Below are 56,870 nucleotides of genomic sequence, written 5' to 3' on the forward strand. Positions count from 1 at the left end.
GCGCCGGCAGGTCCTGGTACGCGGCCGCGGTGTTCGCCCACACCGTGCTGCCGCCCGCCGGCGGCAGCTCCAGCGCCCGCAGGATCGACGCCTTCGGGTACGAGGGCACGAAGGTCACGTCGGTGTGCCAGTTGTTCGCCCGCACGCCCTTGGTGGCGTCCAGCTCGAAGATGTACCGGCCGTCCGCGCTGGGCACCGTCGGGTGGAACACCGGCTGCCCCAACAGCCGTGCGAACGCCTCGTGTTCGGCATCGTCCAGGTGCTGCTGCCCACGGAAGAACAGCACCTTGTGCTCGTACAGCGCGGCCTCCAGCGCCGCCACCGTCGCGGCCGGCAGGTCGGCGCCCAGCTTGACGTCGTGGACCACCGCGCCGATCCGCCCCGCGGCCGGGGTCAGCCGCAGCTCGGTGGACGCGGGCGTGGACGTGGGAGCGGGGGCGGACGTGGAAACGGACATGGCGGAACTCCTTCGGTGGGACGGAGAGACGGAGAGACGGCGACGGTGACACGGCGACAGTGGCGGCGGCAGCGGATACGGCTGCCCGACGCATCAGCCGAACGCGGATGCGGACACGGCACGGCATCCGGGCAGCCCGAGGGCGCGCCGCCGTACCGGAGAGAAGGGGAGAACGGTGAGAGGGGCGTCGTGACTACGCGCGGCAGCGCGGACAACAGCCACCGCGGCACACGGACACCGGGACCGGGCACGACGCACGACAGACGACAACGGCGGTACGCATCGGCCCTCCTTCCGGCTCGCTGCGAGTGGGCTCGGCGCTCATCGTGCTGGGCCGCGACGCCCGCTGTCAATCGCCATCCGCCCAGTTGGGGGCGGGTGTTGCGGAGTATTTCGACATGTTGCGGCGTGGTGACGGCCCCGCGACGAACCCCCGTCCGCCCTTGTCGCCGCGCCCTCGCCCGAGCAAAACTTCCCGAGCGGAAACAACCCGGGGCCGCGCCCCGAACCCGCTCCTCAGGGCCACGACTCATCGGCCGACCCATGACGACGCACCACGAACAGACCGACGACCACACCACTGTGCGGACGAGTCCTAGGCGCGTCGGTGGTCGGCCATCACCTCGGCGAGGACCCGCAGACTCGTCTCCGCCCGGGCGGAGACGGCCGCCGTCGGACGGCCCGCCTTCCTGGCGCTCTCGACGCTTTCGGCGAGGACGAGCAGTGCCTTCCAGGTCAGCCAGCCGCGGGCCCGCGCCCAGGTGCCCTCGTCCTGCCCCACGGCGTGCCGGAACGCGGTCCGGCTCGGGCCGGTGAACAGCCCCCAGGCCATCACGAGGTCGCAGGCCGGGTCGCCGACGCCGCAGGTGCCGAAGTCGATGACGGCGCTCAACTCGCCGCCGGAGACCAGCAGGTTGCCCTCGGCGAGGTCGCCGTGGAACCACACCGGCGGGCCCGTCCACTCCGCTGCCAGGGCCTCGTCCCAGATCGCGGTGGCGTGCGCGGTGTCCACGTACCCGCCGAGCGCGGCGAGACAGCGCCGGGTCTCCTCGTCGTAGTGGGCCGGCGAGGCCCCCCGGTGGAAGCTGTGCGCACCCGCGAGCGGTCCGCCCGTGGTGTCGCACCGGTGCAGGGCGAGGATGAACTCGGCCACGGACTCGGCGAACCGGGGCAGGTCGGCGATGTGTCCCGCCGCCGCGGTCTCCCCGTCGATCCAGCCGCGCACCGACCAAGGATGCGGGTACCCCTCACCCGGCCCGCCCCTGCCCAGCACCTGCGGAACGGGCAGCGGCAGGGACGGCGCCAGGCGCGGCAGCCAGGTGTTCTCCTTCTCCACCGCCGGGACGTAGGCGGCGTGCGTGGGCAGACGCACCGTCATCCGATCGCCGAGCCGGTAGGTGCGGTTGTCCCACCCGTCCACCGCCACCGGCACGACCGGCAGTTCCGCCCACTGCGGGAACTGGGTGCGCAGGAGACGACGCACCAGCCCGGCGTCGATCCCGGCCCGGCCGTCCGGCGGAGGGTTCCTCGTCTCGCTCATCACCGAGGATCCTCCGCCGCGGCCGGGACGGCCGCAAGACGATTTCCCGGCGCGGATCCGCCCGGCCCGTCGGCGGCGGAACCCGGGAACCGGACCGCTCGGCGCCCGAGTCGTTCCCGTGGGCACGCGACGGGGCGGTCGAGCCACTGCGGCACCCGTCGCGAAGCTCGCGAGGCGGTTCCCGCTCGGAGCCGCGCACACCACTGTCCGGCGCCCGCCACCGAGCGGGAGGGAACGACGGGTCATCCGGCACGTGCTGCACCCCGGCTTCCGCGCAGCGCCTTTCGGGTCGGCCTCGACCGCCCGGACCACCCTGCCGGACAACCCGTGATCGACCACCGGGGAGGTGCCGACGGGTTCGGCGGCCGCGCTGGATCGGACCCCAGCCGCAGGCCCGCCGGGTGCGGACGTGGCCGTGTCGACTCCGGCCGCAGGGCCCGGGCGACAGCGGACATCCCGAGGCGGGCACGGCCCGGACGGTCGATTCCGAGGCCGGTGCCCGTACACGGAGAGTGGTCGCGGGGGCGGTCGGCCGCCCCCGCGCCGTCTGCGCGGCCGCTCCCGGGCCGGGAGCCGGTCCCCGTCATCCAGTGGCGGTCGCTCCTACTGGCCGAGCAGGTGGGCGAAGTCGTTGCCCAGGTTGCCCAGCATCGGCAGGGCGCCCAGGTCGGTGATCGCGCCGACCGGGATGCTGTAGCCCTGGTTCGGGACCGGCCCGGCGGCCTCCTCGGCGGCTGCGCCGGCGGGGGCGGCGGCCGAGAGGAGCGCGGCGGCGAGGGCGAGGGCGGGGAGTGCGGTGCGCATGCGGCGTTCCTCGGGCGTGCGGTGACGGGGCAAGGGCTGACGGCCCTTCAACGCGCGACCGGCCGGGACGGTGACGCGGAGCCGCCCGTTCGGAGCAGGGGGCGGAGCCGTGACGGGGGCGGTGCGCCGTCCCGCCCCCTCCTCCTCCCGTCCCGCCGTCAGGGGCGCCGGACCGCCAGGTCCGCGAGCGCCGAGAGAATCCGGGCGAAGGCGTCCTCGCTCTCCGTGGGCCGGAACGTCGCGGGGCGGTGGTCGCACAGGAAGCCGTGCGGGACGCCGGGGTAGCAGACCAGGTCGGTGCGGACGCCCGCGGCGGTCAGGCGGGCGGAGATCCGGGCCCACTGCTCGGGCGGGACGACGTGGTCCTCCGCGCCGACCAGGCCGAGTACCGCGGTGCCGTGGGCGGCGAGCGCGGCGGCGCCCTGCTCGGTGAGCGGGGGGTGGTCGTCGGCGAGCGGGGTGGGGCCCTCCAGGGTCCAGCCGGGGTAGCAGGCGGCGACCAGGTCCAGCGGCAGACGCGTCCCGGCCAGCAGGCCCAGGTGGCCGCCGACCGAGAAGCCGACGAACGCCCGCCCCGGGCCCCCGCCGAGGGACGCGCCGACGGCCAGCGCCGCCGCCGTGTCGGCGGTCACCTGCTCGGCCGTCAGCGTGCCCAGCAACTCGAAGCCGGTGACCCGCCCGGTGTCGTCGTACGGCAGCTCGGCCCGCTCCGCCGCCCGCCCGTAGAAGTCCGGCGCGACGGCGGCGTACCCGGCGGCGGCCAGCCGCCCGCACACCTCGCGCACCCACGCCGTGACCCCGAACAGCTCCTGCCCGACCACCACGGTGGCCACCGGCGGCACCCCCTCGGGCGCGGCCAGGAACACCTCCGGCCCACCCCGTCCGGCCGCACCCAACGCCCCGTCACATCTCCCGCGTCCATCCCGCGCCGCTCCCCGCCGCCCTCCGCTGACCCGACCGGGCCCCGCGGGCCCCACGCTACCCGCCACCGCCCGGCCGGAGACCACCCGTCCCGGCCCGCCGCGTCAACTCCCGGACCGAGTAGAGCGGCTGACGTTCCACCGGAAGGAACAGGGCTCAGGCCGCGACGGCCGCGACGGCCGTGACGGCCGTGACGGGCGCGGTGGGCAGGTGTTCGGCGAGCAGGGCGGCGAACTGTTCGGGGTCGAGGATGCGGATGCCGAGTCCTTCGGTCTTGGCGCGCTTGGAACCGGCCTTCTCGCCCGCGACCAGGAGGGTGGTGCGCTTGGAGACGGAGGAGGACGCCTTGCCGCCGGCGCGTTCGATCAGTTCGTTCATCTCGTTGCGGGAGAGCGCCGCCAGGGGGCCGGTCATGCTGCCCGTCACCACCACGGCCTCGCCGGTCAGTGGGCCGGTGGCCGGGGCAGCGGCGGTTTCGGCGGGGACGGGGGCGGCGGGCGCGGTCGGGGTGGTGACCTGGGTGCCCACGCCGAGGTCGGCCAGGCGGTCCAACAGGGCGGACAGTTCGGCGAATTCGGAGACCACCAGGCGGGCCTTCTCCGGGCCGATGCCGTCCACGGCGGCCAGGGCCTCGGCGTCCGCCGACCGGATGGCCGCCATCGAGCCGAAGTGCGCGGCGATCCGCCGCGACATGCTGCGCCCGGTGCCGCGCACGCCCAGCGCGCACAGGACGCGGTTCAGCGGGCGGGTGCGGGCGGTGGCGATCGCGGCGAGCAGGTTGTCGGTGCTCGTGGTGCCCATCCGCTCCAGGGAGAGGAGTTGCTCGCGGGTCAGGGTGAACAGGTCGGCGAGGTCGGTGACCAGCCCGGCCGCCACCAGCTGCACCGCCCGGGTCGAGCCCAGGCCCTCGATGTCCAGCTGGTCGCGGCCCGCCGCGTAGATGATCGACACCACCGCCTGGCAGTCGCGGCCCCGCACGCAGCGCCAGCGCTGCTCGCCGGTGTCGATCCCCTCCCCGCAGCGCGGGCAGGTGGCGGGGAAGACGATCGGCCGCTCCGTGCCGGTGCGCTCCTCCACCAGCGGGGCCTCCACCCGCGGGATCACGTCCCCCGCGCGGTAGACGAAGACCCGGTCGCCCAGCATCAGCCCGCGGCGGGTGATGTCGGCGGGGTTGTGGAGGGTTTTGTAGGGGCCACTGTTCTGTGGTGTGACGTGGCATGGGAGTCTCTACAGGGTTTGTATGCAACACCTTTGTGTAGGTGTGGCTCACGTTGCGAGACGTACACCATGCGAGGGAGAACACCAGGTGAGAGCTTTCGCGGTGACCCTGCCGTCAGGGCAGCGGTACTGGACGGTGCTGGACGAGTCGTTGGTCCCGGTGCCGGCTGCGGACAGGTTTCTGCGGCACGTGCGCTTCGGGAAGAACGGGGCCGAGTCGACGACGGAGACGTACGCGTACGCGCTTGCACTGTTCCTGCGCTGGTGCGCACGCACGGATCGGGACTGGCGGACTGCGGCGCCGGATCTGGGCCTGTTCATGACGTGGCTGCGGCACGCGCCAAAATCAGTCTCCGGTGTCGAGCCGTCGTTGGGGGCGGCGCTGATGCTCGGGCCTGGCGCGAAGCCGGCCCGGAGCGAGAAGCGCGTCAATGCTGTGTTGACCGCAGTGCGGGGGATGGTCGCGGAGGCTGTCACGCACAAGGACGCCCCGGGATGGGTGCTTCCCGTGCTGTTCGATCTGGCGTCGACGGCGGATCTGCCGGCCGTGGCTCGGGGAGAGAACGCCGGGACGGAACTGCGGCTCGGGGCCCGGCATCGCATGAAGGAACCGAAGCGGCCGGTGGACCGGGCGAGCGATGAGGAGATCGTGGCACTGCTTCGAGCCTGTCGGTCGGCCCGTGACCGGCTGATGATCCTGCTCATGGCCCGTTCCGGTCTGCGGCGGGGGGAGCTGGTGGGCTTGCGGCGGGAGGACATGCATTTTCTGCTCGACTCCTCCTCGCTGGGCTGCCCGGTCTCCCGAGCCCACCTGCACGTGGTGCGGCGCGAGTTGAACCCGAACGGAGCGTGGGCGAAGTCCCGACGCGAGCGTGTCGTGCCCGTCGACGGATTGCTGGTGCGGGCTCACGATCACTACGCCATGGAGCGGCTGGCCTGCCGGGCGGCTGCGGCATGCGACTTCGTGGTCGTGAACCTGTTCCGGGCTCCGCTGGGGGCGCCGATGCCACCGCGGGCCGTGAACGAACTGCTGACCGCACTCAGCGAACGGGCCGGCCTGGCGCGAAGGGTCCGACCGCACCAACTCCGCCACGCCTTCGCCAGCAACGCCCGAGACGCGGGCGCGGAGTGGGACGAGTTGTCGGAGCTGATGGGCCATGAGTCGCCCGAATCGCTTGCTCCCTATCTGCATCCGGATCCCCAACGGCTGCGTGCGGCCGTCGAGCGGGTCCCCTCTCCGCGCCTGCTGGACACAGACACGCAGGTGCAGCGATGAGGGCTGGCACTGTCCATGGCGTGGGAGCGTCGTATACCTCCTCGCCGGAGCTGGAACGCTTCAGAGCACGGTTGGACCCGCAGTTCTTGGCCGAGGCTGGCTGGGACGAGGACCGGCAGACGCTGGTCATCAAGCCGGGCCACACCCTTCTGGCGTGGGCTCCGTGCGTCAACTCTCAGTGCGAGGCGGGGGCGACCCTTTTGTCGGGGTTGTGCCACTCCTGCCAGAAGAGCTGGAACCGATCCAAGCTCTCGATGGAGGACTTCCTGGTCAGTCAGGCAGCCGAGAAGAAGCAGCCACGGCAGCGCTGTTCGGTTCCCGGCTGCGCGCGGATGTGGGCCAGTTCAGTTGCCAAACTGTGCGGGCCGCATCGCAGCCGATTCCGCAAACTCGGGTTGCCGCAGGAGGAGTTCTTCGCTCATCCGTCGGTCAAACCGATGCCTCCGCTGGGGAGTTGCGGGGTGGTCGCGTGCCTGCGGGAGCGGGAACTGACGACAAGTCCGTACTGCCAGGCACACATGACCAAGTGGAAGCGGCTCGTGCGGGACGGCGAGCCGGAGGCAGCCGACGAAGCACGGTGGGTGCGGACGGAGGCCCCGGCGCCATCGTATCCCGGGGAGGTGCCCCTGCTGGGGCTGGCTCCACTGGTGGTGGCCCAAGTGCTGTTCGCTCTGCAGGAACGCATCGGACACGAGATCAAGGTCCCGCCCCACATCCTGCGGTCGGCGGTCAACTGGATCCGCCGCCAGGAGTTGACGTCGCTGATGAGCCTCCCCGAGGACATCGGCCCGGACCGGAAGAACACCGCAGCGCTCAACACTCGGTTGCTGCGGGACCATGTGGTGCACGCACTACTGGACCCCGAGGTGGAGCGACGCAAACCCGACCGCTGGGACGCGCGGGCGTGGGGGCATCGAGGGGTGCTGGACTTCACCTGCATCAGCCAGGGGTGGCTGCGTGAGGCAGTAATGATGTGGACCGTCGACGAGCTGCCCCGCCACCACGGCAAGAGCGCCACCCGGTTCCTGCAGGCCCACATCAACTCGGCTGGGCGGCTGTCGACGAGCCTGCGTGCCCACCGTGAGGACCGCGGTGACGTGGTGACTGCCGTGGCCCGGGCAGACATCGAGAACTTCCTGGGCAGGCTGTCCTTCCAGGTGAGCCGCCAGGACGACGACATGACGGAGAACCTGCGCTGGAACACCTGCCGGATGCTGCGCAAGGTCCTGAACGGCACCCGGGCTCTGGGCGCGACCCGATCGGGCGGGCCAATGGCCGGCGTCTCAGAGGACTTCGCCCTGCGCGCGGTGGACATCCCCAAGGAGGACAAGCGCAAGAAGCCCCGGGACCTACCGCCGGGGGTGATGCGGCAAGTCTGCGGATACCTGGACGTCCTGGAGACGATGTCTTCGCGCGAAGTCAGGGTGGCCATCGACCTGATGATCGATACCGGGCGGCGGCCCGATGAGATCTGCACACTGGAGTGGGACTGCCTCGTCACGGACTCGACGGGGAAGTTCGAGCTGATCTGGACCAACATCAAGTGCAAACGGCTCGGTCTGCGACTGCCCATCGTGCAGGCGACCGCTGACCTGATCCGGGCCCAACAGCAGCGGGTACGTGAACGGTTCCCGGACACGCCGACAGCCAAGCTCGCACTGTTGCCGGCGCCGATCCGCAACCCGCGCGGCACCAAGTCCATCGCGATGGGCACGGTCGGCGACCGGCACGTCGACTGGGTGGCCGCTATGCCACCTCTGCTGCTGGAGGACGGCAAAACAGAGTTCGACCGGTCCAAGGTCGTGATGTACGCCTACCGGCACAGCTATGCCCAGCGGCACGCAGACGCGGGAGTGCCGATCGACCAACTCCGCAAGCTCATGGACCATGATCTTCTGGAGTCGACGCGCCGGTACTACCGGATCACCGAGGAGCGGACCCGCAAGGCCGTGGACGCGGTCGCCAGGTTCCACTTTGACCGCCACGGCAACCGTATCTGGCGGGAGGCGAAGCAGTTGTTGGACTCCGAGCACGTGCGGCAGAACCTGGAAGCGGTCGCGGTGCCGTTCGGTCGCTGCAGCGAGCCGTCCAACGTCCAGGCGGGCGGGGGCGACTGCCCGATCCGGTTCCGCTGCGCGGGCTGCGACCACTTCAGCACCGACGTGTCGTATTTGCCCGAGCTGGAGACGTATCTGTCGAGCTTGCTGCAGACCCGCGAGCGGATCGCCGCCATGACCACGGCTGACGAGTGGGCCAAGGCGGAGGCGATGCCCTCGCACGAGGAGATCCGGCGGGTTCGGCGGCTGGTCGCGAACGTAAAGGACACGCTGGCCGGGCTCGCGCCAGACGAACAGGACCAGGTGCACGAGGCGATGGTGACGATCCGCAAGAGTAGGGCTGTCATGCTCGGCATGCCCAGCGTCCGCCAGCCGTTGCCGGACGTTCGACCGGAGAGGCCCTGACCGATGAGCAAGCCCGGCTCCCCCCGCACGGACGCCATGGTCCGTGGTCGGCAGGCCGACACCGACCGCCGCCGCATGCGGGTCGAGCAGTCACTTCGCGACCTCCAGGCCGCGGGTGAGGAGGTATCAGTGACCGCAGTGGCCCGACGCGCGGGCGTTGACCGCACGTTCCTCTACCGCCACCGCGACCTGCTGACACAGATCCATACAGCTGAGCAGAGCCCTTCCGAAGGCGCTGTGAAGGGAGCCGGGGTCTCACGGGCCTCCTTGATGGCCGATCTGGCCGCCGCGAACGAGCGCAATGCCCGGTTGATGGGCCGAATCAGCGTGCTCGAGCAACGCCTATCGCAGGTGATGGGCGAGCTGACCTGGAGGGAGTCCGGACTCGGTGCCCCTGACAGCGTCGACAAGCTCCAGCAAAGAATTGTCCAACTCGAGCAGGAAAAGGGAGACCTCAAGCTCAAGCTCGATGAGGCCGTGGAAGATCTGGACGCCGCCCGGTCCACCAACCGCGAGCTGACCCGAGCCCTCAACCAGACTGGCTGACCAACGAAGTAGGCACCGGTACGGCACGATCCTGCTGGACGTCGTCATTCAGGCAGTGCCGTGCCTCACCTGCACATTTCTCATGGCCACCGTCAATAGCGGAGCCACTCGTTCGAGTGAACGACCTTGCCTGTTACCGTACCCAAGCTCGCTACCCACCCGTAATAGCTAGCGCACCGAACAGTTTCGGGGATAGGGTTTACCCAGCCAAGAGGAGGCGCCGTGGACCGTGTGACCAAGTCATACCTCGATGAGTTCAAGCAAGACCAGACCCTGAATGGACTTTCCGACTCGGACGCGTTTGAACATTTTGCGAACTACTGCGTCACATCTGACATCCACGATGACGAATTCTTGCTCGATGACGTTAATATGGGCGGAGGGAACGATCTCGGATTGGACGGAATCGCTATCCTGCTCAACGGAACGCTCGTCACTTCGGTCGATGAGGTCAAAGACCTTCTCGCAGTAAATGGGACCATGGATGTGACGTTCTCATTCATCCAGGCCAAGAGCGGCGGCAACTTCAGCACGGAGCAGATCGGCAGCTTCTTCGAGGGGGTCCAGGATTTCTTCTCCGAAGACCTTTCAACCCCCATCAACGATCGTATAGTCAATGCCCGTGACACCATGCAGGAGATTTACAGGAACAGTACAAAATTTCGCCGGAATAAGCCTACGTGCCTCCTCTACTTCGTCACCACGGGCGAATGGAAAAACGAAGCTCACGTGGCAAGCCGGGTCAAGAAATGGGAAGCGGGGCTGAGGTCGCTCAGCCTCTTCTCCTCTATTTCCTTTACTGCCATGGGCGCCGACGAGATCCAGAACTCTTACCAGCGCAGCAAGAATAGTGTCACCACCGAGTTCATCTTCGCCAACAAGGTGCTCCTCCCTGAGATCTCCGGAGTCAAGGCAGCTTATCTTGGCACCGTGCCGGCCACCGAGTTCCTTCGCCTCATTGTCGACCCGACCGATAACATCAGGAAGCCTCTCTTTACGGAGAATATCAGGGACTTCCTGGAGTATAACTCCGTAAATACTGAGATCCAGGAGACGCTTCGGGACTCGGCGACACATGACCGATTTGCTGTCCTCAACAATGGCATCACCGTGGTCACGCGCGATCTTCAGGTGACGGCCAACAAGTTCGAAATTTCGGACTATCAGATCGTTAATGGCTGTCAGACAAGCCACGTCCTTTTCGATGAGCGTGGAGTACTGTCCGACCGGATCCACGTGCCACTGAAGGTGATTTTCACTCAGGATGACGAAGTAATCAGCTCGGTTATCACGGCAACTAATAGGCAGACTGCCGTGACCAGCGAGGATCTTTATGCCCTGAGCAGTTTCCAGAAGAAACTTGAAGCCCTCATGGGCTCTTATCCCTCAAAGAAGAAGCTCTACTACGAGCGGCGATCGAGGCAGTACAGCTCCGCAAACGGCGTCGAGAAGGTTCGAATCGTTACCAAGCAGCAGCAGATTAAGGCGTTTGCGGCAATGTTCCTAGACGAGCCTCACAAGGCTAGTCGCTACTACGCGGATCTGCGCGCGATGGTCGGCAAGAGGATCTTCCACGAGACCCACAAGCTCGATCCTTACTATACTGCCGCCTACGCCAACTACAAGCTTGAGTATCTGTTCCGAAATAATGCACTCCCTGTTCGCTATAAGCCAGCACGCTTCCAGCTCCTCATGGCTTTCCGCTACGTTGTCGCGGGCAGCAATATGCCCGCATTCCACGCAAATAAGATTCAGTCGTACTGCACGGTGATCTGCGACTCCCTTTGGGATGAGAAAGCGGTTCTTGACGCCTTTGCCAAGGCGATTGAAGCTGTCGATTCCGCCGAGCAGGATCTTGGCACTCTAGATCGGGAGATCGTGAAGACCCAGAGCTTCACGGATGCGGTGAAGCAGGCCCTCTGAAGTAGTTGGATCCTGGGTTGGGAGGGGCGACGTAATTCTTCCGGCCCAGGGAACCATCAGCTCCTCCGGCGGTACTGAAGTTGAATGTGTGATGTCGGTCAGCCATGTGTGATCAGGGGGCGTCCCGGTCCCAGCTGCGACTCGGTCCGTGACTACGCCGTCTATGTCGAATCCAACATCTGGGTCCCCACCACCTCTGACGTGTCAGCACCCTCGGTCGTAGATCGCTCGCAGCCACGGTTCCCTGACGGCGGGCATCCGCGCGAGCGTGTACCGGAACGCCTCCCTGGACGGCTGGAACGGGTACCACGGGTGCGGCGGCAGCGGGTCGTCCCGCTCCACGCCTGCCGGCAGCCCGCCGACCACCGGCAGCCGGGTCCGGTGTGGTGGGAAGGCGAGTTCGGCCCAGAGCGCGGCATCCATAGGTACCGGCACCGCCCCGGCGCGCGGCTGCCACATATCCCCGGTCTGCGGATGGACCGGCACCAGCACAAGGTCAGTGGCCGGCTCGCCGAACCCCGGCCCAGCCAGGTCCAGCCGCTTCGCACCTTCCCCGGCGGGCAGCAGCGCGCCAAGTGCCCGGCCGAGGAGCTCCGCGACCGGCCCGGGCGCCACCTCGACCGGCACGCCCCCGGCGGCCACCACCACGTGGGCGAGGGCCACGCCTGCCGGGATGTCCCGGTACTTGCTCAGCCGGTGCCACAGCGCGCCGGTGGCCAGCAGCTCCGCCCAGTCCATGATCGGCCGCTCCGGCGGGCCGGGCAGCCGCACTACCGCCTGCGGGACGAGCCGGACGACCTGCCAGCACCCGCAGTCGTCCATCCTCGTTCCGACCGGTAGGTCGCAGCCCAGGCAGGCAAGGTTCGGCCCGTCCCTCCCGTCGATCCCCATGCAGTAGCCCTCGGCCCGCTCGAGGATCAACCTGGTGCCGCGCATGTCGCCGGGCGCGAGGAGGACGGTGTCTGACGGTCCGCCGGACAGCGCGCCAAACGGCGCGAAGCGCCCCCGCTCCGCCGCCTCGCGCTCCCCGAACTCTTCCCACTGCCGCCACGGCGGCCCGTACGGCTCGGGGTCGACGGCGTAGGACCCGGACTCCAGCAGCGGCGGGTGAAGCTTCTCCCAGTGGGTGTCGGCCAGGTGGACCGGCAACGCCACCTCCGACACCACCGCCGTCAGAACCGCACCGCAGCCCGCACACCCGAACACCGCCAAGCCGTCCCCTCCCGCTGTCGAAGCCCCTGCATCCCACCAAGCAGACGGACCGGGGAGCAAGGGGTTTTCAGACGACGCTAGACGCCCCACCGATAGGCAGAGCGTGTCTCTCCCCCGGAGGCCGACAACGCCGTCCACCGCAGGGCCCGAGCCCGGGCCGAGCACGTCTTCTCGCAGATGAGGAACTGGAAGATCCTGCGTGACTGCCGCCTGCGCGGAGCTGGCGGCACCACTCCATGCTCGGCGTCGCACGGCTCCACAACATCGCTTTCACCGGATGAGCTGGTCCCACCTCACCGTGAACTCCTCGCGTCCGTCCGGCGTCGTGACGCCGTGCGGCGAGGTGGAGACGGTGACGACCTCGTCGTTCTCCAGCAGGCCGTGGCCTTCGGCGACCACACAGGCGACGGTGACCTCCACCGGGTAGGCCGAGTCCGGGCCGAGCCTGCCCATCACTGCGAAGATCGGGGCCTTGTCGACCAGTGACCAGCACCGCCCCGCCGCGTCCGTGAACTGAACCTCGACCACTCCGGGCCACGGATCCTCGTCCACCCAACGGACCGCCTCACACCGCATCTCAAACACGAATGCTCCCCAGTCGAACAAGGTCAACAACGAGCGCCAGTATGCCGCGTGACCTCAGTTGTCGGCATGCGAGACAGCCTTGGCTGGCGCCCGCTTCCCGAGCCAGGGCGGCGACGGTGCGGCGTTCGACGAGGACCGCCGCCCTACAGGTTCGACGTTACGACCGGCGCGGGCAGGTCCAGGGCGCGGGCGAGGGCGGCGGTTACGAGGGTGGCGTGGTTGGGCAGATGCTGTGCAGCCCAGCCAGCGGCCAGTTGGAGGAAGTCGGTCAGGTCGCGCTCCGCTTCGGCGAGCAGGCAGCTCAGTTCGGCGACGGGCAGCTCGATCACCGGGCTGCCTTCCTTGTCGGCGTCGACGGTCAATCGGACGGTGTCGCCAAGGCGTTCGGCAAGCGGGGAGGGGTCGTGGCCGAAGGAGGCTCGGCCGTCTCCATCGACGACCTCAAGCCAGTCGCGCCACTCCTCCAGCCCGTTGCAGCAGCCGGGCAGCAAGATGGTCCCAGTGGCGGTGTCGATGACTCGCAGGCCGCCGGACGCGTAGGTGCCGTCCATGGTGAGCAGTCCGTGCAGGAAGGCCCCGAGCGGATCAGCAGGCCGCGGCAGGCGGTCTTCGTCCTCGGGATCGATGTCATTGCAGTCAGCGATGCGCATCACCGCCGTGCCGACTTCGGCCGGGCCGAGCGCGCCGCTGAGTGGCAGGAAACCGTACGGCTCGGACTGGGCCACCGGCCAGAGGGCGAAGCTGTCGGGGGCGTAGACCTCCAGGACAGGTTGCAAAGCGATCACTCGGAGAGTGTGCCGCACGCCTCACCCACACCGCCTCCCGATTACCAAGCAGCTTCCCGCAATTCTGGCCGACGGCTTGGGGAGAGGAAGATTGGACTCACCCGATCAATCGAGTGGGGTCCAGACAGGCACAGCCCACTTGCACGACACCTGTTGTACTCGATAACCTCCGAGCTATAAGGCATATGAGCTGCACTTATTGAGACTCGATCGGCCACGCAGAGCCGCGCTCCCCGACAGAAGGAGGGTGGCGTAGGTGACGGTGACGCCGTCGATGACCACCGGCTCCAGGACGGCGCGCGGCGCGATGATGCCGGTGCGGCCCACCGCCCACTCCACCGCCAGCAGCCGGGTCACCTTGTGCTCCGCCGCGAGCTTGCGGGCCACCGCCCACCGCGGGGCCCGGGAGCCGGAGCCGGCCTGCCGCTGGTCCGCGGCCGCGTCGGCCTTCACCACCACGCCGTCGATGCCGAACGGCAGCGCGCCGCGCAGCGCGGCGATCCCGGCGATCCGCTCCCGGACCTGCTCGATCGTCTCGCAGCGCACCGGGGCGGCGGCGGTGCCGGCGGCGGTGTTCGCGCCGAGCCCGGCCAGGGACTCCAGCAGGGCGCTGTGGCCCAGCTCCCCGTCCAGGCCGATCGCCCCGTAGGCGAAGAACGTCAGCTCGATCCGGTACGGGTGGTCCTTGGCCCGCAGCGTCCCGGCCGCGCCGCTGCGCGGGTGGGCGAACGGGGCCGCCTCGTGCGCGAGCCGGATCCGGTTGGCCTCCTCGAACTGGGCCGTGGTCAGCAGCACTTCGCCGCGCAGCTCCACGTCCAGCGGGCGCGTCAGCACGGCGGGCAGGCCCAGGACGGCGTCGGCGGCGTGCGTGATGTCCTCGCCCGCCAGGCCGTCGCCCCGGGTCAGCACCTGCTGGAGCCGCCCGCCCCGGTAGCGGGCGGCGACGGCCAGCCCGTCCAGCTTCGGCTCCACGCACCACCCGGCCACCGCCCGGCCCAGCCGCCGCTCCAGGCCCGCGGCCCAGTCGGCCAGCCCGGCGTCGTCGAACACGTTGTCCAGCGACAGCATCGGCACGCCGTGCGGCACGTCGCCCACCACCGCGCCGCCCGCGACCTTCCCGGTCGGCGACTCCGGCAGCACCTCGTCCGGGTGCGCCTGCTCGTAGGCCGCGATCGCCCGCACCAGCGCGTCGTACTCGTCGTCCCCGAGCGGCGTCGTCCCGTCCCCGTAGTAGGCGGCGGCGGCCCGCGCGGCGGCGGCAACGGCGTCGGCGTAGTCGCCGGAGGAGAGCGGAGCGGCGTTGTCCATGACCGTCATCCTTCCGTTCCGCACTGACAATCGACCGCCTCCGACCGAACCGCCTGACACCCCGTCAGCGACGGGTGAAACCCGTTCGGGCGAGAGTGGGATCGCGGAAGCGGGGAAGGCACGCCGAGCGACCCCCCGCGAGACCCAGGAGCCACTGACGTGACAGCACCGCCCACCACCGCCTCCCGCGCCGACGACCGGCCGGTCCTCCTCGTCCTGTTCGGGGCGACCGGGGACCTCGCGCGCCGGATGCTCTTCCCCGCGCTGTTCGAACTGTGGGAGCGCGGCCTCCTCCCGGACCGGTTCGAGGTGATCGGCTCGGGCCGCCACTCGCCCGGCACCGACCAGGACTTCCGCCGCGACGTCGTGGAGGCGGTCGCCGCCTCCGCGGACGGCGCCGACCGCGCGGCGCTGGAACGGTTCGCCGAACGGGTCCGGTTCGCCACCGCCTCCGCCGAGGACGGCGCCGGGCTGGCGGCGGAGGTGGAGCAGCGCCGCGCCGCGCTCGGCGAGGGCTGCCGGACCTTCCTCTACCTCTCCGTGCCGCCCGGGCAGACGGACGGCATGCTGCGGATGACGGAGCGCGAGGGCCTCGCCCGGGACGCGACCCTGATGGTGGAGAAGCCCGTCGGCGAGGACGTCGACACCGCCCGCGCGCTCAACGCGCTGCTGGCCACCCTCGCCCCCGAGGAACGCGTCCTGCGGGTCGACCACTTCCTCGCCAAGGAGTCGGTGCGCGCCCTGCTGGCCCTGCGCACCGCCAACCCCTGGCTCGCCGGGTCGTGGGACGCCCGGCACATCGCCTCGGTGCTCATCGACGTCCCGGAGAAGATCGACATCGAGGGCCGGGCCGCCTTCATGGAACGCACCGGCACCTTCCGCGACATGATCCCCACCCACCTGTGCCAGGCGCTGGCCGCCGTGGCGATGGAACCGCCCTCCTCCGACGACCCGGAGGCGGAACGCGCCGCCCGGCTCCGGCTGTTCGAGCAGACCAGGCCCTTCGACCCGGCCCGGACGGTGTTCGGCCAGTACGAGGGCTACCGGGAGGAGGACGGGGTGGCCGCCGACTCGACCACCGAGACCTTCGCCGCCGTCGAGGTCCGGATCGACAACCCGCGCTGGCAGGGCGTCCCCTTCCTGCTGCGCACCGGCAAGGCCCTGGACTCCGCCGACCACCGGCTCACCGTCCGCTTCCGCCCGACGGACCCGAAGGACTCGAAGGACCCGAAGGACCCGAAGGACTCGACGGACCGGACGGACTCGACGGGCCGGACGGCGGACGCGGAGCAGGGCGGAGCGGAGGCCGGCACCGAGCTGGTGGTGGGCCTGAGCGCCACGGCGGACGTCCGGTTCGGCGTCCGGCTCAGCCGCCCCGGCCCCCGGCCCGGACTGGTGGACGGGGTGCTGGGCCTGGAGCCGCTGCCCGGCGCCGACGCGTCCCTCGGCGCCTACGCGCAGGTCTTCCACCACGCGCTGAGCGGCGACCACCGGGTGTTCACCACCGCCGCCGAGGTCGAACGGCTCTGGGAGCTCGCCGCGCCGGTCCTCGCCGACCCGCCGCCCGCCGTTCGCTACCCCCGGGGCTCGTCCGGACCGGAGGTGCCGGGGGTGGCGGACCCGGCGTCGGACCGCGAGGGCTGAGCGCGAGGGCCGGGCGCAGAGGCTGAGCGCGGAGGCCGGGCGCGGCGCCCGCGGCCGGTCAGTGGCCGGTCGCGGGCAGGTCGCGCAGCGCGTTCTCGACGACCTCGGTCAGTGCCGGGTGGATCCACAGCGGGCCGTCGGCGAGTTCGCCGGCCGTCATGCCGGTGGTGAGGGCGACCACCAGGGGCTGGATCAGGGTGGCGGCCTGCGGGCCGAGGATGTGCGCGCCGAGCAGCCGTCCGGTCCGGCGGTCGGCGAGCACCTTGCAGAAGCCCTCGGTGTCCTCCAGCGCCCAGCCGTAGGCCACGTCGGCGTACCGGTGCACGGCGACGGCCGGGTCGAGCCCCTGTTCGCGGGCCTGCCGCTCGGTGAGGCCGACCTGGGCGATCTGCGGGCGGGTGAAGACGGCGGAGGGCACCGCGCCGTAGTCCATGGACCGCTCCTCGCCCGGGTGCAGCAGGTTGTGCGCGACGATCCGGGCCTCGCGGTTGGCGACGTGCTTGAGCGGGACGGGCGTGGCGATGTCGCCGAGCGCCCACACCCCGTCGGCGGTGGTGCGCAGCTGGGCGTCGACGGTGATCCGGCCGTCCTCCCCGGTGGCGACGCCGGCCCGGTCGAGGTCGAGCAGGTCGCTGTTGGGGCGGCGCCCGACGGCCACCAGCAGGGTGTCGGCGCGCAGTTCGGCGCCGTCGTCCAGGGTCAGCCGCAGGTCGCCGGGGCGGCCGGTGACGGCGGTCAGTTCGCGGCCCAGCCGCAGGTCCCAGTGGCCGCGCATCGCCTCGGTGAACGCGGCGGACACCGCCTCGTCCTGCTGCTTCCCGAGCAGCCGGTCCTCCTTCTCCACCACGGTGACGTGGCTGCCCACGGAGCGGAAGACGTGCGCCAGCTCGGCGGCGATGTAGCCGCCGCCGAGCACCACCAGCCGGGCGGGCGGCCGGGGCAGGCGCATCACGGTGTCGGAGGTCTCGTAGGGCAGACCGGAGGACGCCACCACGGGCGGGACGACGGGACGGCCGCCGGCCGCGATGACGATCCGGTCGGCGGTCAGCTCCAGCGGGCCGTCGGCGGTGTCCACGGTGAGCCGGCGCGGCCCGGTGAACCGGGCGAGGCCCCGGTGGACGGTGGTGTTCGCCGCGTCCCGGCGGTCCCGCTCGCCCTCGGCGGACGCCGCGTCGAGCCGGCCGAAGACCCGGTCCCGGACTTCGGGCCAGCGCACCTCCCGCAGCCGCGCGTCCACGTCGTGCCGCCCGGCGTCCCGGACGGTGTCGGCGACGTCGGCGGTGACGGCGAGCATCTTGCTGGGGATGCAGCCCGCGTTGAGGCAGGTGCCCCCGAACGGGCCGGCGGAGACGACGGCGACGTCCAGGTCGGCGAAGCGGTCGTCGAGGAGGAGGCTGCCGGAGCCGGCCCCGAGGACCAGGAGATCGTGATGGCGCATGTTCGGAACGTAACCGTTTCCCCGCGGACCATTCCGGACGCCGGTCCGGACGCCGGTCCGGACGGGTGCCGCCCGGCGGCTTCCCCCGGGGCCGGCGGGCCTGTCCGGCGGGCGGACGGAGGAGCGGACGGAGGAGATGTTCACCCGTTCGGCGCATCCGCACCCATGAGTCGCGCGGAATGGGGGAGGCGTGAGTCAGCACCGTGCAGAACGACATCCCGATGAGGAGAACCCGCCATGGCCCGCACCGCCAACCGTGACGCCAACCGCCCCGCCTACACCGTCCCCGGCCTGACCACCGAACAGGGCGCGGAGCTGATCGTCACGCTGCAGGAGCGGCTGAACGCGCTGAACGACCTGCACCTGACCCTCAAGCACATCCACTGGAACGTGGTCGGCCCGCACTTCATCGCCGTCCACAAGATGCTCGACCCCCAGGTCGACCGGGTGCGCCTGATGGCGGACGACGTCGCCGAGCGGATCGCCACCCTGGGCGGCGTCGCGCACGGCACCCCCGGCCGACTCGTCGCCGAGCGCGGCTGGGACGACTACAGCGTCGGCCGGGCCGACGCCATCGCCCACCTCGGGGCCCTCGACCTGGTCTACACCGGCGTCATCACCGACCTGCGCAACGCCGTGGAGCAGGCCGGCAAGATCGACCCCGCCACCGAGGACCTGCTCATCGAGCAGCTGCGCGACCTCGAGCAGTACCAGTGGTTCGTCCGCGCCCACCTGGAGAGCTCCAGCGGCACCCTCGCCACGGCGGACGCCCCCACCGAGGCGCGGGCCGCGAAGAAGGCCGTCCGCAAGAGCGGCAAGTCCGCGGGCTGACCGCCCCGCACCCCCGAAGGCCGTCTCCGAAGGCCGCCCCCCGCCCGACCGGTTCGCCGGTCCGGCCCGGGGCGGCCTTCGGCGTGCCCGGGCCGGTCAGGCGGGGCGGTGCGCGGCTGCGAACGCCGTCGCGTCCCAGGTGCCGCCCAGGGCGGGGGCGAGGGCGGCGGTGGCGAAGGGGTGGAAGGTGGCGGGGGTGTGGGCGGCGGCGCCGGTGGGGAGGGCGCCGAGGAGGGGGGCGCCGGCGGCGGTGGGGAGGTCGGCGAGGTTGCAGCGGGTGGCGAGGTCGGGGGCGGCGGGCCAGCAGCCGATGACGACGCCGCGCAGCGGGAGGCCGCGGTGGCGCAGCGCCTCGGCGGTGAGCGCGGTGGCGTTCAGGGTGCCCAGGCCGGCCGCCGCGACGAGCAGGAACTCGACGTCCAGGCCCAGGTCGCGGCAGGCCAGCGCGTGGTCGGCGAGGGTGCGGCCCCGTTCGTCGTAGCGCACCAGCAGCCCGCCCGCGCCCTCGACCAGGACGGTGCGGTGCCCGGCGGCGAGCTCGGCGACCGCCTTGGCGACGTCCTCGGGCGCGAGGGGCGGCAGCCCGGCCCGGCGGGCCGCCGTCTCGGGGGCGAGCGGCTCCGGGTAGCGGGCCAGCTCGACCGCGTGCACCAGCGGCCCGGCCAGCCGGGCGACCTCGTGCACGTCCCCCGGCTCGTCGGGCCCGAGGCCGGTCTGGCCGGGCTTGAGCACCGCCACCGGCTCCGGGCACAGCGCGGCGACGGCGGCGGTGGTCAGGGTCTTGCCGACCTCGGTGCCGGTGCCGGTGACGAAAAGGACGGTGGACATGGTGCCGGTGCTCCTGTGCTGGGGGTGGGTTCCGAACGGCCGGGCCGGGCCTAGGCGGTGGCCGTGGCGGATGTGGCGGATGTGGCGGATGTGGCGGTGGCGGCCGTGGAGGCGGTGGCCGCGGCGGCGATCGCCCGGCCGATCGCGGCCAGGTCCTCGTCCGGGGTGACGAACGGCGGCATGGTGTAGATCAGGTCGCGGAACGGCCGCAGCCACACGCCCTGCTCGGCCGCCGCCGCGGTCGCCGCGGCCATGTCCACGGGCGCGTCCAACTGCACCACGCCGATCGCGCCGAGCACCCGGACGTCCGCGACCCCGGGCCGCCCGGCGCACGGGGCGAGCGCGGTGCGCAGCGCGGACCCGATCCGCCCGACCTCGCCGCGCCAGTCCTGCCGCAGCAGCAGGTCGATCGAGGCGTTGGCGACCGCCGCCGCCAGCGGGTTGCCCATGAAGGTCGGGCCGTGCGCCAGCACCGGGACCTCGCCGCGCGAGATGCCCTCGGCGACCCGGCCGGTGCACAGCGTCGCGGCCAGCGTCAGGTAGCCGCCGGTCAGTGCCTTGCCCAGGCACATCACGTCCGGCGAGACGCCCGCGTGGTCGGCGGCGAACAGCTCGCCGGTGCGGCCGAAGCCGGTGGCGATCTCGTCGAAGACCAGCAGCACGTCGTGCGCGTCGCACAACTCCCGCAGCGCGCGCAGGTACGCGGGCGAGTGGAAGCGCATCCCGCCCGCGCCCTGGACCACCGGCTCGACGATCACGGCGGCCAGCTCGCCCGCGTGCCGCCCGATCAGCTCGGCCAGGTGCGCGAGGTACGCCGGGTCGGCCGGGGCGTCGTACCCGGCGGGCGGCTCGGCGGCGAACAGCTGCCGGGGCAGCACCCCGCCCCACAGGTGGTGCATCCCGCCCTCGGGGTCGCACACCGACATCGGGTGGAAGGTGTCGCCGTGGTAGCCGCCGCGCCAGGTCAGCACCCGGTGCTTCTCCGGCCGGCCGAGCGAGCGCCAGTACTGCAGGCACATCTTCAGCGCGACCTCGACCGCCACCGAACCGGAGTCGGCGAGGAAGACGTGCTGCAACGGCTCAGGCGTCAACTCGACCAGTTTCACCGCCAGTTCGACGGCCGGGCGGTGGGTGAGGCCGCCGAACATCACGTGGCTCATCGAGTCGAGCTGCCCGCGCACCGCCGCGTCCAGCGCGGGGTGCCGGTAGCCGTGGATCGCCGCCCACCAGGACGACATGCCGTCGACCAACTCCCGGTGCCCGCCCACCGGTTCGGCCAGCCGCAGGCGCACGCCCGCGGCCGACTCCACCACGAGGGGCTGCGCCGTTCCCGGCATCGGGCCGTACGGGTGCCAGACGTGCGCCCGGTCCAGTTCGAGCAACCGGGCGGCGTCCGGGGTGTTCTGACGGTCCATCAGGCGTTCGGGGCCAGCTCGGTGCCCGCGCCGCGACGGCGCACCCGGACCAGGTCGGTGCGCGCCTCGTCCTCCGCGCCCGGGGCCGCGACGGCTCCAACGGCTTCGACGACTCCAACGGCTCCAACGGCTCCGGCGGCCCCGACGGCCGGCGCGCTCTCGCCGTGGCCGCCGCACGGGCCGCAGCCGCCGCCCGTCCCGCAGGCGCCCTCCTCCTGGTGGCCGCCGCAGCCGGTGGCGGCGGCGTGGACGCGGTGGCGGGGGAGGGTGGTCTGCTCGGCGCCCTCCACCTCGAAGCCCGCGTCCTTGATCATGTCGAGGTCGGCCTGCCCGGCCTGGCCCTCGCTGGTCAGGTAGTCGCCCAGGAAGATCGAGTTGGCGATGTGCAGGCCCAGCGGCTGCATCGAGCGCAGGTGCACCTCGCGCCCGCCGGCGATCCGCACCTCGATGTCCGGGCAGACGAACCGGACCATCGCCAGGATGCGCAGGCAGCGCTGCGGGGTGAGGTTCCACTCCTCGGCCAGCGGGGTGCCCTCGAACGGGATCAGGAAGTTCACCGGCACCGAGTCCGGGTCCAGCTCGCGCAGCGCGAACACCACGTCGACCAGGTCCGCGTCGCTCTCGCCCATGCCCGCGATCAGGCCCGAACAGGCCGACAGGCCCGCGCCGTGCGCCTTGGCCACGGTGTCCACCCGGTCCGCGTAGGTGTGGGTGGTGGTGATGTCGCCGTAGGTGGCCTCGGAGGTGTTCAGGTTGTGGTTGTACGCGTCCGCGCCGGCCGCCTTCAACCGCTCGGCCTGGTTGTCCGAGAGCAGGCCCAGGCAGGCGCAGACCTCGACGCCCTCGTCCGCGCCCTTGATCGCCGCGATGGTGTCCGCGACCCGGTCGATGTCCCGGTCCGTCGGGCCGCGCCCGCTCGCCACCAGGCACACCCGCTTCGCCCCGCCCGCGACGCCCGCGGCGGCGGCCTGCGCGGCCTGGTCCGGCTTGAGCCAGGTGTACTTGAGGATCTCCGCCTTCGAGCCGAGGCGCTGCGAACAGTACGAGCAGTCCTCCGGACACAGCCCGCTCTTCAGGTTCACCAGGTAGTTGAGCTTCACCCGGCGGCCGAACCACTGCCGGCGCACCCGGCCGGCGGCCGCGACCACGTCCAGCAACTGGTCGTCGGTGGTGGCCAGCACGGCCAGCGCCTCCTCCCGGGTGGGCAGTTCCCGGCGAAGGCCCTTGTCGGTCAGGATGTCGAGGAGGTCCATGGCCCGATCCTGCCCGGGTGGCCCCGGCGTCCGCCAGAGGGAACCCGCCAGAAGATCCCCCGCAGGCTGTGCGAGTTGTCACAGTGTCGCGGCTCACAGTGACCGCCCCGACACCGGCGCGGGCCGCGTCGGGCCGCGCCGTCGGGCCGCATCTGGCCGCGTCGCGCCGGGCCGGGAGCGGGCGGGGCGGCCGGGACCGGGGTCAGGCGGGCTGGACGGGGGGACGGTGGTCGATGACGATCCGGGTCAGCGGACGCTCGTCGACCGCCGCCGTGGAGTCCGCGGGCAGGGTGCGGCGGATCTCGTGGGACAGGTCGACGTAGTACGCCAGGGCCATGGCGCTGTCCTGGAGGTCGCGGGCCGGGCCGGTGCCGGTCTCCCAGTAGGTGGTGTACAGGGCGTGGACGGCGGACATCAGGCTGGGGCCGGACAGCCGGACGGTCACCATGTCGCTCTTCTCGTCGGTGGCGGCCGGCGGCAGCTGGAAGTACTTGGCGCCGACGGCCCGCGCGACGATGAACTGCCAGGCGTGCGGGTGGCAGACCAGTTCGGCGGTACCGATCTGGGCGGCGGTCCGCAGCACGGTGGACAGCTCGGCGTCCAGTTGGTCCCGGAGGCGGTCCGGTCGCACGGCGGGAGCGGAGACGGCGGGCGCGGAGACGGCGGGAGCGGGGGCGGCGGTGGGCTCCGGCGCGGGCTGCTGCCGGCCGGTCAGTTCGGAGAGCAGACCGGCGGCGGCCTGCTGCTCGGTGCTGTCGCTGTTGTCGGTGGGGGTGGAGGCGGGGTCGGGGAGCGGGTCGGGGGTCGGGTCGGACGCGGCGGACAAGGCGGTCTCCTTCGGGGCGGCGGGCTCGGCGGTCTCGGTGGTGGCAGCGGTGCGGGCGTCGGTGCCGGTGTCGGCGGCCGGCACCGCCGCAACGGTGGTCGTGGCCGCTGCGGCGGGCTCCGGCGCGGGCTCCGCCCCGGCGTCCGGTCCGGACGGCGGTGCGGTCCGGACCGTCCGCAGTTCGGCGAGTCCGCTCTCCCAGGCGGCCCGGGCCTCGGCCAGTTCGCGGCGGAGCCCGTCGATCTGCCGGTGGGCCAGGGCGAGGTCGCGCTGGTCGCGGTCGAGGGCGCGGAGGACCTCGGTGCGGGTCCGGTCCAGGCCCTGGCCGAGGGCGGCGGCCAGATCGGTGCGCAATTCCGCTTGGCCGGAACGGAGTTCCCGCAGTTCTTCGATCAGCGCGGGGGCGGTTTCGGTGCGGAGGAGTGCGATCTGTTCGGCGGTTCTCGTCATGTTCCCTCCCGTTGGTGGTGGGTGCCGCCGCGGGCCGGCCTGCGGCGGTCGGCGGTTCCCGGTGGTGTCCGGGCCAAGCGTGGTGGGCCTGTTCCGGGCGGGTGGGCAGGTCGGGGCAGGCTGTCGGGATTGCGGCGATCACTGGCCGGAATCCCCTCGCCGCCATGTTCGAATGGTTTGTTGCGGGTTTCCCCGTCCCCGCCGGGAGCCCTTCTCGCGGATTTCCGACCCGGCCGGGAAACGGATTCTCCGGGGCGCGGCGGAAACGTCGACCGGGCGGAGCGGGCCGGGTCGGGCAGGCGGACGGGTTCGGTCCGAAGTGGGCGTGCGTCCGACCCGAAGGAAGGACCGTCCGATCAACTGCTTACAATCTGCGCCATGACCATCCAGCGGGGCCCGCACGCGCGCGGGGACGACGAGCAGCCGCCGCCCGGGCACCGGGCGAGCGGCGAGCGGCGTCGGCTGGCCGTGCTCTGGGGCGTCGTCGCGGTGCTCGCGGCCGGCGGGGTCTGGGTGGTGGCCACCCCGCACCACCGGGGCGCGGCGTCCGGGGCGCCCAGCGGCGACAAGCCCACGGCCCAGGCGGCCGGGGCGGGCCAGCCGGTGGAGCCGCTGACGGAGTCTCAGTCCTTCCTGGCCGAGCGGTACTTCCCGGCCCAGCGCGGCTACGACTACGACAACTACCGGGCCCGCCGCTCGACCGCCCGGGAGGGCGCCGAGTGCCGGGGCGTGCAGAACGACAAGGCCCGCGACCTGCTGGCCGAACTCGGCTGCCAGGGCTGGCTGGGCGTCGCGCTCACCCGCAGCGACCAGCCGGTGGCCTCCAGCGTCACGGTGCTGCGCTTCCTCGACGAGGGGGCGGCGGCGCGGGCCCTGCCGACCGTCCGGGACAAGGCCGCGGACTTCGAGTTCACCTACCCGGAGGGGATGTTCGCCCCCGCAGCGAACGTCCGGCCGATGTCGGCGACCCGGGTCGAACTGGTCGGCCACCACATCACGCTCACCGTCTCGCGCTACCTCGACCAGCGGGTCGGAGAGAAGCCCGACGACCTGCTCACCGCCAGCAGCCGGTCCGCCGCCGCCGTGGCCGGCCAGCCGTTCATGTGGATGTAGGGCCGTACCGCCCGGACGCCGCCCGCCCGCGCCGCCCGGCGGCCGTCGCCCGCAGCAGCGCCCCGGCCGCCAGCGCCAGCACCGCCGCCAGCCCGAACACCGCCGCCGCCCCGAACGGCAGCGCCACCCCGCCCAGCACGCTGCCCGCGCCGATGCCCAGGTAGATGCCGGACGCGTTCAGCGACACCAGCAGCGCCCCCTGTTCGGGCGCCGCCGCCAGCAGGCGCAACTGCTGCGGCGGGGTCTGGCACCAACTGCTCGCGCCCCACAGGAACGCCAGCGCCCCGACCACCGCCGCCCCCGCCCGCACCGGCCCGGCCGCCAGGCCCGCCAACACCGCGAACGCCGCCGCCATCGCCGCGTACCCGGCCGTCAGCACCCGCACCGGCCCGCGCCGGTCGGCGAACCGTCCCGCCAGCAGGTTCCCGGCCACCGCGCCCGCCCCGTACAGCACCAGCGCCACCACCACCGCCGTCCGCCCCGCGACCCCGACGGCGGCCAGCACCGGCACGCTGTACGCGTACGGGACGTAGCAGGCGGCCATCCCGAGCACCGTCAGCGGCAGCACCGCGAGCACCCCCGGGCGGCGCAGCGCCGCCAGCCGGGCGCGCAGCGGGACGGGCTCGGTGCCCGGCAGCGGCGGCAGCGCCAGGCGCACCGCGAGCGCGCACAGCGCGGTCAGCGCCGCGACCGCCCCCAGCGCGGCCCGCCAGCCCAGCCCGACGGCGGCCACCCGTCCCAGCGGCACGCCCAGCGCGGTGGCCGCCGTCAGCCCGCCGATCACCACCGCCAGCGCCCGCCCGCGCCGTTCGGGGCGCACCAGCGCCGCCGCGCTCGCCCCCGCCGTCGGCGTGAACGCCGCCGCCCCGAGCGCCGCGAGCAGCCGGCCCGCCAGCAGCGCCGGGTAGGTCGGGGCGAGCGCGGTGAGCGCGTTGGCGGCGGCCAGCAGCACCAGCGCGCCGACCAGCAGGGCCCGCCGGGGCACCCGGGCGGTGGCCACCGCGAGCAGCGGCGAGGCGAGCGCGTAGCAGGCGGCGAACAGGCTCACCGACTGCCCGGCGGCCGAGGTCGACACGTGCAGCGCGGAGGCCGTCGCGGGCAGGAACCCGGCGGTGACGAAGGCGTCGGTGCCGACCGCGAAGGTGCCCAGGGCGAGCACGGCGGCGAGACCGAGACCGGCCCCGGTGGGGGGCGGGGCCGGGGCGGTGGGGGGTGGTGCCTTGAGCGCGTCGGTCACGGGGAGCCCTCCTCGGAGGCAGGCGCGGGCCGCTGTTCCGGACATTCGGTGTCCTGAATCATTCGGGACACACTGTATCCAGAATTGGCGGACGGGGAAGGGGGGTTCCGGCGGGTGGGCGCTCAGCCGGTGGCGGCGGCGGTGCCGGCCAGGCGGGCGTGGTTGGCGCGGACCCGGGCCACCGAGGCGGCCGGGGTGGCCGCCGCCAGGTCGGCGACGCTCTGCCCGGAGAGCTCGCGCCGCCAGGCCAGTTCGGCGCGCCGCATCGCGGTGGAGACGCCGCACGGGCGGGCGAACTCGCGGGCGGACGCGCCCGTCGCGGAGACGCCCCGCTGCCGGATCTCGACGCAGGCGAACAGCGGGTCCGGGCCCTCCACGGCGGCCACCACGTCCATCATGCTGATCCGCTCCGGCTCCCGGGCCAGCCGCACGCCCCCGCGCGGCCCGGAGACGGACGTCAACACCCCGGCCCGGGTCAGCCGTTGCAGCACCTTGTTCAGGTACGTCGGCGACAGCTCGAACATCGCCGCCAGCCGCGCCGAGGGCACCGGCTCCGCCCCGCCCACCCAGACCAGGGTGAGGCAGCAGTGCAGGGCCCACTCCACGCCTTCGCTCGTCCGCATATTCCGGATGGTAGCTATCCGGAACCCGGCCGCGCCAGCACGGACCGGTGCCCCGGGGGCGTCCGTACCGTCGGCGCGGCAGCGGCGCGCGGATCAGCCGTCGAGGTGCTGCTGGACGCGGCGGGAGGGGGAGAAGACGTACAGGTCGAGGATGGCGGGCAGCGGGGCCAGGCCCGGGCCGCCCGCCTCGATCCAGGCGGTGATGTCGGCCCCGGCGTCGCGGTCGTTGACCAGGCCGAGCCAGACCGGCCGGCCACCGGCCCGGCGGCCCGCCGCGGAGGGCTGGACGACCACCACGTTGGCGTGGTCGCAGGCGTCCAGGCAGGCCACCGGGCGGACGGTGGCGACCTCGGCCAAGGCGCCGCGTAGGTCGGCGAGTTGGGCGGCGTGGTCGAGGCCGGGGATCTTCGGGGTGCCGCAGCAGCACCCCCGGCAGACCGAGACGGTGCAGCGGGCGGGCGCACCCTGCGCGCCGACGGCGGCGGCCTTCTCGCGGGCCCGGCGGCTCATCGCAGGACCCCCGCGGCGGCCCGTCCGGTGACGGCCCGCCAGGCGACCGGCCGCCCGGCGGCGGCGGTTCCGGCGGCCCGGTCCCACGCGGCGTCGCGCAGCAGGCGCAGGCCGTTCAACCCGACCAGGACGGTGGAGCCCTCGTGGCCCAGCACGCCCAGCGGCAGCGGCAGGGTGCCGACCAGGTCCCACACCACCAGCACGGCGATGAACGCGGCGGCCAGCACCAGGTTCTGCACCACCATCGAACGGGCCCGCCGGGACAGCGCCACCACCGCCGGGACGGCGGCGAGTTCGTCCCGGACGACCACCGCGTCCGCGCTCTCCAGGGCGAGGTCCGACCCGGTCCGGCCCATCGCGACGCCGCTGTGCGCGGCCGCCAGCGCCGGCGCGTCGTTGACGCCGTCGCCCACCATCAGCACCCGCCGTCCGGCGGTCTCCAGTTCCTGCACGGCGGCGACTTTATCCTGCGGCAGCAACCCGGCCCGCACCCCGGTGACCCCGGCCTCCGCCGCCGCCCGCCGCGCCGCGCGCGGATTGTCGCCGGTGAGCAGCACCGGAGCCGCCCCGGTCAGGGCGCCCAGCGCGGCCACGGCCGCCGCCGCGTCCGGCCGCACCCGGTCGGCGGCGCCCAGCACGCCCACCGCCGCGCCGTCGCGCGAGACCAGCACGGCCGTCCGGCCCGCCTCCTCCAACTCCGCGACGAACGAAAGGGGTTCGATCGGGGCGGTGACGGCGACGGACCGTCCGGCGACGGTGGCGGTGACACCGACGCCCGGGGTGGAGGCGAAGTCCGCGGCGTCGGCCAGGGTGAGGCCGCGGGCCCGGGCGGCGGCCACCACGGCGCGGGCCAGCGGGTGCTCGCTGGGCTGCTCGGCCGCCGCCGCCAGGGCGAGCAGCCCGTCCGGGTCCAGGCCGGAACCGGGCAGCGGGCGGACGTCGGTGACGTGCGGCGCGCCCTCGGTCAGCGTGCCGGTCTTGTCGAGCGCTACGGCGTCCACCCGGCCCAGGCGCTCCATCACCACCGCGGACTTCACCAGGACGCCGTGCCGCCCGGCGTTGGCGACCGCCGACAGCAGCGGCGGCATGGTCGCCAGCACCACCGCGCACGGCGAGGCCACGATCATGAACGTCATCGCGCGCAGCAGCGCGTCGGTGAACGCCGCGCCGGCCAGCAGCGGCACGGCGAACACCGCCAGCGTGGCGGCCACCATGCCCAGCGAGTAGCGCTGCTCGATCCGCTCGACGAACAGCTGCGTCGGCGCCTTGGTCTCCGACGCCTCCTCGACCAGTTCCACGATCCGGGCGACCACCGAGTCGCCGGCCTCCCGCCCGACCCGCACCCGCAGCGCGCCGGTGCCGTTCAGCGTCCCGGCGAACACCTCGTCACCCGCCCGCTTGGCGGCCGGCAGCGGCTCGCCGGTGATGCCCGCCTGGTCGACCTCGCTCGCCCCGTCCAGCACCAGGCCGTCCGCGCCGATCCGCTCGCCGGGACGCACCAGCACCACGTCCCCGACCGCCAACTCCTCGACCGGGACGGTCCGTTCGGTGCCGTCCTCGGACAGCCGGGCCGCGGTGGCGGGCGCCAGGCCGAGCAGGCCGCGCACCGAGTCGGCGGTGCGGGCGGTGGCCAGTGCCTCCAGCGCGCCGGAGGTCGCGAAGATGACGATCAGCAGCGCGCCGTCCGTCACCTGCCCGACCGCCGCCGCGCCCAGCGCCGCCACCACCATCAGCAGGTCGACGTCCAGCGTCCTCCCGCGCAGCGCCCGCAGCCCCGCCCGGCCGGGCTCCCAGCCGCCGCACCCGTAGGCGAGCGCGTACGGCGGGCCCCAGGCCCAGGCCGGCGCCCCGGCCAGGTGCAGCGGCAGGGCGAGCAGGAACAGCAGCAGCGCGGCGGCGGCCCACCGGGCCTCCGGCAGCGCGAGGAGCCGGGTGCGCCGGGCGTCCCGGGCGGGCGGGGCGGGTGGGGCGTTCCGGAGGTTCGGGGTGTCGGTGGAAGGCATGGCGGCGGGAGTCCTCGGGCGTGGGCGGGAGCGGGCGTGGGCGGGAGCGGGCGTGGACCCGGCCACCATACATGAACACATGAAGGATCGTTCATGTGTGCGCTGTACGATGGTCGCCATGGGTCATGGAGCTTCCCCCGCCACGAGCGCCGTCCCGCGCACCCCGCTGGACGCCGACAGCGCCGCCCGGGTCGCCACCACCCTCCAGGCCCTGGCCACGCCCTCCCGGCTGCTGATCCTCTCCCGCCTGCGCGAGGGCCCCTGCGCCGCCACCGAACTGGCCCACGCCGTCGGCATGGAGCAGTCCGCCTGCTCGCACCAACTGCGCCTGCTGCGCAACCTCGGACTGGTGGTCGGACGGCGCAACGGCCGCTCCGTGGTCTACGAGCTGTACGACAACCACGTCGCCGAACTCCTCGACCAGGCCGTCTACCACATCGAGCACCTGCGCCTGGGCCTCAGCGACGCCGAACCCGACCACCCCGACCCGCGGTAGCGCGTGGCGGCCCGTGGCGGCGCGCAGCCCGCGGCCGTTTCAGGCCGGTGCGGTCCGGGAGCGGCGCAGGCAGAACTCGTTGCCCTCCGGGTCTCCCAACACACAGAACTGGATGTTCTGGAGTGTGAGAGATGGCAGCGGCGTCTGTGCTGGTCAGAGGCTCGGAAGCGGACAGCGGGCGACCCTTGCTCCCCATGTGGGGTATGGAAGACGCACGCAACCCACTGTCCGGCACCGTATTCACCGAGACGCTTCGGGGTGTCCGGTGCATCCGGCTGTCCGTCCTGACGGACGAGACCACCAGCCCCGAACGGCAGCGGGAAGCCTGCGACCACGTAGCCAGAGAGCTGCGGGTCACCTTCGGCGCGGGTGACGCGCTGCGCGAAGCGGTGGACCTTGACGTCAGTGCATCCAAGACCAGCCCTTGGGAGCGCCCGCAGCTCCTACGCTGGCTCAGCAACCCGCAGGCGTATGACGCTCTGGTGTTCTGGCGGTTCGACCGCGCCATCCGGTCCATGGGGCACATGTACGCCCTCGCCAACTGGGCGCGCGAGCACCGGAAGGTACTGATCTTCGCCGAGGGGCTGGGCGGGGGTCGGCAGGTGTTCGACTTCCGCAACCCCATGGACCCCATGGCGGAACTCCAACTGTTCATGCTCGCTTTCGCCGCACAGTTCGAGTCGCAGTCCATCAGCGACCGCGTCAGCGGCGCGCAGGCCGCCATGCGCAGGATGCCGCTTCGCTGGCGCGGCGGTGGCCGTCCGCCGTACGGCTACATGCCCGCGCCCATGCCCGAGGAGTTCGGCGGCAAGGGCTGGACACTGGTGCCCGATCCGGACGCCGTGGCGGTCATCGAGCGCATTGTCCGTGAGCTGCTGGAGGGTGCCACGGTGTCCGGCATCGCTGCGGGGCTCAACGCCGATGGAGTGCTCAGCCCGCGTGACTACTGGGCCGACAGGATGGGCCGCGAGCGGGGCGGCAAGACCGGCGGGACCAAGGGTCAGCACGTCGTCCGGGAGACGTTCCAGTGGACCCCTGCGGTCGTTACCCGGATGCTCCGCAACGAGGTCCTGTTGAGCTGGAAGATGCACAACGGCGTGCCCGTGCGCGACGACCAGGGCAACCCGGTCATGTGCAGCGAGACACCGATTCTCACCCGCGAGGAGTTCGACCAGATCGGCGCCGTTCTGGACGAGCGCAGCATCAACAACGGCGAGCGGTCCGACACGGAAGCGCTGTTGCTGCGGGTTATCCACTGTGATTCGTGCGGCGGGCGCATATACTTGAACCGGCAGGAGAGCAAGAAGAATCAGGCGCCTGTCTACAAGTGCAACCACCACGCCCGGGGCGACAAGTGCGAAGCGCCCGCGAACATCCGTGGGGACTGGGCGGACGAGTACGTGATAGCCGAGTTCCTGCGCCTGGTCGGGGGAATTCAGACCAGGACAACCATGGTGGTACCTGGGTACGACCCCGAGCCGGAATTGAACGCGATCGTGGCCGAGTTCACCGCGCACCTGAAAATCCAGGGACAGCAGAAGTCCAAGCACGCCGCGCAGGAGTGGCAGAAGCGGCATGACGCGCTGGACAGCCGCATAGCCGACTTGGAGTCCCGCGAGAAGACCGAGCCGCAGCGCATCACCACAGCGACCGGGCGCACCTTCGCCGACGACTGGACGGCTGCCGATACGGCCGAGCGGCGCGGCATGCTCGTTGACGCCGGAGTCCGCCTGAACGTCCGCCGGGGCACCCGTGGCGGGTGGCGCACGCTCGACACACGGCGGGTGGACTTCACCATGAGCGGCGAACTCGACCCCGCCGCCGAGGAACTGTTGGCGGTCGCCCTCGGCATTGAGTCCGAAGCCAGGGCCGAGATGTTGCGCGCAGCCGCGTGACGGCCCCATAGAGCCCTGCACAGCCCTGGTTGGTCCCCGCGGACCGGCCGGGGCTTTCTGCTGCCCGCAGACGGGCGCCTGTGGCCTCGGCCCGCCGGCTCGGGCCCGGGGCCTACAGCGGTGGTGGTGGGTGGTGGTTAGTACCTATTTTTTTGAACACATAGAAAAAACTAAGAGAAAACAGAAGAAGGACCACTTTCGCCACCTCGCCACCGAAGGCGGGAAACCTCCGCCCTCCACTATGACGAGGGAAGGGCGGCGACTGCACGGCGCCGTAAGACGTCCGGCAACGCTTGCTCCCCATTACGTACAGAGGCCGTAACAATCCACGGCCATGAAGGACGGAGAACACTATGAGTGACACCCCGCACCGGGCCAGCTACCTGGACGGCCCTCGGGACAAGGATGCGATCCGCGCTGCCGAGTGGCAGCGAGACGAGCGCATGGAGAAGCTGGCCGCCCTCCGGGACGCGAACCCCGAGGTGTACGACCGCATGAGCACCACTGCCCGCATGTCCCTTGGCTACTACGAGAACGCGAAGAAGATCGCAGCCCAGTACGGGCGCGACACCACGAAGGGTGACAACTGACATGAGCGCCGAGATCGAGAAGGCCGCCGAGCGGGTCGCCAAGCTGCAAGCGCAGATCGATAAGGTTTCCGGCCCGCTGGCCGATGCCGAGGCACAGTTGCGCGCCGCCGAGGACGCCGAGAAGGCCCGCCGAGCCGAGCGAGAGATCGAGTACAGCCGCGACTTCGCTAGGAACTGGTCGGAGCGGGCCAGTGAGGCAGCGAACTCCGGCGACGAAGCCCGCGAGCGGTTCTATGACGCGCTGTCGGCAGAGCCCTGGTTCGCGGCGTATGTCGAGTACCGGGCCGCCCGATACAAGCGAGGGCACGTCATGGACGAAGCACAGCGCGCACAGCGGACCATCGGTGAAGTCGTCACCGTGCCCGAGCAGCGGTATTACGCGGCGCAGATTCTCGATAAAATCGTTGATCGCCTTGAGAAGGAGTCGGCACAGCTTGCCGACGAATTCAGTCAGGATCTCGTGAGTCAGCGTGAGGCATACGTTGCTGCGCGGGGCTGACGAGGCTACCGAAACGGCGGTACGGCATGGCCGTTGACGCACTCGACCCCGGGTCGGACGGAACCTATCCGCACTTTCCTCGGGACACGCAGGGTCGGCCCGTCTGGTCGGACGCACCAACTGGGCTGCCAGTAGCCAGCGGTGGGGCGCCGATGCCGCGCGGAGTCCAGCGAATGCGCGATCCGAGGTCCGGTCGCGTGCTGGTGGTGGACGTGACCCCGAGACAGCCGGACGGAATTCCGATCAATCCGCCGGCCATCCCACCGAGGGGGCCCGATGCCTCGTAAGCCCCGCCCCTCGTGCCCCGTTCCCGGCTGCCCCGAGCTGACAACTGGTGGACGCTGCAAGGAACATGAGCGTGAGGCAACCAGGAACCGAGCCACGCCGGGCGCCATCGCGTACGGTCCAGGCTGGCCCCGTGCCCGCCGCGCCTACCTGTACGAGAACCCCTGGTGTGTGCTGTGCGGCTCGGTGGCCACGGTCGCGGACCACTTCCCCGAGCCTCGGCGCGTGCTGGTGGCCCGTGGCGTGCCCGATCCGGACGCGTTCCATCGGATGCGGCCGTTGTGCACGCTCTGTCACAACCGGCAGACGGCGAAGCACCAGCCGGGCGGTTGGGCTACGGCGAACGCCAAGCCCGTACGGCGCTGACCAGGGCCGCTACCAGGGGGTACTCCCCTCCCGCGAAAGCACGGCAGGGAGGGAAAAACTCGCGCCGGAGCTGTGGCCGTTCTTGGGGCTCCGAGTGCCATTACAGCGAGTTGGAAAGGAGACTATGGCTGATCGGTACCGCCCCAAGCCAGCGGCAATACGGGCCCGCGAAGGGAACCCGTCCAAGGCTGAGATCAGAGAGGGGGTGATTGTTCCGCGCGCTGTTCTCGCCGAGCCCGATTGGCGAGATCTGTTCAAGGACTCGCCGGCCCCCGAGATCCAAGAAACCAATATCCGCTGTCGAGAAATAGCCTCGGCTGAGTGGCGGCGCGTTGTGCCGATTCTCGAAGTGGCCGCAGGGCTCGGCGAAGTGGACCACTCGACCGTCAAGGACCTGTGTGTCTGTGTGGCCCGCATCGACCAGGCCGAGCGCGACCTGTCCGAGCGTGGACTCATGGTCACGGCCGAGCGCGGGACCGTGAAGAACGGCGCCGCCACCATCGCAGCACAGTACCGCTCCCAACTCGCGCGCTACATTAGGGAATTGGGTCTCTCACCGAGTGCGCGAGTGGCCATTGCCCCGCCGGAGTCAGCAGACGACTCCGATATCTGGGACTGACCGGTCCCACCTTCCGCGAACGCCCCCGTCCCTTCCTCCCTCATCGGGTGGTTGGGGCGGGGGCCTTCTTGCGTTCCCGCTTGCTGCCCTGCCGTCACTCGCCCCTTCCCACGTGCTCGGTTCGAGTCGGTGTTGGCCCGGCAGCGCTGGTCCTACTCTTACCCCATGGCTATGGCTGTCGATCCGGCGCTGTCTGTTGGTCAGCGCATCAAGCTTTTCAGGGAGCGCGCGGGCAAGTCCCGTGCCGTGCTGGCCGGGTTGGTAGGCCGCTCAGAGGGATGGTTGAAGGCAGTTGAGAACGGCCGCCTCCTGCCGCCGAGGCTGCCCATGCTCGTCAAGATCGCAGAACACTTGGGCATCGAAGACCTGTCGGCCCTGACGGGGGACGTGTCGATGCCCCGAGCGTTGTTCTCCGGGGCGGAGCATCCGGCGCTGTCGGTGGTCCGGCGGGCCGTTGACTCGGCGCCGCTGGGCCTGGCAGATGGGCCGGTCCCGAGCGTCAATCACGTTGCGGCTCAGGTGGCTGCGGCTTGGCAAGCTCGGGACTCCCGGGGCGACCACCGTACGGCTCTTGGGGACCTGCTCCCGGCGCTGGTATCGGCTGCCTCGGCCGCCGCATCGCACCCTGACTGCCCGGATCGTCGGCGCGCTGAGGTGCTGTATGCCTCGGCTCTGAATCTTGTCCAGATGTTCGCCGCCTACCAGGGGGATGGAAACCTGGTCTGGCGCGTGGCTGAGCGCTCCTTGGCGACCGCCCGAGCGTCCGGTGATGCCGTCGCCGTTGCGCAGGCTTGTTGGTTCCTGGTGGAGGCGTTCCGGAAGTCTGGGCAATGGGACAGCGCCCAGACGCTCACGGAGGAGGCTCTGCGGCTGCTGGGACCGGCCCGGGGTGATTCTCCGTCGCTTGCTGCGGCATGGGCAGATATGGCGTTCCACGCGGCCATTACGCACGCTCGCGCGGGAGAGTCGGGCGAGGCTTGGGGCTGGTTCGATCGGGCCGAGGAGGTCGCCAGGACCCTGCCGGCTGACTTCTGGCACTCGCCGACCTCCGCGTCTGCACGGGTAGTCCCGGTGCACGCTGTGACAGTCGCTGTCGAGCTGCGACAGGTCGGTACCGCCTTGCGGTGGGCTGACCGGCTGGCACCGGCAGAACTTCCTGCACGGCCGAGGCGGGCACGGCACCTGATCGAGGTCGCACGGGCATACGCCCTGCGGGGCGAACCGGATTGGGTGGCGTCGCTGCTCACCGACGCAGTGGAGGCAGCGCCCGACACCGCCCGGTGGAACCACGAAACCCATGACTTGGTACGGGGCCTGCTGGACGGCCCGCCATCTGTTCGACCCGCCGCCCGTGACCTTGCAACCGCTACCGGGCTTGCCGCCTGACTGATAGTTGGGGGCACAAACTGTGCCTCTCGGCCGCCTTGAGTGCCCGTACCGTCCATGTGACGTGACGGGCATTCAGCGTTTGGAGGCCGAATGAGCAGCATGCCGACCAGGGAACTCCCGTCGGTACTGACGCACACGGACTACCAGGAGACGAACCGGATCGTTACGCGGTTCGGGGGCTGGAAGTTGCGCCCGGATGACCCTCGGGCCGTTCCGGCGCGCTACGTCCTGTCCTGCGTGTCCGAGGACGAGGACGGCACCGTGTGCGGTGAGACGTCCCGGCCGAGTGCCGACGTGGGGGCCGTGGCGGAGTGGGCGCGCACCCACACCTGGCTCAACCAGGACCACCGGTCGTACAGCCTGGACGCTGCCTCGGTCCCGATGGTGCTGGTGCCCGAGGAGGAACCGGCGTGAGCCGCAAGACCCTTGCCGCCTGCGTCCTGGCCGTGGCGGTCGCCCTCGGGCCCGCCGTTCTGGTGGTCGCTCTCGCCAAGCTCGACCCGTACGCCGCGCGTCGGTGGGTCTGGTGGTTCTTCGCCCTGGCGGTCGCCATGCTCGGCATCGTCTACGGCGGGGACTGGGAAACGTGGTGGCGCCGAAGACGTGCCGCCAGGCGGTCCCGGCTGCGGGTCACGGTGCGCCACGTCCGTCCCGGACAGCCGCCGTGACCCTCGCTGCCGAGGTGTCGCCCACGCTGGCCGAGATCGGCGCGGGACGCCTGCCGGAACCGCCCGAGGAGAACGACGGGAACCCGTGGACGGTCGGGGACTGCTGGCTCTACTGCGGGCGCACCTCGGTCCGCGTGCTCTGGCTCGGCCCGGTGACCGCAGCCGGCGGAGTCACGGCCGAGCTGCTCGTCTGCGCCGACTGCATATCGACCCTGCACGGAAGGGAAGTTGCCGCCATGGCCAAGCGGGACAAGTCGGCGACCGAGCGCACCCACCGCGCTCGGCACGCCCGACCCCGGTCGAGATGGGGCACCAGGGTTCGGCAGTAACCCGACCGCTCGACTCCCGGCGTTGCCTGCGCTGCGCCGGGCTGCACAACCCCCGCCCCGGTGACGGGACTTGGACGGCCCGGACGACCGGGGCGGGGCACAGACGGATCACGGTATGGAGCGGAGATGCGCGAGTGCCCCGAGGGCGCCGGACACGAGGTCGAGACGACCACGGAACCGGGTGCCCTGTTGAGCGGCCCCGGCGGGCCGGTCTGGCGGTGTAAGACCTGCGGCCGGTGGGGCGGAGTCCTGACCGGCGAGTGGGCCGAACTGTTCCCCGGCGAACCGGAGTTGTTCCCCCTCGGGTGGACGCGCCCCGGCGAGCCCGTACCGATCCGCAAGGCGTACCCCCTCGGGCGCACGTAGGCACCTCACGAACTCCTGTTCCGGCGGGTGGGAAGGGTCAACGATCCCACCGGAACAGGGCACCAACTCCCCCTCAGGGCACACCAACTCCCATGCCCGGAGTGGGGCACAACACCACCTCGCCTGTCTCTGTCCGGCAACAGGCTTGAGCGGGCAAGGTGGGTTCTTCGCACTTCCGATCAACACCGAAATGTAGGAGGAGAGTTGAGTACCGTTTCTGAACTCGTTCCCGCTGCCCCGTGGGGCATGGTGCGCATGGCGCCGTTGCGCAACGGCGAGCCGTCGCAGTGGCAGTACGCCGGATTGGACCCCGTGACGCAGACCGGTCTGTGGTTCGGCGAGGACGGCGCCATGGGCCCTGCCGAGTTGGGCAAGCACGGCACGTCCGTGAACACCTACCCGACCACCCAACAGGGCAAGGACGGGAAGATGGACAGTGACTCCGGCTCGGACGCGACGCAGGACTAGGGGTAGCGCCATGGACGGACGCCCGGTGCTGGTCTCGACCGAAGTCGATGACCCGACCGCAGATCTGGTCGTAGCGGAGTTGAACCGGCGCCGGGTGCCCGTCCTCCGGTTCGACCCCGGACGGGACTTCCCGACCCGCACCGCGCTGGCCGCTTCGCTCACGGCTGACGGGTGGTCGGGGAGTCTCACAGTGGGTAACCGCACCGCCGATCTCTCCGGCGTTCGCGCCCTCTATCATCGGCGGCCGAGCCCGTACACGCCGGAGAGCGACGGCCAGGCCGACCGGTTCGCCGCGCAGGAGAACCGCTGGGGGCTCAACGGCGTACTCGGCGCGCTCCCGGGCTGTCTCTACCTGAGCCACCCGCAGGCCATCGCGCGTGCCGAGTACAAGCCCGCTCAACTCGCCGTTGCCGCCGGACTCGGGCTGCCGGTTCCGGCAACGCTGATCACCAACAGCCCCGCCGAAGCGAAGCTGTTCGCCACCGCGCAATCCGCGATCTACAAGCCCTTGCACGCCGGGGCCTACCACGTGGACGGTGAGCCCGCCGGTATCTGGGCGGCCCCGGTCGAGCCGGGGGAGATCACTGACGCGGTGGGCAACTGCGCTCATCTGTTTCAGGCGCAGGTGCCGAAGTCCGGCGACGTGCGCGCCGTGGTCGTCGGGGAACAGGTGTTCTGCGCGCTGATCACCGCCCCTCCCGGAGTGCTCGACTGGCGCAGCGCGTACCGGAGCCTGACGTACGAACCCGTGGACTGCCCGGAGCCGGTCCGGGCCGCTCTGCTGCGGTTCCTCGGTGAGTTCGGCTTGCACTTCGGAGCGTTCGACTTCGCCGTGACCCCCGAGGGTGAATGGTGGTTCCTGGAGTGCAACCCGAACGGTCAGTGGGCGTGGCTGGAGCACGCGGCGGGCCTGCCGATCACGTCCGCCATCGCGGACCTTCTGGAGAACGGAGTAACCGGGTGAACGAGTCCGAAGGGCTGCGGGCGGTGCTGGCCGCACAGCTCAAGGAAGCGGGGGTGATCCGTAGCGCCGAGTGGGAAGCGGCGGTGCTGGCCGTCCCGCGTGAGGCGTTCCTGCGGGACGGCTGGTTCGAGTACGACGGCGACGGTTGGTACCGGCCCGTGTCGCTGGAGAAGTCGCCCGAGCTGATCGGCCGCGTGTACGAGGACGACACGTTGGTGACGCAGCTCGCCGGCTGTGTGGTGCCCCGACAGGTCGAGGGCCGGTTGGCGCAGGTGCCCACGTCGTCTTCGACACTGCCCGGCTTGGTGGTCCGGATGCTCGAAGACCTGCGGGTGCAGCCCGGCATGTCCGTTCTGGAGATCGGCACCGGCACCGGCTATTCAACTGCACTGCTGACGCACGTCCTTGGCGACGACCAGGTGACGTCGATCGAGGTGGACGCGGACGTGTCAGCGCGGGCGTCCGTGGCGCTCGGTGGGCTCGGCTACTGGCCCGAGCTGGTGAACGGTGACGGGCTCGCCGGTCACGCCAAGGGTGCACCGTATGACCGGATCATCGCCACGTGCGGGGTCCGGACCGTTCCGGCCGAATGGATCGCACAGACCCGTCCGGGCGGGGAAATCCTGGTAACCGTGGGCGGCTGGATGAACGCCTCAGAGTTGGTGCGGCTCACGGTGGCCGAGGACGGCATGGCAACGGGTCCGGTGCTCGGCGCCGGTGTGTCGTTCATGCTGGCCCGCCCGCACATGCCCCCGCCGCTCGGCATGCTGCCCGCGCTCGACCAGGGCGAGGCCCGCCCGGCGGGCGTCGGCGCTGACCTGCTCGACCAGTGGGCGGCCCGGTTCGTGGCGCAGTTCGCGGCGCCCACGGCGCAGTACTTCGCCATGCCCCGGAACGGACGCACCGAGCACGTGTTGGTGGACGTGGACGGCGGGTCGTGGGCCGTGGTGTTCGAGGACGGGGGCCGCTGGCTGGTCCGGCAGGGCGGTCCGGTCCGACTCTGGGACGCGGTGGCCGAACTGATCACCCGGTGGCGCGTCGCGGGTGAGCCCGTGGGCGAACGGCTGCAGGTGGTGGTCAGCACCGAGGATCAACGGGTCGAGTGGGACCGATCCCAGTAGTTCACCCCACCTGGTAAGCCCATGCACAACGATGCCCCGTGCAGTCTCTCTGACCGTGCGGGGCCTCTTGCATGCGCTGACGTGACGGTAAGATCAGCAGGACTGGTAGTCAGGTGTGTTGGGGTCCGCCAGCACCAGCCGCTCCGTCGTCGCCCCGAGCCGTCGGGCGCCGAGGGCCAGCAGCCGGGCCGTCTCCGCGTCCGGGTCCGGCTCGGGGCCGAGGGGGCTCAGGTCGAGGTGCAGCGGGAGGCGGACCGGTCGGGGGTCACTGGTCGGGCTCAGCACCAGGGCCGGTCGCGGCCCGCCGTAGCCGTCCGCGGCAGGTCCGAGTTCGATGCTCCCGTCCGGTTCCCGGCCCAGTTCGACGTACCCGAGCGCCGCGCCCCAGAACGCGGCCAGCCGCTCCGGGTCCGCGCAGTCCAGTACCAACTCGCCGATGCGGCACGCCATGCCGGGCAGCATATCCACCCGGCCGGACGCGCGGAGCCGGTGCCGCACTCTCGCATCGGCCGGCCCGGTCGGGCCTCGCCGAAGGGGGTGGCGAGGGCGGCGGCCGGGTGTCCGCGGGCGGGGTGACGGCCGGGCAGGAGCACGTCGGCCTGAGCCTCGGTGCCCTCCCTCCCGCCGGGTGCTCCGCGGCCTTCGGACCGCCGGGCGTCGTCACCGGACCCGGCGGCGCCCCCGGCCCCGACTCCACCGCGGGGCGCCACCGGACCGGCCGAGACCGGAAAGCGCCGGGCCACCACCGGGCGGAGCGGCTGCACGGCGGCGGCCCCGGCTGGTACTGCTGCGCGGTACGGGGCGTGCCGGTGCCGATCGGCTGCCCGGTCAGGGGCCGAGGGTGACGGTGAAGCAGGCGCCGCCTTCGGGGCCGTGGCCGCGGACGGTGACGGTGGCACCGAGCCGGTCGGCGAGGCGCTGGGTGATGGCCAGGCCGAGGCCGGTGCCGCCGGGGCGGGTACCGGCGTAGCGGGCGTGCAGGGCGCCGGGTCGGAAGGCGACCTCGAGGTCGTCGTCGGTCAGGCCGGGGCCGCCGTCGCGGACCTGCAGCTCGGCGGCACCGGTCTCGGTCCTGCGCAGGGCCAGCACGACGGGGGCGCCGGGCGGGGAGACCCGCACGGCGTTGCCGATCAGGCCGTCGAGCAGCTGGCGGACCCGGAACCCGTCGGTGACCGCGATCACGGGTCCGCCGGTCCGCTCCACCCGCAGGTGCAGTCCGTCCTGCCGGACCCGCTGGTCCCAGGCTTCGGCGGTCTCGCGGGTGAGGGCGGCCAGGTCGGTGGGTTCGCGGGTGACGGGGAAGTCCTCGGCGTCCAGGCGGGCGAGTTCGAGCAGGTCGGAGACGAAGCGGTCCAGGCGCTTGGTCTCGGTCAGGAGGATCTGGCCGACCTGGGCCTGCTGCCCGGGTTCGACGACGCCGTCGCTGAGGGCCTCGGCGTAGCCCTGGAGCGCGGTGAGGGGGGTGCGGATCTCGTGCGAGACGGAGGTCAGGAAGTCGCGCTGGCGTCGTTCGCTACGTTCCAGGGCGGCGCCCAGGGTGTTCAGGGCCCGGGCGACCTCGCGGGCTTCGGCGGGGCCGTCCGCTTCGCAGTGCAGGCCGCGTTCGCCCGCGGCGAGGCGGTGGGCGACGCCGGCCGCCGCCACCAGGGGGCGGGCGATGCGGCGGGCCAGCAGGGCTCCGGCGAGGGCCGCGCCGATCAGGCCCGCGACCAGGGGGAGCGTCAGACTGCCGCGCATCCGGTTCGCGGCCGCGTCCACCTCGGTGAACGGCTGGGCCAGGACGACGGCGCCGCCGTTGCCCGCCGGGTGCCCCTGGACGAGCACGCGCCGGTCGCCGAGCGAGCCCGTGGTGGAGACGGTCCGTCCGGCGAGCAGCGCGTCCCGGTCGGCCGAGGTGACGGCCCCGGCCGCCGGGCCGTCCACCTGCCCGCCGGGGGCGACGACGGCGACCTGGACCCCGGTGGTACCGGTCAGGCGCTGGGCCTGGTCGAGGAGCAGCACGGACAGGTTGGGGGCCAGGCTCAGTACGGTGGCCTGGCGGGCCAGGCGCTCCCGGTACTGCGACTCGGCGTCGGAGCGGGCGGTCTGCCAGGCCGCGATGCCGGCCAGGAGCACCGCGGTGGCTCCCACCACGGTGGCGAGCAGGACCAGGCTGCCGGTGAGCGACCCCGCCCGCGGGCGCCTCACCGGCGGGGCTCCTGGGCGCTGTAGCCGACCCCGCGCACGGTGCGGATCGGGCTGGCGTCGCCGAGCTTGGCGCGCAGCTGCGAGACGTACACGTCGACGACCCTGCTGTCGCCGTAGTCGGCGCGCCCCCAGACCTGGGCGCGCAGCTGCTCGCGGCTGAAGACCTGGCCCGGCCGGGCGAGCAGGTGGGCGAGCAGGTTGAACTCGGTGGTGGTCAGCTCCAGCGGCTCGCCGTCGCGGAGCGCCGTGCGCCGGGCCGGGTCCAGCCGCAGCCGCCCGGTGCCCAGGACGGCCGGGACCGGCGGGCCGGCGGTGCGGCGCAGCACCGCCTTGAGGCGGGCGACCAGCTCGCGGGGCGAGAACGGTTTGGTGAGGTAGTCGTCGGCGCCGATCTCCAGGCCGAGGATCCGGTCGGCCTCCTCGTCGCGGGCGGTGACCAGGAGGACGGGCGTCCAGTCGTCGGCGGCGCGCAGCCGTCGGCAGAAGTCGGTGCCGTCCAGCCCGGGCAGTCCGATGTCGAGGACGATCGCCACCGGCCGCAGCCGGGCGACGGCGGCCAGCCCGGCCGTGCCGTCGCTCTCGGTGTGGACGCCGAAGCCCTCCCGGCTGAGGTAGAGGCGCTGGAGGTCGGCGATGTGCCGCTCGTCCTCCACCACCAGGACGAGGCCCTTGCTGTGCGTCATCTGTTGGGTGCCACCGCAGTCTCCCGGCGCCGCCGCACCCCTCTCGCGGCGGCACGGCCGGCCGCGGGCGCAACGGCTTCGAACTGCACCGATGCTAACCCGCGGGTCGCCACCGCCCCGCTGAGCGGCGCAATCCTTACACCGCCCGAACACCGGCCGAACCTCCGCCTTGCACCGCGAGGACAGGATGCTCGCGGCCCCGCCGACCGGTGCGGTCAGGACGACCGGCGGTCAGGACGACCGGCGGTCAGGACGAAGGAAGGCAGCCGTGCTCACCGGTTCCAGGTCGCTCGCGCTGGCCGGCGTCGGCCTCGCGGTGCTGCTGGCCGGCGCGGTCCTCGTGCTGCTCGCCCGCACCGGGCGCAGCCCGTCCCCGGGGGACCGCAGAACCGCAGGGCGGCACCTGGACGGCACCGGATCGCCCGCACCGTCCGACACCACGACCACCAGGGCAGGACACCAATGACCATCCGTCCCACACCGACCCGGACCGCCACCGGAGGACGGCTGACCCGCCTGCGCCGCCCGGCCACCCGGGGCGCCCGGGCCACCCGCGCCGCCGTCCTGGCCGTGGCCGCCCTGGCGGCCGTCGCCGGAGGCGGCGAAGCGGTCACCCGGCACGTCCTGGAGAGTCGGATCGCCTCGGGCGTGGAGAAGTCCCTCGACACCCGGGTGACGGTCGACACCGGCGACGGCCCGGCCCTGCTCGCGCTCATCGACCGGCACCTGGGCCGCGTCACGCTCAGCGCCGACGACGCCCGCCTCGGCCCGCTCCCCGGCGCCTCGGTCCGGGTCACGCTCGACGACCTCCACCTGGCCGAGCCCGCGACGGTGTCCGAGGTCCGGGCCGACGTGACGATCCCCGCCGACTCCCTGGCGCGAGCCGTCGGCGACTCGGACCAGGGCGTTCCCGTCAGCGGTGCCCGGACCGACCCCGCCGCAGGCACCCTCCTGCTCTCCGTCGGCCCCAACGGCATGGGCCGGTTGACGCTGAAGCCCGCCCTGGCCGACGGCCGGGTCACCGTCACCGCGACCGAACTGCAGCTCCTCGGCCGGACGGTCACCGGACCCCCGCTCGACCGGATCAACGCCCGGCTGACGGCGCGTCACCGGCAGGCCGACTACCCGCTGTCCCTCGAACCGCTCTCACTCACCGTCACACCGACCGGACTCGCCCTCACCCTGGCGTCCGGCCCCACCACGCTGAAGCACCCGTGAACGAGGAGCCGGCCCCGGCCATGACCCACCCCCCGACCCCACCGTCCACCCGCCGCACCCGCCGCACCCGCCGGCGCCGACGCATCGTCGCCACCGTTGCCGGCCTGACCGCCCTGGTGCTCGGCGCGACGGCCGGCGCCCTGTGGCTGCTGACCGTCAAACTCCTGCACCCCATCGACGACACCCCGCTGAACACCCGCGTCGTCGCGGTGGGAACCGCGACGGTCACCCTGCCCGCCACCGCGGAGAGCCGGGCCGCCGGCACCTACGGCCTGGTCTGGCAGGACAGCGGCTCCGCTCGACAGCACGCGGGAGTCCTCGGCCGCATCACCGCCTCGGACGCCAGGACCGTCACCCGCGAACTCCGGGCGGCCACCCCGCCCGCCGCCGGTGACAAGGCGAAGATCACCGTCACGGTGTGGAACTCCGACCCGAGGCAGGCAGCGGGGCTGGACTACCAGGAGGTCGACTACTCCGGCGACCTGGGCCCGATGCCCGCCTGGTACCTCCCCGGCGCGCGCGACACCTGGGTCATCCAGGTCCACGGCCTCGGCGCCGGCCGCAGTGCGGGCCTGCGGACGATGCCCCGACTCCACGGTCTCGGCTATCCGGTCCTCGACATCACCTACCGCAACGACCCCGGCGCGCCCCGCGACACGAACGGCAACCGGCAGCTCGGCGACACCGAATGGCGCGACCTCGACGCCGCCGTCCGCTACGCCGAGGCCCACGGGGCCTCCGGGGTGGTGCTCTACGGCTTCTCCATGGGCGGTGGCATCGTCGAGAACTACCTGCAGCGCGCCCCCGACACCGGCGCGGTCCGCTCCGTCGTCCTCGACGCACCCGCACTCGACTACGGCGCGGCCATCGACACCATCGCCACCCACCTCGGGATCCCGTTCCCGGTCGCCGACGTCGCAGCCCCCTTCGTCCGACTGCGCGCCGGGGTGGACCTCGACCGGGTCGACACCCTGGCCGCGAACCGGCGCACCGGCGGCCCCGAGCAGCCCGTGCTGCTCTTCCACGGCACCGCCGACACGGTCGTCCCCTACGCCACCAGTGCCCGGTTCGCCCGCGACTGGCCGGACCGGGTCCACCTCGTCACCGTCGCCGGAGCCGTCCACACCGGTGCCTGGAACGCCGACCCCGCCCGGTACGACAGCGAACTCGCCGCCTTCCTCGACCAGCACGGCTGAGCGGCGGCAGGCCCGGAACCGGCGCCGCAGGCGATCCGGCCGCTCTCCCGGCCGCTCTCCCGGTCGTCGCTCCGGGCGAGAGGGCCGGGGGGCGGGGCACCGGGGATCACGCGGGCGGGGCCGGGGTCACAGGGCGGCGAGGAGGGCGGGGAGGTAGGCGTTCGCCTGGCCTTCGGCGGTGGGGTGGAAGGACTGTCCGACCGGCCAGTCCAGGGCGTGCAGCCACGGAGCCGAGTCGCAGAGCTGGTGCCCGGCGAACCGGGCGTTCACCTCCTGGTAGGTGAATCCCGGGTGCTCGGCGGCCGCGGTCCGGATGACGGCGTCGAGGGTGTCGGCCCCCTCGTCGAGCGCCGCGCGCTTCACGCGGTCGATGCCGGGGCAGAGCGGCTCGGCGAGGTCGTAGAACCTGGGGTAGCCGAGGACGACCACGTGGGCGTTGGGGGCGTGGGCCCGGATGGCGCCGTAGGCGGCGTCGAGTTCGCCCGGGAGCTGGGTGCGGGCGGTGTCCTCGGCGGCGGAGACGGCGTCCAGGCAGGTGGCGTCGTCACCGAGCAGGCAACTGGCCAGCACGTTCTTCAGGCCGACGTCGTTGCCGCCGACGGTGATGCTGACCAGCGTGGTCGCGGAGTCGAGCGGGCCGAGCTGGTTGTTGACCACGTCGCTGCTGGTGGCGCCGCCGCAGGCCCGGAAGGCGAAGGTGGCCGGCGAGGCGAGCCGGTCGTAGAGGTAGGGGTAGGCGTTGGTGCTCTGGTTGCAGCTGTTGAGGTAGCTGGTGGCGGATCCGCCTCCGGCGGAGTAGGAGTCGCCGAGGGCGGCGTAGTGGACGGTCCCGGTGCCGGCCCGGGCCGTGGTGGCGCCGAGGGCGGCGGTGGACAGGGTGAGCAGGGCGGCTGCGAGGGCGGCGGTCCTGGTTCGGTGCACGGTGGCCTCCTGGTGGGGCGGGCGCGGGAGCGCCGGAACGTCGCCGTCCGGCGCGGTGGTGCGTCCGGTGACGGTGCGGCGGTCGGTGGCCGTCAGCGGTGCTCTGCCCGGCGGCGGTCGAGTTCGGCCTGGAGGGCCGCGGCGTCGCGGTGGTAGGTGCGGTGGAACAGGCTCGCCAGCAGTCCGTTGGCGAGGACGAGGACGACCAGCAGCCAGAGGAACGCGGCCCGGATGCCGAGGGCGTCGGCGAGGTAGCCGAGGGCCAGGGAGGTCCAGGCCGTGCAGACGAGCTCGGTGGAGAGCATCAGCGCGAAGGCGGCGTTTCGCAGTTCGGGGGCGGTGACGGCGGCGACCAGCGGTCGGTTGATGCCGGGGTTGACGCCCTGGAGGAAGGCGAGCACGGAGAACAGGGCCGCGTGGACGGCGATGTGGTGCCACGCGATCTGGCTGGCGGGGTAGGCGAGGACGCCGTAGGCGAGCAGGGCGGCCTGGAGCAGGACGAGTCGGCCGGTGCGCGGGTGGCGGCGGTGGAGGCGGTCGCTGAGCAGCCCGCCGGCGTAGGTGCCGAGCAGGTAGGCCAGGGAGGCGGGCAGGACCACGGTGGCGGCGAGCGCGTTGCTGTAGCCGAAGCCGTCGACGAGCAGGACCACGCCGGAGACCTGCAGCACGAACTGGCCGTTCGTCAGGCGCTGCAGGAGCAGGACCCGCAGGGTCGGCACGGCGAGGAGCCGCCTGGTCCCGGCTCGGCCGGGCGCGGCGGCGGGCGCGCGTCCGAGCCGGGGTTCGGCGGCGCCGACGCCCGGGTCGCGCAGGAACAGCAGGACCAGGACGCCGATCAGGATCTGGAGGGCGCCGGAGGCGAGGAAGCCGTAGCGCCATCCGTCGTGGACGCGGGTGAGCTGGCCGAGCAGCGGCCCGGCCAGCGCGGTGATCAGCGCGGCGGTGCCGTAGAGCGCGCCGGCGGCCCGGCCGCGGGAGCGGTCGTCGAACAGGTCGACGAGCAGGCCGTTGACCAGCGGGCCGGCGCCCGCGATGCCGGCGGCGCCGACGGCGAACAGCAGCAGCAACTGCCAGAAGTCCTGGGCGAGGCCGGCGGCCGCGGTCCAGACGCCCCAGAAACCGGCGCACAGCGCCAGCAGGGTCCTGCGGGAGACGCGGCGCAGCGCGAGGAGCCACAGCGGACCGGCCACCATGCCGGCGATCCTGGAGACGGCGACCAGCACCCCGAGCGCGGACACGGGCAGTGCGAGAGCGGTGCGCAGCATCGGGAACATCACCGAGGCGATGCCCGCCTCGGTGTTGTCGAACGCGATCAGGGCGGAGAGCAGCGCGAGTTGGCGTCTTCGGGCCGGGGCCGCCGCGGGCTGGTCGGCGGCGCGGGGGGCGAGGGACGGGGCCTGGGTGTTCATCGTGCGGGGCTCCTCGGGCCGGACGGGGGCGGGGTGGGTGCCGGGGTCACCCGGGGCGTGGCACTGGGCGCGCGGTTCGGAAGGGGCCGCCACCGCGGCTGCGGCCCGCCGGTCTGCCGCCGGGCCCGCGTCGGCGGCCTCCGCGGCGCGGGGGCGGGCCGGGGGGCGGGCCCGGTCTCGGTGCCGGCGAGCCGCTGCTCCGACTCCGCGGCGAAGGTCACCGACCCGTCCGCCGGCAGCTGCAGCTGCAGGTGCGGGGTGGTGGGGCGGTGGTAGCCGCGAGGGGTGATGCGCAAGGGGGCTCCTGGGAGACGGGGCTGCGCCGAGCAGGGTTCATATGTTCCTGCGTAGTTATTCAGCAGGATTGACACCGGCGTCGGCCATGTCAATGCTCTCGGTGCGACTTCGCGCGCCTGCAATGTTCAGGACGCATGCGGCAACAGTCGGCCGGACGGGCCGCAGGTGACGGTTCCTCTCTCGGTCCATATGTTCTAAGGTCCATAGCGAACGATTCCCTGTACCGAGCCCGCCCCGACGGAGGCCGACGCCGTGAAGGCCCTGATGGTCATGTTCGACACCCTGAACCGGCGCTTCCTGCCGCCGTACGGCGCCGAGGGGGTGCACGCCCCCCATTTCACCCGGCTCGCCGAGCGCACCGCCGCGTTCGACACCTGCTACGCGGGCAGCATGCCGTGCATGCCGGCCCGCCGGGAGCTGCACACCGGCCGGTACAACTTCCTGCACCGCGGCTGGGGACCGCTGGAGCCCTTCGACGACTCGGTGCCGCAACTGCTGGGCGAGCACGGCGTCCACACCCACCTGGTCACCGACCACCCGCACTACTGGGAGGACGGCGGCGCGACGTACCACAACCGCTTCCGCTCCTACGAGTTCTTCCGCGGTCAGGAGGGCGACCCGTGGAAGGGCCAGGTCGCCGACCCCGACATCCCCGACTCCCCGCGCACGATGCGCGGGCCGGCGTGGCGCCAGGACTGGGTCAACCGGCAGCACCTCACCGACGAGGCCGACCACCCGCAGACCCGCACCTTCGACGCGGGCCTGGAGTTCCTGCGCACCAACCACGCCGAGGACGGCTGGTTCCTGCAGATCGAGACCTTCGACCCGCACGAGCCGTTCCTCAGCTACGACCGCCACAGGCAGCACTACCCCCACGACTACGCCGGCCCGCACTTCGACTGGCCCGACTACCGGCGGGTCCTGGAGACGCCCGAGCAGGTCGAGCACGCCCGCCTGGAGTACGCGGCGCTGCTGACCATGTGCGACGCCTCGCTCGGCCGGGTCCTCGACGCCATGGACGGACTGGACCTGTGGGACGACACCCTGCTGATCGTCTGCACCGACCACGGCCTGCTGCTCGGCGAGCGCGGCTGGTGGGGCAAGAACATCCAGCCCTGGTACGACGAGACGATCCACACCCCGCTGTTCGTCTGGGACCCGCGCAGCCGCGTCCGGGGCGAACGCCGCACCTCCCTGGTGCAGACGATCGACCTGGCGCCCACCCTGCTGGACTGGTTCGGCCTCGCCCCGACGCCGGACATGCAGGGCCGGTCGCTGCGCGACACCGTCGCCGCCGACGCGCCGGTGCGCGAGGCGGGGCTGTTCGGCTCCTTCGGCGGGCACGTCAGCGTCACCGACGGCCGCCACGTCTACATGCGCGCCTGCGCGGACCCCGGCAACCAGCCGCTGTTCGAGCACACACTGATGCCCACCCACATGCGCGCCCGCTTCAGCCCGGCCGAACTGCGCGGGGCGCAGCTGGTGCCGCCGTTCCCCTTCAGCAAGGACGTGCCGCTGCTGCGCACCCCCGGGTCGGCGATCAGCAGCCCGTACGCCTTCGGCACCCTGCTGTTCGACCTCACGGCCGACCCCGGCCAGGAACACCCCCTGGTCGACGACGCGGTGGAGCTGCGGATGGCCGCACTACTGGTGGACCTGCTGCGCGCGAGCGACGCACCCGAGAGCCAGTACCGGCGCCTCGGACTGCCCGCCGAGGGGCCGGTCACCACCGAACACCTGCTCGCGCGCGTGCAGCGGCCGCAGGCGGAGCTGGGGCTGCGGCCCGGGCCCCGCCCCGAGGACTACCCCGCCGGACCGCGTAGCGTGCACACGCCCATCGCCCGGCTGCTCGCCGACCCCGAGGCGGAGAAGATCGTGCGGGGCGCCTTCGGCCCGCTGCTGGACGGGCCCTTCGCGGCCGTCCTCACGCAGCTGTCGCTGCTCCACGTCGCCGCGACGGTCACCGGCATGCTCCCGCAGGAGCGGCTGCGCTCGCTCGCCGACCAGCTCGCCGCGCTGCCCGAGCCGGCCGCCGCGCCCGAGCCGGCCGCCGCGCCCGAGCCGGCCGCCGCGCCCGAGCCGGTCGCCGCGCCCGAGCCGGTCGCCGCGCCCGAGCCGGTTGCCGTGCCCGAGCCGGCCACCGCGCCCCGGAACGGCTGAGGGAGTCAGCGTGCACACCTGCTGCACCCCGGGCCGCCCCGGCCGTGTCCACGCCTGCGCGCCCGGCACCGTCGAGCTGCTACCGCCGCCGCCGGTCCCGCCCCGACGGCGGGCGCCGCACACCGCACCCGAAGTCGTCGACCTGCCCGGCGGCGAGTTCCGGATGGGCGACCACTTCGACGAGGGCTACCCGGACGACGGCGAACGCCCGGTGCACCGCGTCGTTCTGGAACCCTTCGCGATCGGGACGACCACGGTGACCAACGCCCAGTTCGCCGCGTTCGCCGCCGCCACCGGCCACCGCACCGACGCCGAGCGGTACGGCTCCTCCGCCGTCTTCCACCTGGCACTGCGCGCCCGTCCGCGCGACGTGCTGGGGAGGGCGCCGCGCACCCCGTGGTGGCTGGAGGTCGCGGGCGCCGACTGGGCGCACCCGGGCGGACCGCTCTCCTCGTGGCAGGAACTGCCCGACCACCCCGTCGTGCACGTCTCCTGGCACGACGCCGTCGCCTACTGCCGCTGGTCGGGCACCCGGCTTCCCACCGAGGCCGAATGGGAGTACGCGGCACGCGGCGGCCACCGGGGCCGCCGCTACCCCTGGGGCGACGACCTCACCCCGGACGGCCAGGACCGGTGCAACATCTGGCACGGCGACTTCCCCACGCACAACACGCTGCGCGACGGCCACCTGACCACCGCTCCGGTGCGCTCCTTCCCGCCCAACGACTTCGGCCTGTACGAGAGCGCCGGGAACGTCTGGGAGTGGTGCGCCGACTGGTTCTCGCCCGCCTACTACCGCCGCTCGCCGCGGCACGACCCGCTCGGCCCGCGCACCGGCACCGCACGGGTCACCCGCGGCGGCTCCCACCTGTGCCACCGCAGCTACTGCAACCGCTACCGCCTCGCGGCCCGCTCCGCCAACACCCCCGAGTCCTCGTCCGGCAACTGCGGCTTCCGCGTCGTGCGGGCCGCTCCCGGCCCGGCCTGATCGGCTACCTTGGGCCGACGCCACCACCCCACCCTGAGGAACGCTTCACCGATGCGCCTGGAACACCTCATCCTCGGCCTGCTGGCCGTGCGCCCGTTCTCCGGCTACGACATGCGCAAGTGGATGGAGGGCAAGGGCAAGTACCTCGGCTACGGGGTCCAACTGCCGCAGATCTACCGCACCCTGCCCAAGCTCGTGGCCAACGGCTGGGCCGCGTTCGAGCTGGACCCGCGCGCCGGCCGGCCCGACGCCAAGGTCTACCGGCTCACCGAAGCCGGCCGCCAGGAACTGCTCGCCTGGGCCCGCTCACCCTACGAGCCCTCACCCCGCATGACCGACAGCGACTTCCGCCTGCGCTTCCTGTTCGCCGGCCAACTGGGACCCGAGTTCGCCCTCGACCTGCTGCGCACCGAGCTCGACTACCGGCTCGCGCATGTCGGCGAACCGGGCTGGATGGACTTCCTCACCGACGAAGCCGCTGACGGAGCCGCTCACGGGGCCGCTGACGGAGCCACTGCGGAAGCCACCGCCGGCTCCCTGGTCGACGCCGCGTGGGCCAACGCGGTCCGCCTGGCCGCCCACGAGCACGGCTACCGGGCCATGGCCTCCTACATCGCCTGGCTGCAACTCACCCTCGCCCGCCTCGAACTCCAGGCCGGCCTGCCGCCCAGCCGCACCCCCTACCGGGGACGGCCTGCGGACACGCCCTGACCCTCCGGCGTCGGGTGTGCCGCCGGAGAACGGCGGCGAGCTTCCCGTCGCGGGCCGCGCGATCGACGTGCCGCGCGCCCGTGCGCTCCACGGCCGACCGTGACGACGCCGGCCTCCGGATCGCCGCCGGCGTCCCGGCCGTCCCGGCGCGGCCGTGGCCGCGGCCGCCGCCGGGAGCGCGGGCAGCGCCGGGACGCCGAGCCCGGGCGGTGGTCAGCCGAGCCGGGGCCAGGCCAGCAGCTGCTCCAGGACGGCCGGGTCGCCGGTCGCGAGCAGATCGGCGGACGGGCGGCGGCGGTGCAGGGCGAGCAGCAGGTCGCTCGCGGTGCCGGCGAGTTCCAGCACGGCGGGGTCCTGCCCGGGGGCGGCCTCCGCCGGGGCGAGGTCGAGGGCCAGCTCGGGGCCCTCGGCGGTGCGCAGCCGGACGGCGGCGGGGGCGTGCGGCCACGGGGCGGACATCGCCCAGTACAGGTCGCGGAACTCGGCCAGGCCGTCCAGGGCGACGGCCTCCGGCAGCGGGAGGGGCGCGCCGAGGGCGAGTTGGGCGTCGTGGGCGTGCACGGCGGCCTCCTGCACCTGGTGGCGGGCGATCGCCCCGCTGTCGCCGGGGACGTCGCTGCCCTGCCACCACGTCCAGCAGGCGCGGTCGGGACCGGCCTCCCGGAGCGCCGCGAGCATGGCGGCGGTCGCCGCCTCGGCGTCGGCCAGGGCCCGGGCGGCCGGGAGGCCGGTCTCCAGCTCGGGGCGCTGCGGGGTGAAGCCGGGGCCCGCGGCCACGGCCGCCGCCCAGAACAGGTGCACGCCGGTGATGTGGCCGAGCAGGTCCGACAGCGCCCAGTCGGGACAACTGGGGACGCGGGCCGTCAGGTCGGGCGCCTCGGCGACGGCCTTGCGCAGCGCGGCGGAGCGTTCGTCGACGAGGTCCAGCAGGTCCGAAAAGGCAAGTGGGACAGTCATCCTGACTGCCTATCACGGACGGGTGACAACGAGGCCGCGCCCGCCGACCCCCCGTCTCGGGGCCCTCCGTCTCCTGGCTCCCCGTCTCCGGGCTCCCCGTCGGGCCCGAGGGCGAGGCGGCCGAGCGGGGTGACGCCGGTCCCGGTGACGCCGATCCGGGTGATCAGGCCGTGCGCGATCCGCAGCCGGATCGGCGCGTACGGGCGGCCGCCGGGGGCGATCACGGCGGCGGGTGGGCGCGGTGAGCGGCGCGGTGGAGGGGGTCCTGCTGGTCGGCACGGTGTGCTGCGCGTCGGCGAACGCCGTGGCGGTGGTGGCGAAACTGGTGCGGGGCCCGGCCGGGCTCGGTCCGGCGGTGCCCGGTCTGCCGGGGCGGACCCTGGCGGCGCTCGGTCCGGCGGCGTCCGTCGGGCCGGTGCTGTTCTCCGTCGGCGCGGTGGCGGCGCACGTACGGGCGGGGGTGCTCCACGCCCTCGGGTTCCCGGCGGTGTCCCTGCTGTCGGCGGCGGCCTCGGTCGGCCACTTCGGCTTCGGCTGAGCGCGCCGGGGAACCGCCTGCCGCCGTCGGCTCGCGCCTGTCCGCCTGCCCGCGCCCGTCGGCCTGCCCGTGGCAACGCGCCGACGCCCGGCGGCCGTTCGAGCGCCCGGTGCCGACCCGCGCCGACCTCGGCACCGCCTGCGCGGTACGCGGTGCGCGGTGGCGCGACATGGTTCGATCCCGCCCGGTCGTGCTGGCCGGGCGGGATCGAGGGGGCGGCACCGCCCGGGGTCGGAGGAGGCTCCCCGCCCGTCGGAGCCCCGGGCGGTGCCGGCTCGGGGGGGCCGGCGCCCGTCGGGTGACGGGTGTCGGCCGGTCGGCTGGTGTCCGTGGGAAGCCGGACGTCAGCCGGGGAGGGGCGTCCGTCCGGGGACGGACGCCCCTCGGGCATCAGGCCCCGAACACCTGGAACTCGGAGAGCTGCGCGGCGGGCCAGCCGGTGTTGCCGGTGACGTTCAGGCGCAGGTAGCGGGTCGAGGTGGCCGGGAGGTTGATGGTGACGGTGTTGCCGGTGGCCGGGTCGAAGGTGTAGCCGGCCGAGCCCACCAGGGTGGTGAAGGTGGTGCCGTTGGTGGAGCCCTGGACGGTGACGGTCTGGGTCCGGGAGGCCCAGGCGCTGGCCGGGGGCAGCTTCAGGACGGCCTTGGTCAGGCTGCGGGAGCAGCCCAGGTCGACCTGGATCCACTGCGGGAAGGCGTTGTTGGCGCTCTCCCAGTACGAGTTGGCGTCACCGTCGACCGCGTTGCCCGGACCGTAGGTCTGGCTGGTGCCGGAGGCGGTGGCCGGACGGCCCTGCGCCAGGTTGCCGCTGCCGGTCGGGCAGGTCGGCCCCGAGGGGGACGAGGACGGCGAGGACGACGGGGAGGAGGACGGCGAGGAGCTGCCGTTGCCGCCGCCGAACACCTGGAACTCGGAGAGCTGCGCGGCGGGCCAGCCGGTGTTGCCGGTGACGTTCAGGCGCAGGTAACGGGTCGGCGTGGCCGGGAGGTTGATGGTGACGGTGTTGCCGGTGGCCGGGTCGAAGGTGTAGCCGGCCGAGCCCACCAGGGTGGTGAAGGTGCTGCCGTCGGTGGAGCCCTGGACGGTGACGGTCTGGGTCCGGGAGGCCCAGGCGCTGGCCGGCGGGAGCTTGAGGACGGCCTTGGTCAGGCTCAGCGAGCAGCCCAGGTCGACCTGGACCCACTGCGGGAAGGCGTTGTTGGCGCTCTCCCAGTAGGTGTTGGCGTCACCGTCGACGGTGTTGCCGGGGCCGTAGGTCTGGCTGGTGCCGGAGGCGGTGGCCGGACGGCCCTGCGCCAGGTTGCCGGTGCCGCTCGGGCAGGTCGGCGGGGTGGAGGTGGAGGGCGACGGGGACGGGGACGGCGAGGAGGGGTTCGAGGTGGACGGGGACGGGGACGGCGAGGAGCTGCCGTTGCCGCCGCCGACCGGGACGCCGTTGTACGTCCAGACCGGCGCGGGCCACTGGCCGGTGCAGGTCGAGCCGGTGATGCCGGAGTTGCCGCCGCCGTCGGTGATCTGGAAGCCGGTGCCCACGCAGTTGTGGATCGGGGTGGCGGACTGCGCGATGTTCTTGGCCTTGACGTTGGTGAACTTCATCTGGGCGTTGGCCTGCGCCTGGATGGCGTAGGTGCCCGCGCCGTCGATGTTCACGTTGGTCAGGTTGACGCCGGTGACACCGCCCTCGATGGTCTGGATCGCCTCGTAGGAGCTGTCCAGGATGTCGGTGTCGGTGATGTTGATGGTCGCGCCGGTGATCGGCTCGTTCAGGCCGTCGAACCAGATCGCGCCGACGCCGAACTGCCAGTTGAAGTCGCTGTTTCCGGTGCGGATCAGGGTGTTGCGGGCGGCGGTGATGGTGCCGGCGACGGCGGTGCCGCTGCCGGAGTTGACGCCCGGGTAGCGGTTGGCGATGTGCAGGCCGCCGCCGTTGCTGATGGTGTCGGACATGACGTTGTCCGAGATGGTGAAGTCCTTGCCGCCGTACGTGACGATGTTGTTGGCGAGGATCGGCAGCACCACCGTGTTGTGGGTGAAGCTGTCGTTGGTGTTCGCCACCCGCTCCGGCCAGGAGGCCAGGCCGTCGTCACCGGTGTTGCGCACGAAGGTGTTGGTGACCGTCGAGTTGGTCACGCCGGTGTGGAAGTTGACGCCGTCCGCGGTCTGGTCGAGGATGCGGCTGTTCTTGATGGTGAGCCGGTCCATCGGACCGTCCATCCAGGCGCCGACCTTGGTGTGCTGGATCCACAGGTTGTCCACCGTGGAGTTGGACATCGCGCCGCCCAGGCCGTTGACCTGGTCCTCGTCGACCCGCTCGCGGATGTCGCCGATGATGGCGAAGTCCTTGAGCGTGACGTTCTGGCTCGGGCCGCCGGAGGTGACGTACTTGCCGTAGATGCCGGCCGCGTGGCTGCGGTTGTTCGGGTCGCGCCCGCCCAGCACGCTGTACCAGGGGCCCGCACCGGCCAGCGTCACCTTGTCCACGATCACGTGGTCGTACAGGGTGAAGTTGCCCTGCGGGATGTAGACCGTCCGGCCCTGCGCCGCACCGGCGTTCACCGCGGCCTGGAACTTGGCGGTGGAGTCGGTGGCGCCGGTGGGGTCGGCGCCGAAGTCCGCGACCACGTCGATCGCGTTGGCGGGCTTGGCGATCGGCGCGCCGACGTTCTCGAAGTCGGCCAGGTCGATGGTGAAGGTCGGCGACTGGGCGGTGGAGGACACCTGCAGCCGGATCTTCGTCCCGGCCGGGTAGGTGCTGCCCAGCAGGGTGCGGGTCTCGTCGAAGAAGTGGTGCGGGTTGGTGTCGCCCGGGTTGTTGTTGAACGGGTAACCGCCGTAGTACCAGCTGTACTTGGAGGTCACGTCGACGTTCTTCAGCTTCTGCCCGTTGACCAGCAGGTCCATCGAGGCGTCGCGGCCCTTGCCGTCCGAGGAGTCCGGCAGGCTGTAGCGGAAGTCGATCGAGTTGGCGGGCGCGGTGAGCGTGAACTCGACGTACTGGCCGACCGCGTTCAGCGTCACGGCCTGCCGGCCGGAGGCTTCCGAGGGCAGGTGGCCGTACAGCCGGTCCGGCCCGACCACGGTGCCGTTGGTGGCCGCGTACTCGGCCTCCTGCTCGATGAACGGGACGGTCGCGCCGCGGTTCGGGACGGCCAGCGGGGAGAGCGCGGGGACGGCGGCGGCGTGGGCCGTACCGGCGTTGACGAACGCCGCCGCCAGCAGGCCGGAGGCGCCCAGGGCGAGCGTCGCCAGGGACGCGACGGTCCGTCTGGCGCGGGTGGGGGGATTCAGCATGGATGACCGTGCTTCCTGCGGGGGAGGCCCGGGTGGTGGCCGGGCGTGCCGAGCGTAGGACGCTGTGCGGCAGGAAGTCCACGGGTGAACGCAAAAAAGATACAGATTGACGCAAGATCAGATGTGAAGGGACGGTGGAACCCAACTGTAGGGCCCATGTCAGGGCATCCGGCTCAGGGCGCGGACCCGATCAGGGCGTCGCCCGTCGGGGTGCGCCGGTAGAGCACCGAGCGGCCCGCGCGGGCCCGGGAGAGCAGGCCCGCGGCGCGCAGCACGGCGAGGTGGTCGGCGACGGCGCCGGGGGACTGGTGCAGGCTGCGGGCGAGCTGGGTGGTGCTGGCGGGGGTGTCCAGGGCGGCCAGGACGCGGGCGCGGGAGCGGCCGAGCAGGGCGGCCAGCGCGTCGGGCGGGACGGCGGCGCCCGGCTCCCACAGCGCGGAGATGCCGCGGGCCGGGTAGATCAGGGTGCACGGCCACGGCTCGTCGTGGTGCGCGGCGACGCCCGGCCAGACGAACACCGAGGGGACCAGCAGCAGGCCCGCGCCGCGCAGCGAGTAGGTGGTGGCGGCGTCGAACGGCGGGACGTCGATGCCGCCGTCCCGCCAGCGGACGTTCTCGTGCAGCCCGGCCAGCGCCGCCGCCCAGCCGCGTCGGCCCAACTCGCCCGCCCGGTGCACCACGTCGCGCTCGCACAGGGCCCGCAGCTGCGGCCAGTCCCGGGCCAGCAGACCGTGCCAGGCGCGGTCGAGCGCCCCGGCGACCTGCCGGACGGCGTCCGGCGCGGCCAGCACCGCCCGGGCCGCAGCGTCGGTGTCCGGGCGGGCCGCCAGGCAGCGGGCGATCTCGGCGCGGGCCGGCTCCGGCGGAGCGGCCAGGATCGCGGCCAGGTCGTCCGCCCAGGTCTGCGCCATGCCGCGCGGCGGGATGGCGATGAAGTCCGCCCCGAACCTCTCGTTGTGCAGCGCCAGCGCGGCCCGCACCGCCGGGTCCGCCCGCAGCCGCAGGAAGGCCGGGCGCAGCCGCTCCCGCCACCCCGGCGGCAGCGACCGCT

50 protein-coding genes and 4 pseudogenes (2 of these 54 only partly in view) are annotated in these 56,870 nt (G+C 72.6%); 27 read left to right on the forward strand and 27 right to left on the reverse strand.

Annotated elements, in window-relative coordinates; genetic code table 11:
• The 5 genes and pseudogenes from ACIP60_RS16575 to ACIP60_RS16595 form a co-directional block, all read right to left on the reverse strand.
• Positions 1-457, reverse strand: the 5' end (the start) of a protein-coding gene (locus ACIP60_RS16575; RefSeq protein ID WP_400684578.1) for a TauD/TfdA dioxygenase family protein. The gene continues 545 nt to the left of window position 1, outside the view; 457 of the gene's 1,002 nt are visible here — the first part of the coding sequence; its start codon is at positions 455-457; its stop codon lies off the left edge, out of view.
• A 595-nt stretch (positions 458-1,052) separates the two neighbouring features.
• Positions 1,053-1,997 carry an aminoglycoside phosphotransferase family protein gene (locus tag ACIP60_RS16580; protein ID WP_400684581.1) on the reverse strand — a complete coding sequence of 315 codons (945 nt, stop codon included), beginning with the start codon at positions 1,995-1,997 and terminating at the stop codon, positions 1,053-1,055.
• Positions 1,998-2,600: 603 nt separating this feature from the next.
• Positions 2,601-2,801, reverse strand: a complete 201-nt coding sequence (locus ACIP60_RS16585; protein ID WP_400684583.1) for a hypothetical protein — start codon at positions 2,799-2,801, stop codon at positions 2,601-2,603.
• Positions 2,802-2,959: 158 nt separating this feature from the next.
• The gene (locus tag ACIP60_RS16590; protein ID WP_400684586.1) at positions 2,960-3,667 is read right to left on the reverse strand and encodes a dienelactone hydrolase family protein; all 708 of its coding nucleotides are present in this window, start codon (positions 3,665-3,667) and stop codon (positions 2,960-2,962) included.
• A 211-nt stretch (positions 3,668-3,878) separates the two neighbouring features.
• Positions 3,879-4,910, reverse strand: a pseudogene (locus ACIP60_RS16595) (helix-hairpin-helix domain-containing protein); the annotation flags it as partial.
• Positions 4,911-5,028: 118 nt separating this feature from the next.
• Between ACIP60_RS16595 and ACIP60_RS16600 the strand changes: the two are divergent.
• The 4 genes from ACIP60_RS16600 to ACIP60_RS16615 all read left to right on the forward strand — a co-directional run bounded on the left by ACIP60_RS16600 (position 5,029) and on the right by ACIP60_RS16615 (position 11,147).
• Positions 5,029-6,216: a tyrosine-type recombinase/integrase gene (locus ACIP60_RS16600; RefSeq protein WP_400684589.1), complete on the forward strand. Its 1,188-nt coding sequence runs from the start codon at positions 5,029-5,031 to the stop codon at positions 6,214-6,216.
• A gap of 71 nt (positions 6,217-6,287) precedes the next feature.
• Positions 6,288-8,678: a hypothetical protein gene (locus ACIP60_RS16605; RefSeq protein ID WP_400684592.1), complete on the forward strand. Its 2,391-nt coding sequence runs from the start codon at positions 6,288-6,290 to the stop codon at positions 8,676-8,678.
• Between the two features lie 3 nt (positions 8,679-8,681).
• On the forward strand, positions 8,682-9,224 hold the full coding sequence (locus ACIP60_RS16610; protein WP_400684595.1) for a DUF6262 family protein: 543 nt from the start codon (positions 8,682-8,684) through the stop codon (positions 9,222-9,224).
• A 222-nt stretch (positions 9,225-9,446) separates the two neighbouring features.
• Positions 9,447-11,147 carry an AIPR family protein gene (locus ACIP60_RS16615; protein WP_400684597.1) on the forward strand — a complete coding sequence of 567 codons (1,701 nt, stop codon included), beginning with the start codon at positions 9,447-9,449 and terminating at the stop codon, positions 11,145-11,147.
• A gap of 204 nt (positions 11,148-11,351) precedes the next feature.
• On the opposite strand, the gene ACIP60_RS16620 is transcribed toward ACIP60_RS16615, so the two are convergent.
• Entirely contained in the window at positions 11,352-12,359 is a 1,008-nt protein-coding gene (locus tag ACIP60_RS16620; RefSeq protein WP_400684599.1) for a hypothetical protein, read from the reverse strand.
• A 117-nt stretch (positions 12,360-12,476) separates the two neighbouring features.
• Here ACIP60_RS16620 and ACIP60_RS16625 point away from each other — a divergent pair.
• Positions 12,477-12,640, forward strand: a pseudogene (locus ACIP60_RS16625) (IS5/IS1182 family transposase); the annotation flags it as partial.
• Here ACIP60_RS16625 and ACIP60_RS16630 read toward each other — a convergent pair.
• The 3 genes and pseudogenes from ACIP60_RS16630 to ACIP60_RS16640 form a co-directional block, all read right to left on the reverse strand.
• Positions 12,630-12,887: a hypothetical protein gene (locus ACIP60_RS16630; protein ID WP_400684601.1), complete on the reverse strand. Its 258-nt coding sequence runs from the start codon at positions 12,885-12,887 to the stop codon at positions 12,630-12,632. The pseudogene ACIP60_RS16625 and the gene ACIP60_RS16630 sit on opposite strands and share 11 nt — an antisense overlap.
• A 200-nt stretch (positions 12,888-13,087) precedes the next feature.
• Positions 13,088-13,729 (reverse strand): hypothetical protein, encoded by a 642-nt coding sequence (locus ACIP60_RS16635; protein ID WP_400684604.1) that lies wholly within the window; start codon positions 13,727-13,729, stop codon positions 13,088-13,090.
• A gap of 243 nt (positions 13,730-13,972) precedes the next feature.
• Positions 13,973-15,046: pseudogene (locus tag ACIP60_RS16640) on the reverse strand (NAD-dependent DNA ligase LigA); the annotation flags it as partial.
• Between the two features lie 150 nt (positions 15,047-15,196).
• On the opposite strand from ACIP60_RS16640, the gene ACIP60_RS16645 reads away from it, so the two are divergent.
• Positions 15,197-16,681: a glucose-6-phosphate dehydrogenase gene (locus tag ACIP60_RS16645; RefSeq protein ID WP_400684607.1), complete on the forward strand. Its 1,485-nt coding sequence runs from the start codon at positions 15,197-15,199 to the stop codon at positions 16,679-16,681.
• A 58-nt stretch (positions 16,682-16,739) separates the two neighbouring features.
• Here the strand turns inward: ACIP60_RS16645 and ACIP60_RS16650 are convergent, their stop codons facing one another.
• On the reverse strand, positions 16,740-18,119 hold the full coding sequence (locus ACIP60_RS16650) for a mycothione reductase (protein WP_400684610.1): 1,380 nt from the start codon (positions 18,117-18,119) through the stop codon (positions 16,740-16,742).
• A 237-nt stretch (positions 18,120-18,356) separates the two neighbouring features.
• Between ACIP60_RS16650 and ACIP60_RS16655 the strand changes: the two genes are divergently transcribed.
• Entirely contained in the window at positions 18,357-18,950 is a 594-nt protein-coding gene (locus ACIP60_RS16655) for a Dps family protein (RefSeq protein WP_400684613.1), read from the forward strand.
• A 96-nt stretch (positions 18,951-19,046) separates the two neighbouring features.
• On the opposite strand, the gene bioD is transcribed toward ACIP60_RS16655, so the two are convergent.
• The 4 genes from bioD to ACIP60_RS16675 all read right to left on the reverse strand — a co-directional run bounded on the left by bioD (position 19,047) and on the right by ACIP60_RS16675 (position 23,722).
• A complete protein-coding gene (gene bioD, locus ACIP60_RS16660) occupies positions 19,047-19,778 on the reverse strand; it encodes a dethiobiotin synthase (protein ID WP_400684616.1) in 732 nt (243 codons plus the stop codon).
• A 50-nt stretch (positions 19,779-19,828) separates the two neighbouring features.
• Positions 19,829-21,193 carry an adenosylmethionine--8-amino-7-oxononanoate transaminase gene (locus ACIP60_RS16665; RefSeq protein WP_400684618.1) on the reverse strand — a complete coding sequence of 455 codons (1,365 nt, stop codon included), beginning with the start codon at positions 21,191-21,193 and terminating at the stop codon, positions 19,829-19,831.
• Positions 21,193-22,446, reverse strand: a complete 1,254-nt coding sequence (gene bioB, locus ACIP60_RS16670; protein WP_400684621.1) for a biotin synthase BioB — start codon at positions 22,444-22,446, stop codon at positions 21,193-21,195. Before bioB ends, ACIP60_RS16665 begins: the two co-directional genes overlap by 1 nt.
• A gap of 202 nt (positions 22,447-22,648) precedes the next feature.
• Positions 22,649-23,722, reverse strand: a complete 1,074-nt coding sequence (locus ACIP60_RS16675) for a hypothetical protein (RefSeq protein ID WP_400684623.1) — start codon at positions 23,720-23,722, stop codon at positions 22,649-22,651.
• Positions 23,723-24,100: 378 nt separating this feature from the next.
• On the opposite strand from ACIP60_RS16675, the gene ACIP60_RS16680 reads away from it, so the two are divergent.
• Positions 24,101-24,835, forward strand: coding sequence for a hypothetical protein (locus tag ACIP60_RS16680; protein ID WP_400684626.1), 735 nt, complete (start codon positions 24,101-24,103; stop codon positions 24,833-24,835).
• Here ACIP60_RS16680 and ACIP60_RS16685 read toward each other — a convergent pair.
• From ACIP60_RS16685 to ACIP60_RS16700, 4 genes are all read right to left on the reverse strand, one after another.
• A complete protein-coding gene (locus ACIP60_RS16685) occupies positions 24,822-26,072 on the reverse strand; it encodes an MFS transporter (protein WP_400684629.1) in 1,251 nt (416 codons plus the stop codon). The genes ACIP60_RS16680 and ACIP60_RS16685 overlap by 14 nt on opposite strands.
• A gap of 122 nt (positions 26,073-26,194) precedes the next feature.
• Positions 26,195-26,695 carry an RrF2 family transcriptional regulator gene (locus tag ACIP60_RS16690; protein ID WP_400684632.1) on the reverse strand — a complete coding sequence of 167 codons (501 nt, stop codon included), beginning with the start codon at positions 26,693-26,695 and terminating at the stop codon, positions 26,195-26,197.
• A 93-nt stretch (positions 26,696-26,788) separates the two neighbouring features.
• The gene (locus ACIP60_RS16695; RefSeq protein WP_400684634.1) at positions 26,789-27,205 is read right to left on the reverse strand and encodes a (2Fe-2S) ferredoxin domain-containing protein; all 417 of its coding nucleotides are present in this window, start codon (positions 27,203-27,205) and stop codon (positions 26,789-26,791) included.
• Positions 27,202-29,208, reverse strand: coding sequence for a heavy metal translocating P-type ATPase (locus ACIP60_RS16700; protein WP_400684637.1), 2,007 nt, complete (start codon positions 29,206-29,208; stop codon positions 27,202-27,204). The genes ACIP60_RS16695 and ACIP60_RS16700 overlap by 4 nt, the downstream gene beginning before the upstream one ends.
• Positions 29,209-29,326: 118 nt before the next feature.
• On the opposite strand from ACIP60_RS16700, the gene ACIP60_RS16705 reads away from it, so the two are divergent.
• From ACIP60_RS16705 to tgmC, 12 genes are all read left to right on the forward strand, one after another.
• Positions 29,327-29,704 (forward strand): ArsR/SmtB family transcription factor, encoded by a 378-nt coding sequence (locus tag ACIP60_RS16705; protein WP_400684639.1) that lies wholly within the window; start codon positions 29,327-29,329, stop codon positions 29,702-29,704.
• A gap of 203 nt (positions 29,705-29,907) precedes the next feature.
• A complete protein-coding gene (locus ACIP60_RS16710; RefSeq protein WP_400684642.1) occupies positions 29,908-31,599 on the forward strand; it encodes a recombinase family protein in 1,692 nt (563 codons plus the stop codon).
• Between the two features lie 353 nt (positions 31,600-31,952).
• Positions 31,953-32,189, forward strand: a complete 237-nt coding sequence (locus ACIP60_RS16715; RefSeq protein ID WP_400684645.1) for a hypothetical protein — start codon at positions 31,953-31,955, stop codon at positions 32,187-32,189.
• 1 nt (position 32,190) lies between these two features.
• Positions 32,191-32,688, forward strand: coding sequence for a hypothetical protein (locus ACIP60_RS16720; RefSeq protein ID WP_400684648.1), 498 nt, complete (start codon positions 32,191-32,193; stop codon positions 32,686-32,688).
• 775 nt (positions 32,689-33,463) lie between these two features.
• Complete coding sequence (locus ACIP60_RS16725; protein WP_400684651.1) at positions 33,464-33,958, forward strand: phage terminase small subunit P27 family; 495 nt, start codon at positions 33,464-33,466, stop codon at positions 33,956-33,958.
• Positions 33,959-34,123: 165 nt separating this feature from the next.
• Positions 34,124-35,344, forward strand: coding sequence for a helix-turn-helix domain-containing protein (locus ACIP60_RS16730; RefSeq protein WP_392914291.1), 1,221 nt, complete (start codon positions 34,124-34,126; stop codon positions 35,342-35,344).
• Positions 35,345-35,437: 93 nt separating this feature from the next.
• The gene (locus tag ACIP60_RS16735; RefSeq protein ID WP_400684655.1) at positions 35,438-35,761 is read left to right on the forward strand and encodes a hypothetical protein; all 324 of its coding nucleotides are present in this window, start codon (positions 35,438-35,440) and stop codon (positions 35,759-35,761) included.
• The gene (locus ACIP60_RS16740; RefSeq protein ID WP_111551685.1) at positions 35,758-36,015 is read left to right on the forward strand and encodes a hypothetical protein; all 258 of its coding nucleotides are present in this window, start codon (positions 35,758-35,760) and stop codon (positions 36,013-36,015) included. The genes ACIP60_RS16735 and ACIP60_RS16740 overlap by 4 nt, the downstream gene beginning before the upstream one ends.
• Positions 36,012-36,344 (forward strand): hypothetical protein, encoded by a 333-nt coding sequence (locus ACIP60_RS16745; protein ID WP_400684658.1) that lies wholly within the window; start codon positions 36,012-36,014, stop codon positions 36,342-36,344. The genes ACIP60_RS16740 and ACIP60_RS16745 overlap by 4 nt, the downstream gene beginning before the upstream one ends.
• Positions 36,345-36,914: 570 nt before the next feature.
• Entirely contained in the window at positions 36,915-37,178 is a 264-nt protein-coding gene (gene tgmA / locus ACIP60_RS16750; protein WP_400684660.1) for a putative ATP-grasp-modified RiPP, read from the forward strand.
• A 10-nt stretch (positions 37,179-37,188) separates the two neighbouring features.
• Positions 37,189-38,142: an ATP-grasp ribosomal peptide maturase gene (gene tgmB, locus ACIP60_RS16755; RefSeq protein ID WP_400684663.1), complete on the forward strand. Its 954-nt coding sequence runs from the start codon at positions 37,189-37,191 to the stop codon at positions 38,140-38,142.
• Positions 38,139-39,263 (forward strand): ATP-grasp peptide maturase system methyltransferase, encoded by a 1,125-nt coding sequence (gene tgmC / locus ACIP60_RS16760; RefSeq protein WP_400684666.1) that lies wholly within the window; start codon positions 38,139-38,141, stop codon positions 39,261-39,263. The genes tgmB and tgmC overlap by 4 nt, the downstream gene beginning before the upstream one ends.
• A gap of 93 nt (positions 39,264-39,356) precedes the next feature.
• Here tgmC and ACIP60_RS16765 read toward each other — a convergent pair whose 3' ends face one another.
• From ACIP60_RS16765 to ACIP60_RS16775, 3 genes are all read right to left on the reverse strand, one after another.
• Positions 39,357-39,713 carry a VOC family protein gene (locus tag ACIP60_RS16765; protein WP_400684669.1) on the reverse strand — a complete coding sequence of 119 codons (357 nt, stop codon included), beginning with the start codon at positions 39,711-39,713 and terminating at the stop codon, positions 39,357-39,359.
• 378 nt (positions 39,714-40,091) lie between these two features.
• Positions 40,092-41,450 (reverse strand): histidine kinase dimerization/phospho-acceptor domain-containing protein, encoded by a 1,359-nt coding sequence (locus tag ACIP60_RS16770; protein ID WP_400684672.1) that lies wholly within the window; start codon positions 41,448-41,450, stop codon positions 40,092-40,094.
• Positions 41,447-42,133 carry a response regulator transcription factor gene (locus ACIP60_RS16775; RefSeq protein ID WP_400684675.1) on the reverse strand — a complete coding sequence of 229 codons (687 nt, stop codon included), beginning with the start codon at positions 42,131-42,133 and terminating at the stop codon, positions 41,447-41,449. Before ACIP60_RS16775 ends, ACIP60_RS16770 begins: the two co-directional genes overlap by 4 nt.
• Positions 42,134-42,401: 268 nt before the next feature.
• Here ACIP60_RS16775 and ACIP60_RS16780 point away from each other — a divergent pair, with 268 nt between their 5' ends.
• The 3 genes from ACIP60_RS16780 to ACIP60_RS16790 are packed head-to-tail and all read left to right on the forward strand — an operon-like array spanning position 42,402 to position 44,547.
• Complete coding sequence (locus tag ACIP60_RS16780; protein WP_400684678.1) at positions 42,402-42,599, forward strand: hypothetical protein; 198 nt, start codon at positions 42,402-42,404, stop codon at positions 42,597-42,599.
• A complete protein-coding gene (locus tag ACIP60_RS16785) occupies positions 42,596-43,351 on the forward strand; it encodes a DUF2993 domain-containing protein (RefSeq protein ID WP_400684681.1) in 756 nt (251 codons plus the stop codon). The genes ACIP60_RS16780 and ACIP60_RS16785 overlap by 4 nt, the downstream gene beginning before the upstream one ends.
• Before the next feature lie 20 nt (positions 43,352-43,371).
• Positions 43,372-44,547 (forward strand): alpha/beta hydrolase, encoded by a 1,176-nt coding sequence (locus ACIP60_RS16790; RefSeq protein ID WP_400684684.1) that lies wholly within the window; start codon positions 43,372-43,374, stop codon positions 44,545-44,547.
• A gap of 126 nt (positions 44,548-44,673) precedes the next feature.
• On the opposite strand, the gene ACIP60_RS16795 is transcribed toward ACIP60_RS16790, so the two are convergent.
• Together ACIP60_RS16795 and ACIP60_RS16800 are read right to left on the reverse strand one after the other, a co-directional pair.
• A complete protein-coding gene (locus ACIP60_RS16795; RefSeq protein WP_400684687.1) occupies positions 44,674-45,468 on the reverse strand; it encodes an SGNH/GDSL hydrolase family protein in 795 nt (264 codons plus the stop codon).
• A gap of 92 nt (positions 45,469-45,560) precedes the next feature.
• The gene (locus ACIP60_RS16800; protein ID WP_400684689.1) at positions 45,561-46,877 is read right to left on the reverse strand and encodes an MFS transporter; all 1,317 of its coding nucleotides are present in this window, start codon (positions 46,875-46,877) and stop codon (positions 45,561-45,563) included.
• Positions 46,878-47,426: 549 nt separating this feature from the next.
• Between ACIP60_RS16800 and ACIP60_RS16805 the strand changes: the two genes are divergently transcribed.
• The 3 genes from ACIP60_RS16805 to ACIP60_RS16815 are packed head-to-tail and all read left to right on the forward strand — an operon-like array spanning position 47,427 to position 51,033.
• Positions 47,427-49,334 (forward strand): sulfatase, encoded by a 1,908-nt coding sequence (locus ACIP60_RS16805; RefSeq protein ID WP_400684692.1) that lies wholly within the window; start codon positions 47,427-47,429, stop codon positions 49,332-49,334.
• Positions 49,335-49,344: 10 nt separating this feature from the next.
• Positions 49,345-50,322: a formylglycine-generating enzyme family protein gene (locus ACIP60_RS16810; RefSeq protein WP_400684695.1), complete on the forward strand. Its 978-nt coding sequence runs from the start codon at positions 49,345-49,347 to the stop codon at positions 50,320-50,322.
• Between the two features lie 51 nt (positions 50,323-50,373).
• A complete protein-coding gene (locus ACIP60_RS16815; RefSeq protein WP_400684698.1) occupies positions 50,374-51,033 on the forward strand; it encodes a PadR family transcriptional regulator in 660 nt (219 codons plus the stop codon).
• A 213-nt stretch (positions 51,034-51,246) separates the two neighbouring features.
• Here ACIP60_RS16815 and ACIP60_RS16820 read toward each other — a convergent pair whose 3' ends face one another.
• Positions 51,247-51,990 (reverse strand): maleylpyruvate isomerase N-terminal domain-containing protein, encoded by a 744-nt coding sequence (locus ACIP60_RS16820; RefSeq protein ID WP_400684700.1) that lies wholly within the window; start codon positions 51,988-51,990, stop codon positions 51,247-51,249.
• A 241-nt stretch (positions 51,991-52,231) separates the two neighbouring features.
• On the opposite strand from ACIP60_RS16820, the gene ACIP60_RS16825 reads away from it, so the two are divergent.
• Positions 52,232-52,528, forward strand: coding sequence for a DoxX family protein (locus ACIP60_RS16825; protein WP_400684702.1), 297 nt, complete (start codon positions 52,232-52,234; stop codon positions 52,526-52,528).
• 390 nt (positions 52,529-52,918) lie between these two features.
• Here ACIP60_RS16825 and ACIP60_RS16830 read toward each other — a convergent pair whose 3' ends face one another.
• The 3 genes and pseudogenes from ACIP60_RS16830 to ACIP60_RS16840 all read right to left on the reverse strand — a co-directional run.
• Complete coding sequence (locus tag ACIP60_RS16830) at positions 52,919-53,431, reverse strand: discoidin domain-containing protein (RefSeq protein WP_400685363.1); 513 nt, start codon at positions 53,429-53,431, stop codon at positions 52,919-52,921.
• Positions 53,426-55,819: pseudogene (locus ACIP60_RS16835) on the reverse strand (discoidin domain-containing protein); the annotation flags it as partial. The gene ACIP60_RS16830 and the pseudogene ACIP60_RS16835, both read right to left, overlap by 6 nt.
• A 173-nt stretch (positions 55,820-55,992) precedes the next feature.
• Positions 55,993-56,870: the 3' portion of a DUF5937 family protein gene (locus ACIP60_RS16840; RefSeq protein WP_400684705.1), read on the reverse strand. 106 nt of this gene lie beyond the right edge of the window; the window shows 878 of its 984 coding nt (coding positions 107-984); its start codon lies beyond the right edge, outside the window — the gene reads right to left on this strand; it ends in the stop codon at positions 55,993-55,995.

It is taken from the genome of Kitasatospora sp. NPDC088783 (assembly GCF_044750705.1).
In the GTDB taxonomy this organism is placed as follows: Bacteria; Actinomycetota; Actinomycetes; order Streptomycetales; family Streptomycetaceae; genus Kitasatospora; species Kitasatospora fiedleri.

Bases quoted from the DNA above. Each gene is read 5' to 3' on its own strand.
- ACIP60_RS16585 (WP_400684583.1), bottom strand. From the start codon at position 2,801: ATGCGCACCGCACTCCCCGCCCTCGCCCTCGCCGCCGCGCTCCTCTCG.
- ACIP60_RS16650 (WP_400684610.1), bottom strand. From the start codon at position 18,119: ATGCGCCATCACGATCTCCTGGTCCTCGGGGCCGGCTCCGGCAGCCTC.
- bioB (WP_400684621.1), bottom strand. From the start codon at position 22,446: ATGGACCTCCTCGACATCCTGACCGACAAGGGCCTTCGCCGGGAACTG.
- ACIP60_RS16680 (WP_400684626.1), top strand. From the start codon at position 24,101: ATGACCATCCAGCGGGGCCCGCACGCGCGCGGGGACGACGAGCAGCCG.
- ACIP60_RS16790 (WP_400684684.1), top strand. From the start codon at position 43,372: ATGACCCACCCCCCGACCCCACCGTCCACCCGCCGCACCCGCCGCACC.
- ACIP60_RS16800 (WP_400684689.1), bottom strand. From the start codon at position 46,877: ATGAACACCCAGGCCCCGTCCCTCGCCCCCCGCGCCGCCGACCAGCCC.
- ACIP60_RS16700 (WP_400684637.1), bottom strand. From the start codon at position 29,208: ATGCCTTCCACCGACACCCCGAACCTCCGGAACGCCCCACCCGCCCCG.
- tgmB (WP_400684663.1), top strand. From the start codon at position 37,189: ATGGACGGACGCCCGGTGCTGGTCTCGACCGAAGTCGATGACCCGACC.
- ACIP60_RS16725 (WP_400684651.1), top strand. From the start codon at position 33,464: ATGGCTGATCGGTACCGCCCCAAGCCAGCGGCAATACGGGCCCGCGAA.
- ACIP60_RS16715 (WP_400684645.1), top strand. From the start codon at position 31,953: ATGAGTGACACCCCGCACCGGGCCAGCTACCTGGACGGCCCTCGGGAC.
- ACIP60_RS16665 (WP_400684618.1), bottom strand. From the start codon at position 21,193: ATGGACCGTCAGAACACCCCGGACGCCGCCCGGTTGCTCGAACTGGAC.
- ACIP60_RS16735 (WP_400684655.1), top strand. From the start codon at position 35,438: ATGAGCAGCATGCCGACCAGGGAACTCCCGTCGGTACTGACGCACACG.
- ACIP60_RS16775 (WP_400684675.1), bottom strand. From the start codon at position 42,133: ATGACGCACAGCAAGGGCCTCGTCCTGGTGGTGGAGGACGAGCGGCAC.
- ACIP60_RS16695 (WP_400684634.1), bottom strand. From the start codon at position 27,205: ATGAGCCGCCGGGCCCGCGAGAAGGCCGCCGCCGTCGGCGCGCAGGGT.
- ACIP60_RS16820 (WP_400684700.1), bottom strand. From the start codon at position 51,990: ATGACTGTCCCACTTGCCTTTTCGGACCTGCTGGACCTCGTCGACGAA.
- ACIP60_RS16785 (WP_400684681.1), top strand. From the start codon at position 42,596: ATGACCATCCGTCCCACACCGACCCGGACCGCCACCGGAGGACGGCTG.
- ACIP60_RS16765 (WP_400684669.1), bottom strand. From the start codon at position 39,713: ATGGCGTGCCGCATCGGCGAGTTGGTACTGGACTGCGCGGACCCGGAG.
- ACIP60_RS16610 (WP_400684595.1), top strand. From the start codon at position 8,682: ATGAGCAAGCCCGGCTCCCCCCGCACGGACGCCATGGTCCGTGGTCGG.
- ACIP60_RS16655 (WP_400684613.1), top strand. From the start codon at position 18,357: ATGGCCCGCACCGCCAACCGTGACGCCAACCGCCCCGCCTACACCGTC.
- ACIP60_RS16730 (WP_392914291.1), top strand. From the start codon at position 34,124: ATGGCTATGGCTGTCGATCCGGCGCTGTCTGTTGGTCAGCGCATCAAG.
- bioD (WP_400684616.1), bottom strand. From the start codon at position 19,778: ATGTCCACCGTCCTTTTCGTCACCGGCACCGGCACCGAGGTCGGCAAG.
- ACIP60_RS16675 (WP_400684623.1), bottom strand. From the start codon at position 23,722: ATGACGAGAACCGCCGAACAGATCGCACTCCTCCGCACCGAAACCGCC.
- ACIP60_RS16580 (WP_400684581.1), bottom strand. From the start codon at position 1,997: ATGAGCGAGACGAGGAACCCTCCGCCGGACGGCCGGGCCGGGATCGAC.
- ACIP60_RS16705 (WP_400684639.1), top strand. From the start codon at position 29,327: ATGGGTCATGGAGCTTCCCCCGCCACGAGCGCCGTCCCGCGCACCCCG.
- ACIP60_RS16720 (WP_400684648.1), top strand. From the start codon at position 32,191: ATGAGCGCCGAGATCGAGAAGGCCGCCGAGCGGGTCGCCAAGCTGCAA.
- ACIP60_RS16710 (WP_400684642.1), top strand. From the start codon at position 29,908: ATGGAAGACGCACGCAACCCACTGTCCGGCACCGTATTCACCGAGACG.
- ACIP60_RS16690 (WP_400684632.1), bottom strand. From the start codon at position 26,695: ATGCGGACGAGCGAAGGCGTGGAGTGGGCCCTGCACTGCTGCCTCACC.
- ACIP60_RS16815 (WP_400684698.1), top strand. From the start codon at position 50,374: ATGCGCCTGGAACACCTCATCCTCGGCCTGCTGGCCGTGCGCCCGTTC.